At 57.7% G+C, this 53,031-nt stretch carries 71 protein-coding genes, 1 tRNA gene and 3 pseudogenes (1 of these 75 only partly in view); 25 read left to right on the forward strand and 50 right to left on the reverse strand.

The annotated features are described in order from the left end of the window. Positions 1–139: 139 nt before the first annotated feature. The 7 genes and pseudogenes from ACTG36_RS13600 to ACTG36_RS13630 all read right to left on the reverse strand — a co-directional run bounded on the left by ACTG36_RS13600 (position 140) and on the right by ACTG36_RS13630 (position 4,425). Positions 140–490: an MbcA/ParS/Xre antitoxin family protein gene (locus ACTG36_RS13600; protein ID WP_073037527.1), complete on the reverse strand. Its 351-nt coding sequence runs from the start codon at positions 488–490 to the stop codon at positions 140–142. A 148-nt stretch (positions 491–638) separates the two neighbouring features. Continuing rightward, positions 639–1,571, reverse strand: coding sequence for an IS5 family transposase (locus ACTG36_RS13605; protein ID WP_439142634.1), 933 nt, complete (start codon positions 1,569–1,571; stop codon positions 639–641). Between the two features lie 23 nt (positions 1,572–1,594). Next, the gene (locus ACTG36_RS13610) at positions 1,595–1,984 is read right to left on the reverse strand and encodes a carbohydrate ABC transporter permease (protein WP_439142636.1); all 390 of its coding nucleotides are present in this window, start codon (positions 1,982–1,984) and stop codon (positions 1,595–1,597) included. Between the two features lie 186 nt (positions 1,985–2,170). Then, positions 2,171–2,878 (reverse strand): extracellular solute-binding protein, encoded by a 708-nt coding sequence (locus ACTG36_RS13615; RefSeq protein WP_375280281.1) that lies wholly within the window; start codon positions 2,876–2,878, stop codon positions 2,171–2,173. A gap of 18 nt (positions 2,879–2,896) precedes the next feature. Then, complete coding sequence (locus tag ACTG36_RS13620) at positions 2,897–3,385, reverse strand: hypothetical protein (protein ID WP_375280231.1); 489 nt, start codon at positions 3,383–3,385, stop codon at positions 2,897–2,899. Positions 3,386–3,412: 27 nt separating this feature from the next. Continuing rightward, positions 3,413–3,889: a TOBE domain-containing protein gene (locus ACTG36_RS13625; RefSeq protein WP_375280230.1), complete on the reverse strand. Its 477-nt coding sequence runs from the start codon at positions 3,887–3,889 to the stop codon at positions 3,413–3,415. Positions 3,890–3,901: 12 nt separating this feature from the next. Next, positions 3,902–4,425, reverse strand: a pseudogene (locus ACTG36_RS13630) (ABC transporter ATP-binding protein). 204 nt (positions 4,426–4,629) lie between these two features. Between ACTG36_RS13630 and ACTG36_RS13635 the strand changes: the two are divergent. From ACTG36_RS13635 to ACTG36_RS13665, 7 genes are all read left to right on the forward strand, one after another. Next, positions 4,630–5,292, forward strand: coding sequence for a GntR family transcriptional regulator (locus ACTG36_RS13635; RefSeq protein ID WP_375280229.1), 663 nt, complete (start codon positions 4,630–4,632; stop codon positions 5,290–5,292). A gap of 342 nt (positions 5,293–5,634) precedes the next feature. Continuing rightward, positions 5,635–6,069 carry an MBL fold metallo-hydrolase gene (locus ACTG36_RS13640; RefSeq protein ID WP_375280228.1) on the forward strand — a complete coding sequence of 145 codons (435 nt, stop codon included), beginning with the start codon at positions 5,635–5,637 and terminating at the stop codon, positions 6,067–6,069. Then, positions 6,070–6,198 carry a hypothetical protein gene (locus ACTG36_RS13645; protein WP_375280227.1) on the forward strand — a complete coding sequence of 43 codons (129 nt, stop codon included), beginning with the start codon at positions 6,070–6,072 and terminating at the stop codon, positions 6,196–6,198. It abuts the gene before it with no gap. Positions 6,199–6,207: 9 nt separating this feature from the next. Then, on the forward strand, positions 6,208–6,861 hold the full coding sequence (locus tag ACTG36_RS13650) for a hypothetical protein (protein ID WP_439142639.1): 654 nt from the start codon (positions 6,208–6,210) through the stop codon (positions 6,859–6,861). Beyond that, positions 6,815–7,075, forward strand: a complete 261-nt coding sequence (locus ACTG36_RS13655) for an HAD hydrolase-like protein (protein WP_439142641.1) — start codon at positions 6,815–6,817, stop codon at positions 7,073–7,075. Before ACTG36_RS13650 ends, ACTG36_RS13655 begins: the two co-directional genes overlap by 47 nt. A gap of 225 nt (positions 7,076–7,300) precedes the next feature. Next, complete coding sequence (locus ACTG36_RS13660; protein WP_375280224.1) at positions 7,301–7,693, forward strand: hypothetical protein; 393 nt, start codon at positions 7,301–7,303, stop codon at positions 7,691–7,693. A gap of 234 nt (positions 7,694–7,927) precedes the next feature. Next, the gene (locus tag ACTG36_RS13665) at positions 7,928–8,950 is read left to right on the forward strand and encodes an FGGY-family carbohydrate kinase (RefSeq protein ID WP_439142643.1); all 1,023 of its coding nucleotides are present in this window, start codon (positions 7,928–7,930) and stop codon (positions 8,948–8,950) included. Positions 8,951–9,106: 156 nt separating this feature from the next. Here ACTG36_RS13665 and ACTG36_RS13670 read toward each other — a convergent pair. From ACTG36_RS13670 to ACTG36_RS13685, 4 genes are all read right to left on the reverse strand, one after another. Further along, a tRNA-Arg gene (locus ACTG36_RS13670) sits at positions 9,107–9,183 on the reverse strand. A gap of 58 nt (positions 9,184–9,241) precedes the next feature. Beyond that, positions 9,242–10,630 (reverse strand): ATP-binding protein, encoded by a 1,389-nt coding sequence (locus ACTG36_RS13675; RefSeq protein ID WP_375280222.1) that lies wholly within the window; start codon positions 10,628–10,630, stop codon positions 9,242–9,244. A 62-nt stretch (positions 10,631–10,692) separates the two neighbouring features. Further along, a complete protein-coding gene (locus ACTG36_RS13680) occupies positions 10,693–12,108 on the reverse strand; it encodes a dihydrolipoyl dehydrogenase family protein (RefSeq protein WP_439142646.1) in 1,416 nt (471 codons plus the stop codon). Positions 12,109–12,112: 4 nt separating this feature from the next. Continuing rightward, on the reverse strand, positions 12,113–12,838 hold the full coding sequence (locus tag ACTG36_RS13685; RefSeq protein ID WP_375280280.1) for a TVP38/TMEM64 family protein: 726 nt from the start codon (positions 12,836–12,838) through the stop codon (positions 12,113–12,115). Between the two features lie 316 nt (positions 12,839–13,154). Between ACTG36_RS13685 and rpmH the strand changes: the two genes are divergently transcribed. The 3 genes from rpmH (at position 13,155) to yidD (ending at position 13,934) form a co-directional block, all read left to right on the forward strand. After that, the gene (rpmH, locus tag ACTG36_RS13690) at positions 13,155–13,289 is read left to right on the forward strand and encodes a 50S ribosomal protein L34 (RefSeq protein WP_009831305.1); all 135 of its coding nucleotides are present in this window, start codon (positions 13,155–13,157) and stop codon (positions 13,287–13,289) included. Between the two features lie 103 nt (positions 13,290–13,392). Then, a complete protein-coding gene (gene rnpA / locus ACTG36_RS13695; protein ID WP_439142648.1) occupies positions 13,393–13,716 on the forward strand; it encodes a ribonuclease P protein component in 324 nt (107 codons plus the stop codon). Next, entirely contained in the window at positions 13,713–13,934 is a 222-nt protein-coding gene (yidD, locus tag ACTG36_RS13700; protein WP_375280219.1) for a membrane protein insertion efficiency factor YidD, read from the forward strand. Before rnpA ends, yidD begins: the two co-directional genes overlap by 4 nt. A 36-nt stretch (positions 13,935–13,970) precedes the next feature. Here yidD and ACTG36_RS13705 read toward each other — a convergent pair whose 3' ends face one another. The 4 genes and pseudogenes from ACTG36_RS13705 to ACTG36_RS13720 all read right to left on the reverse strand — a co-directional run bounded on the left by ACTG36_RS13705 (position 13,971) and on the right by ACTG36_RS13720 (position 15,642). Then, positions 13,971–14,216, reverse strand: coding sequence for a hypothetical protein (locus ACTG36_RS13705; protein ID WP_375280218.1), 246 nt, complete (start codon positions 14,214–14,216; stop codon positions 13,971–13,973). A 13-nt stretch (positions 14,217–14,229) separates the two neighbouring features. Then, positions 14,230–14,520, reverse strand: a complete 291-nt coding sequence (locus tag ACTG36_RS13710; RefSeq protein WP_375280217.1) for a hypothetical protein — start codon at positions 14,518–14,520, stop codon at positions 14,230–14,232. Positions 14,521–14,522: 2 nt separating this feature from the next. Then, a pseudogene (locus tag ACTG36_RS13715) lies at positions 14,523–15,002 on the reverse strand (twin-arginine translocation pathway signal). A 76-nt stretch (positions 15,003–15,078) separates the two neighbouring features. Continuing rightward, complete coding sequence (locus ACTG36_RS13720; RefSeq protein WP_375280279.1) at positions 15,079–15,642, reverse strand: DUF3833 family protein; 564 nt, start codon at positions 15,640–15,642, stop codon at positions 15,079–15,081. 105 nt (positions 15,643–15,747) lie between these two features. Here ACTG36_RS13720 and ttcA point away from each other — a divergent pair, with 105 nt between their 5' ends. The 8 genes from ttcA to ACTG36_RS13760 all read left to right on the forward strand — a co-directional run bounded on the left by ttcA (position 15,748) and on the right by ACTG36_RS13760 (position 23,477). Continuing rightward, positions 15,748–16,599 carry a tRNA 2-thiocytidine(32) synthetase TtcA gene (gene ttcA / locus ACTG36_RS13725; protein ID WP_375280216.1) on the forward strand — a complete coding sequence of 284 codons (852 nt, stop codon included), beginning with the start codon at positions 15,748–15,750 and terminating at the stop codon, positions 16,597–16,599. A gap of 87 nt (positions 16,600–16,686) precedes the next feature. Beyond that, complete coding sequence (locus ACTG36_RS13730) at positions 16,687–18,180, forward strand: bifunctional diguanylate cyclase/phosphodiesterase (protein WP_375280215.1); 1,494 nt, start codon at positions 16,687–16,689, stop codon at positions 18,178–18,180. A 116-nt stretch (positions 18,181–18,296) separates the two neighbouring features. Further along, positions 18,297–20,078: a membrane protein insertase YidC gene (yidC, locus tag ACTG36_RS13735; protein WP_375280214.1), complete on the forward strand. Its 1,782-nt coding sequence runs from the start codon at positions 18,297–18,299 to the stop codon at positions 20,076–20,078. Further along, on the forward strand, positions 20,078–20,833 hold the full coding sequence (locus tag ACTG36_RS13740) for an MOSC domain-containing protein (protein WP_375280213.1): 756 nt from the start codon (positions 20,078–20,080) through the stop codon (positions 20,831–20,833). The genes yidC and ACTG36_RS13740 overlap by 1 nt, the downstream gene beginning before the upstream one ends. Next, positions 20,834–21,484, forward strand: coding sequence for a ribosome biogenesis GTP-binding protein YihA/YsxC (gene yihA, locus ACTG36_RS13745; protein WP_375280212.1), 651 nt, complete (start codon positions 20,834–20,836; stop codon positions 21,482–21,484). A 15-nt stretch (positions 21,485–21,499) separates the two neighbouring features. After that, entirely contained in the window at positions 21,500–22,366 is an 867-nt protein-coding gene (argB, locus tag ACTG36_RS13750; protein WP_375280211.1) for an acetylglutamate kinase, read from the forward strand. Further along, entirely contained in the window at positions 22,363–22,983 is a 621-nt protein-coding gene (locus ACTG36_RS13755; RefSeq protein ID WP_375280210.1) for a ferredoxin, read from the forward strand. The genes argB and ACTG36_RS13755 overlap by 4 nt, the downstream gene beginning before the upstream one ends. Continuing rightward, positions 22,980–23,477: a SixA phosphatase family protein gene (locus ACTG36_RS13760; protein ID WP_375280209.1), complete on the forward strand. Its 498-nt coding sequence runs from the start codon at positions 22,980–22,982 to the stop codon at positions 23,475–23,477. The genes ACTG36_RS13755 and ACTG36_RS13760 overlap by 4 nt, the downstream gene beginning before the upstream one ends. Before the next feature lie 33 nt (positions 23,478–23,510). Here the strand turns inward: ACTG36_RS13760 and ACTG36_RS13765 are convergent, their stop codons facing one another. From ACTG36_RS13765 to rplO, 15 genes and pseudogenes are all read right to left on the reverse strand, one after another. After that, positions 23,511–24,302 (reverse strand): amino acid ABC transporter ATP-binding protein, encoded by a 792-nt coding sequence (locus tag ACTG36_RS13765; RefSeq protein WP_375280208.1) that lies wholly within the window; start codon positions 24,300–24,302, stop codon positions 23,511–23,513. 11 nt (positions 24,303–24,313) lie between these two features. After that, a pseudogene (locus tag ACTG36_RS13770) lies at positions 24,314–24,955 on the reverse strand (amino acid ABC transporter permease); the annotation flags it as partial. Positions 24,956–26,681: 1,726 nt separating this feature from the next. Then, entirely contained in the window at positions 26,682–27,914 is a 1,233-nt protein-coding gene (locus ACTG36_RS13775; RefSeq protein ID WP_375280207.1) for an amino acid ABC transporter permease, read from the reverse strand. A gap of 150 nt (positions 27,915–28,064) precedes the next feature. Beyond that, the gene (locus ACTG36_RS13780; protein WP_375280206.1) at positions 28,065–29,081 is read right to left on the reverse strand and encodes an amino acid ABC transporter substrate-binding protein; all 1,017 of its coding nucleotides are present in this window, start codon (positions 29,079–29,081) and stop codon (positions 28,065–28,067) included. 202 nt (positions 29,082–29,283) lie between these two features. Next, positions 29,284–30,006: an ATP12 family chaperone protein gene (locus ACTG36_RS13785; protein WP_375280205.1), complete on the reverse strand. Its 723-nt coding sequence runs from the start codon at positions 30,004–30,006 to the stop codon at positions 29,284–29,286. Then, positions 30,003–31,043 carry an RluA family pseudouridine synthase gene (locus tag ACTG36_RS13790; protein ID WP_375280204.1) on the reverse strand — a complete coding sequence of 347 codons (1,041 nt, stop codon included), beginning with the start codon at positions 31,041–31,043 and terminating at the stop codon, positions 30,003–30,005. Before ACTG36_RS13790 ends, ACTG36_RS13785 begins: the two co-directional genes overlap by 4 nt. Next, on the reverse strand, positions 31,040–31,411 hold the full coding sequence (gene crcB / locus ACTG36_RS13795; protein ID WP_375280203.1) for a fluoride efflux transporter CrcB: 372 nt from the start codon (positions 31,409–31,411) through the stop codon (positions 31,040–31,042). The genes ACTG36_RS13790 and crcB overlap by 4 nt, the downstream gene beginning before the upstream one ends. 31 nt (positions 31,412–31,442) lie before the next feature. After that, positions 31,443–32,750, reverse strand: coding sequence for a replication-associated recombination protein A (locus ACTG36_RS13800; RefSeq protein ID WP_375280202.1), 1,308 nt, complete (start codon positions 32,748–32,750; stop codon positions 31,443–31,445). Positions 32,751–32,838: 88 nt separating this feature from the next. After that, a complete protein-coding gene (gene rplQ, locus ACTG36_RS13805; RefSeq protein WP_375280201.1) occupies positions 32,839–33,255 on the reverse strand; it encodes a 50S ribosomal protein L17 in 417 nt (138 codons plus the stop codon). Between the two features lie 127 nt (positions 33,256–33,382). After that, positions 33,383–34,399 (reverse strand): DNA-directed RNA polymerase subunit alpha, encoded by a 1,017-nt coding sequence (locus ACTG36_RS13810; RefSeq protein WP_296420197.1) that lies wholly within the window; start codon positions 34,397–34,399, stop codon positions 33,383–33,385. 111 nt (positions 34,400–34,510) lie between these two features. Then, positions 34,511–34,903, reverse strand: a complete 393-nt coding sequence (rpsK, locus tag ACTG36_RS13815; protein WP_085863633.1) for a 30S ribosomal protein S11 — start codon at positions 34,901–34,903, stop codon at positions 34,511–34,513. A gap of 15 nt (positions 34,904–34,918) precedes the next feature. Further along, the gene (gene rpsM / locus ACTG36_RS13820) at positions 34,919–35,287 is read right to left on the reverse strand and encodes a 30S ribosomal protein S13 (RefSeq protein WP_375280200.1); all 369 of its coding nucleotides are present in this window, start codon (positions 35,285–35,287) and stop codon (positions 34,919–34,921) included. A gap of 199 nt (positions 35,288–35,486) precedes the next feature. Further along, a complete protein-coding gene (locus ACTG36_RS13825; RefSeq protein WP_375280278.1) occupies positions 35,487–36,065 on the reverse strand; it encodes an adenylate kinase in 579 nt (192 codons plus the stop codon). After that, a complete protein-coding gene (gene secY / locus ACTG36_RS13830) occupies positions 36,065–37,423 on the reverse strand; it encodes a preprotein translocase subunit SecY (RefSeq protein ID WP_375280199.1) in 1,359 nt (452 codons plus the stop codon). Before secY ends, ACTG36_RS13825 begins: the two co-directional genes overlap by 1 nt. Before the next feature lie 104 nt (positions 37,424–37,527). After that, positions 37,528–38,001 carry a 50S ribosomal protein L15 gene (rplO, locus tag ACTG36_RS13835; protein WP_375280198.1) on the reverse strand — a complete coding sequence of 158 codons (474 nt, stop codon included), beginning with the start codon at positions 37,999–38,001 and terminating at the stop codon, positions 37,528–37,530. Between the two features lie 206 nt (positions 38,002–38,207). Between rplO and ACTG36_RS13840 the strand changes: the two genes are divergently transcribed. Beyond that, positions 38,208–39,326: an acyltransferase family protein gene (locus ACTG36_RS13840; RefSeq protein WP_375280197.1), complete on the forward strand. Its 1,119-nt coding sequence runs from the start codon at positions 38,208–38,210 to the stop codon at positions 39,324–39,326. A gap of 95 nt (positions 39,327–39,421) precedes the next feature. Here ACTG36_RS13840 and ACTG36_RS13845 read toward each other — a convergent pair whose 3' ends face one another. The 15 genes from ACTG36_RS13845 to ACTG36_RS13915 form a co-directional block, all read right to left on the reverse strand. Beyond that, entirely contained in the window at positions 39,422–39,697 is a 276-nt protein-coding gene (locus ACTG36_RS13845; RefSeq protein ID WP_375280196.1) for a hypothetical protein, read from the reverse strand. A 101-nt stretch (positions 39,698–39,798) separates the two neighbouring features. After that, positions 39,799–41,010 (reverse strand): threonine ammonia-lyase, encoded by a 1,212-nt coding sequence (locus ACTG36_RS13850; protein WP_375280195.1) that lies wholly within the window; start codon positions 41,008–41,010, stop codon positions 39,799–39,801. Between the two features lie 74 nt (positions 41,011–41,084). Further along, positions 41,085–41,765, reverse strand: a complete 681-nt coding sequence (locus tag ACTG36_RS13855) for a hypothetical protein (protein ID WP_439142656.1) — start codon at positions 41,763–41,765, stop codon at positions 41,085–41,087. A gap of 189 nt (positions 41,766–41,954) precedes the next feature. Beyond that, the gene (rpmD, locus tag ACTG36_RS13860; RefSeq protein ID WP_085863641.1) at positions 41,955–42,143 is read right to left on the reverse strand and encodes a 50S ribosomal protein L30; all 189 of its coding nucleotides are present in this window, start codon (positions 42,141–42,143) and stop codon (positions 41,955–41,957) included. 3 nt (positions 42,144–42,146) lie between these two features. Then, positions 42,147–42,728 carry a 30S ribosomal protein S5 gene (rpsE, locus tag ACTG36_RS13865; RefSeq protein ID WP_375280193.1) on the reverse strand — a complete coding sequence of 194 codons (582 nt, stop codon included), beginning with the start codon at positions 42,726–42,728 and terminating at the stop codon, positions 42,147–42,149. Between the two features lie 108 nt (positions 42,729–42,836). Beyond that, entirely contained in the window at positions 42,837–43,196 is a 360-nt protein-coding gene (gene rplR / locus ACTG36_RS13870) for a 50S ribosomal protein L18 (RefSeq protein WP_296420187.1), read from the reverse strand. Positions 43,197–43,201: 5 nt separating this feature from the next. Further along, complete coding sequence (gene rplF / locus ACTG36_RS13875; protein WP_296420186.1) at positions 43,202–43,732, reverse strand: 50S ribosomal protein L6; 531 nt, start codon at positions 43,730–43,732, stop codon at positions 43,202–43,204. A gap of 10 nt (positions 43,733–43,742) precedes the next feature. Next, positions 43,743–44,135: a 30S ribosomal protein S8 gene (gene rpsH / locus ACTG36_RS13880; RefSeq protein ID WP_296420185.1), complete on the reverse strand. Its 393-nt coding sequence runs from the start codon at positions 44,133–44,135 to the stop codon at positions 43,743–43,745. Between the two features lie 12 nt (positions 44,136–44,147). Beyond that, a complete protein-coding gene (rpsN, locus tag ACTG36_RS13885; RefSeq protein WP_296420184.1) occupies positions 44,148–44,453 on the reverse strand; it encodes a 30S ribosomal protein S14 in 306 nt (101 codons plus the stop codon). 13 nt (positions 44,454–44,466) lie between these two features. Further along, entirely contained in the window at positions 44,467–45,030 is a 564-nt protein-coding gene (gene rplE / locus ACTG36_RS13890) for a 50S ribosomal protein L5 (protein ID WP_375280192.1), read from the reverse strand. After that, on the reverse strand, positions 45,030–45,335 hold the full coding sequence (gene rplX / locus ACTG36_RS13895) for a 50S ribosomal protein L24 (protein ID WP_375280191.1): 306 nt from the start codon (positions 45,333–45,335) through the stop codon (positions 45,030–45,032). Before rplX ends, rplE begins: the two co-directional genes overlap by 1 nt. Position 45,336: 1 nt before the next feature. Further along, positions 45,337–45,705, reverse strand: coding sequence for a 50S ribosomal protein L14 (gene rplN, locus ACTG36_RS13900; protein WP_009574016.1), 369 nt, complete (start codon positions 45,703–45,705; stop codon positions 45,337–45,339). Between the two features lie 74 nt (positions 45,706–45,779). Next, entirely contained in the window at positions 45,780–46,007 is a 228-nt protein-coding gene (gene rpsQ, locus ACTG36_RS13905; RefSeq protein ID WP_375280190.1) for a 30S ribosomal protein S17, read from the reverse strand. A 1-nt stretch (position 46,008) separates the two neighbouring features. Further along, on the reverse strand, positions 46,009–46,215 hold the full coding sequence (gene rpmC, locus ACTG36_RS13910) for a 50S ribosomal protein L29 (RefSeq protein WP_375280189.1): 207 nt from the start codon (positions 46,213–46,215) through the stop codon (positions 46,009–46,011). A gap of 165 nt (positions 46,216–46,380) precedes the next feature. Beyond that, positions 46,381–47,214: a hypothetical protein gene (locus ACTG36_RS13915; protein WP_375280188.1), complete on the reverse strand. Its 834-nt coding sequence runs from the start codon at positions 47,212–47,214 to the stop codon at positions 46,381–46,383. On the opposite strand from ACTG36_RS13915, the gene ACTG36_RS13920 reads away from it, so the two are divergent. The 3 genes from ACTG36_RS13920 to ACTG36_RS13930 all read left to right on the forward strand — a co-directional run bounded on the left by ACTG36_RS13920 (position 47,204) and on the right by ACTG36_RS13930 (position 49,018). Then, a complete protein-coding gene (locus tag ACTG36_RS13920) occupies positions 47,204–47,812 on the forward strand; it encodes a 2OG-Fe(II) oxygenase family protein (RefSeq protein ID WP_375280187.1) in 609 nt (202 codons plus the stop codon). The genes ACTG36_RS13915 and ACTG36_RS13920 overlap by 11 nt on opposite strands. Before the next feature lie 95 nt (positions 47,813–47,907). After that, positions 47,908–48,594, forward strand: coding sequence for a hypothetical protein (locus ACTG36_RS13925; RefSeq protein WP_439142662.1), 687 nt, complete (start codon positions 47,908–47,910; stop codon positions 48,592–48,594). 70 nt (positions 48,595–48,664) lie between these two features. Next, positions 48,665–49,018: a hypothetical protein gene (locus tag ACTG36_RS13930; protein WP_375280185.1), complete on the forward strand. Its 354-nt coding sequence runs from the start codon at positions 48,665–48,667 to the stop codon at positions 49,016–49,018. Between the two features lie 138 nt (positions 49,019–49,156). Here ACTG36_RS13930 and rplP read toward each other — a convergent pair whose 3' ends face one another. Genes rplP through rplB form a run of 5 tightly spaced genes read right to left on the reverse strand, consistent with a single transcriptional unit; the run spans position 49,157 to position 51,803 of the window. Further along, entirely contained in the window at positions 49,157–49,570 is a 414-nt protein-coding gene (rplP, locus tag ACTG36_RS13935) for a 50S ribosomal protein L16 (RefSeq protein ID WP_085863664.1), read from the reverse strand. Positions 49,571–49,582: 12 nt separating this feature from the next. After that, a complete protein-coding gene (gene rpsC, locus ACTG36_RS13940; RefSeq protein ID WP_375282228.1) occupies positions 49,583–50,296 on the reverse strand; it encodes a 30S ribosomal protein S3 in 714 nt (237 codons plus the stop codon). Continuing rightward, complete coding sequence (rplV, locus tag ACTG36_RS13945) at positions 50,296–50,676, reverse strand: 50S ribosomal protein L22 (RefSeq protein WP_375282229.1); 381 nt, start codon at positions 50,674–50,676, stop codon at positions 50,296–50,298. Before rplV ends, rpsC begins: the two co-directional genes overlap by 1 nt. A 3-nt stretch (positions 50,677–50,679) precedes the next feature. Further along, positions 50,680–50,958, reverse strand: coding sequence for a 30S ribosomal protein S19 (rpsS, locus tag ACTG36_RS13950; RefSeq protein ID WP_085863667.1), 279 nt, complete (start codon positions 50,956–50,958; stop codon positions 50,680–50,682). A 2-nt stretch (positions 50,959–50,960) separates the two neighbouring features. Next, entirely contained in the window at positions 50,961–51,803 is an 843-nt protein-coding gene (gene rplB, locus ACTG36_RS13955; protein WP_375282230.1) for a 50S ribosomal protein L2, read from the reverse strand. Positions 51,804–52,067: 264 nt separating this feature from the next. Between rplB and ACTG36_RS13960 the strand changes: the two genes are divergently transcribed. The 3 genes in view from ACTG36_RS13960 to ACTG36_RS13970 are tightly spaced (at most 1 nt apart) and all read left to right on the forward strand, a layout consistent with a single transcriptional unit that may run on beyond the window. Beyond that, positions 52,068–52,367, forward strand: coding sequence for a hypothetical protein (locus ACTG36_RS13960; protein WP_375282231.1), 300 nt, complete (start codon positions 52,068–52,070; stop codon positions 52,365–52,367). 1 nt (position 52,368) lies between these two features. Further along, a complete protein-coding gene (locus ACTG36_RS13965; protein ID WP_375282232.1) occupies positions 52,369–52,737 on the forward strand; it encodes a hypothetical protein in 369 nt (122 codons plus the stop codon). Further along, positions 52,738–53,031, forward strand: the 5' portion of a protein-coding gene (locus ACTG36_RS13970) for a hypothetical protein (protein WP_375282233.1). 81 nt of this gene lie beyond the right edge of the window; the window shows 294 of its 375 coding nt (coding positions 1–294); the start codon lies at positions 52,738–52,740; its stop codon lies off the right edge, out of view.

Below are 53,031 nucleotides of genomic sequence, written 5' to 3' on the forward strand. Positions count from 1 at the left end.
TAGAGTGGTCCGGTGTAGCGGCCATCTTTCAGCAGCATCTCGGCGTCCCGCTATTCAAAAATATCGTCTGGGACACCGATGTCCCGAGAACACGAAGTGTGACAGGATATCGGCGTCTCATGTCTTGGCGACGCGCGTTTTAGGCAAAAACGCCTGCATCGACCGCATCGATGTATTCCAGAACTTGCTGAGCTTTGCCTTCCTGCACCAGTTGCATGGCTGTCCGGCCATCAAAGCCGGGCAGGGGCTCTGACCGGTACCATGCATAAGCCATCAATTCAGAGCCGAAACGGGGCTCGACTTTGTTCAGCACCTCCACCAGTTCGCGCAGGCGGCGCTGCGTCTTGTCAGAACCGATGCGGGCGCGCCTTTGTAACGCGTCCTTGCCCAAACCGACTGTCAGTGCAATTTCCTCAGCCGAAGTGCGCAAGGCCGCCGCGATCTTGCGCGGTTCGAACTGACCAGCTTCAGCGAAGTTTGTAATATGCATATCATGCACTCCTACAGTGATACTGGCAGTATATAGCGTCTATATCACTGTATTTCAAGCGTCAGGGTGCAGTGCTTTCGTTTGCCAAGCTATTGGCTTTGTTGCACAAATCGGTTTGTGACCGCACTTCCCCTTTCCCCAGACGGACTTATCCTACAGGTTCTGTGACGGGGATACCAAGAGCGGTGTAGCGATTGAGCACGGCGACACGGATTTGGATTTCCGCGACCTGCCGGTCGAAGTCCCTCGCCATTAGGCTCTGCCCCAACAGCTTCACACAATGCATCTTCGTTTCGACGCGGCTTCGGCGGTGGTATCCGCTCCATCTTCGCCATAGGGCGCGGCCCAAGTATCTTGATGCGTTCACGGCTTCGTTTCTGGCGATAGCCCCGGGGCTTGTCGGTTTCCACGGCTTGGCATTCTTGCGCGGCGGTATGACGGCGTGGGCATCACGAGCGGCAATCGCGTCATGACATTTGCGCGTGTCATAGGCCCCGTCGCCTGTCACCGATCCAATCTCCTGATCGGATGGGATTTGGCTCAGCAGTTCCGGCAGCATGGGCGCGTCGCCGACATTGCTGGTCGTGACCTCGACAGCCCGAACCTCCAGGGTTTCCTCGTCGATCCCGATATGTATTTTGCGCCAAATCCGGCGTTTGGGACCGCCGTGCTTGCGGGCGTTCCACTCGCCTTCGCCTTCGGCTTTGATGCCGGTGCTGTCGATCAGAAGGTTTAGCGGGCCAGCTCCGCCACGATATGGCAAACTCACGTTCAACACCTTTTGGCGACGGCAAAGGGTGCTGAAATCGGGCACCGCCCAGTCCAATCCGACCATCCGCAGCAGGCTCTCGACGAAACCCGTGGTTTGCCGCAGCGGTAGGCCAAACAGCACCTTCAGCGTCAGGCAGGTCTGGATCGCGGCGTCACTGAAATGATGCTGCCGACCACGCTTACCGTTCGGAGGCGGCACCCAAACCATTTCAGGATCAAACCAGATCGACAGTGATCCACGTCGCTTCAGACTGTCATTGTAAGTCGACCAGTTCGTGGTCTTGTACTTCGTAGGGGCCCAACTGCTCATGGCCTCCAGCTATCATCCTGGATTCACGAGATGAATCCCTTCAGGCCATTTATGCAACAAAGCCGTTTGATGTAGATGATCTGCTGCCAGCCCGAGGCCCCATCAATGCGTGCGGCTTCAAGGGCGGATTGTGGCAAAGACTGTAGCGCGGCCAGAGACAGAATGAATATGAACGGTGTCCACTGCCTGATGTCGGCGATGATCACCGACATCAGGGCGTTCTGGCCAAGCCAGTCGACCTTTTCGAGGCCCACAGTTTCAAGCGCGCGGTTAAAGACGCCGATGGTCGGGTGATACATATACCGCCACATCAGGTCCACCACCACGGGTGCGATCATCATGGGCAGGATAAACAGGGTCCGCAAAACCGACATGCCCCGAATGTTGCGATCCGACAGCAGCGCGAGGCCCACTCCAATGATTATTTCCAACACAACGACACAGAAGGCGAATGTCAGTGTCAGAGAAACTTTTGCGAAAGAACGGATCGAAAAACAGATCAACGTAATTTTTGAAGCCGACGAATTCGGCCTCGCCGATGCTCTGGGCCGGGTTCCAGTCCAGCAAGGACCCGTACATCATGTACCCAAGCGGATAAATCAGCGCGATCGCCATGATAAGCGCCGCAGGCGCCAGTCTGGATCAGCGTACTGGAGGGCCTCGCCAAAGGTTGCCATATGTGGGAACGCGGCGTTCACTTCGGCATCTTGGTGGGTGGAGAAACGGGACGGATTACCGCCAGCAAGGGCAACCAGCTTGTCCCCTTCACGGGAGATCAGCCACTGCATCAACAAGAACGCAGCTTCCTTGTTTTCCGCGTTGGCCGGATTGCCGATCCCGAAACCACCCGTCTGGGACGCACGTTCTGTGCCCATCGGGTGCATGGCCCAATCAACCAGACCAACCACCTGCGATTTGTCGGGATCGTTGATCTGACCCGCCACGACAGTTGTATCGAGATACATGGCTGTGTCGCCTGCCAGGAATGATCCAAGCGCTTCACCAAAGCCGAATGTTGTTGCACCTTCGGGTCCGCAATCGACGATGGATTTCAGGGCTTCGGCTGCGGCAACACCTTCGGCGGAGTTCATCACAGGTTCCCAATTGTCATCAAAGATCGCGCCGCCCAGTGGGTTAAGGTGCAGCAGGAACGCATGTGCCGCATGGTGGCCAGAGGCCGCACGCGACGCCAATCCGCCCATACCCGGTTCGGGTGTCGGAATCAGGCAGGCCAGTTCCAACATCTCTTCGTATGTCTCGGGCGCTTCAAGGTTGTGCTTTTCGAAGATGTCGGTGCGGTAGCCCAGAACGGACGTTTCGAACCCTTATGGAAGGCCGAACAAGGATCCTGTCGCGCCAGATAGATAGCCGCGATCACCACCGGCAAAGCCGATGCTGTAAACATAACCGTCAATCAGATCCGCTGAATCGTAGCCTGGATCTGCCAGAGCAGGGTTCATAAAATACTTGGCAAGGTTTTCCAATTGGTCGGCGTAGACGTAATCCGCCTTGGAAAACACAACGTAGGTGATCAGGTCGTAATCGCCTTCTTCCTGCGCCAGCTCAAGCGTTTGACGTTCGCGCATCGCAAGATATGGCAGCTGGTCGACCTCCACTTCGATACCAGTCTGCGCTGTGAATTCCGGCAAAATCTCCATCACCGCGTCATAGTGCGGGTGCGCTGGAAAGTTCACGATCAGCGTCGTGCCTTCGTATGCTGTGTATGGATTGCTGTGACCATCCGCATGTGCCGTGCTTACGGACATCGCAGGCAGGCTTGTCGCTGCCAACGTGGCTTTTGTAAAATAGTTCATAGTACCTTCCCAAGGCTCTTGTGACGCTTACAGCGCCTTCTCCGTCGTCTTGTCGAACAAATGAATATTTTCGGGCTGGAACGCGAAACGAAGCACCGCGCCCAAAGCGATCGGCGTTTCCGACTTCAATTCCACCGTGATTTTCCCATCACCACAGTTACAAATCAGAACCGATTGTGCGCCGATATATTCAGAGACGATCACGTTCAGATCGAGGCTGTGGTCATCGGGCGCGTCCGGCGCGCACTCCAGATCGGACGGGCGAACGCCCAACGTCACACAGGAGTGTCCCGTGGTCTTGAGGGTCGCTGCACGCTCGACTGGCAGGGCAATCGAAAACCCCTTCCCTTCCACATAAAGTGTGCCGCCTTTGTCGTTCAGCTCCGCATTCAAGACGTTCATCGGCGGCATTCCAAGAAAGCCCGCAACAAATTTGTTCGCCGGCTTTTTGAAAAGTTCAGCGGGCGTGCCGTGCTGCTGAATGTAACCGCCATGCGTCACCACGATCTTGTCGGCCTATGTCATGGCTTCGATCTGGTCGTGGGTGACGTAGATCATGTTCTTTTGAACCGACTGCCGCATCAGTGCCAGTTCAGCACGCATTTGACCGTGCAGTTTGGTGTCTAGGTTCGACAAGGGTTCGTCAAACAAGAACGTGCTTGAATCGCGGGTCAGCCCGCGGCCCATGGCCACGCGTTGACGCCGCCCGCCCGACAATTCACCGAACTTGCGCGCCAGAAAATCGGTCAGCCCCAGCGTGTCCGCCACTTTGCGAACCTTTTGGTCAATCTCCGCCTTGGGACGTTTTTCAAACGGAGCGCAAAAGACAGGTTCGCGGCGACATTCATGTGCGGGTAAAGGGCATAGTCCTGAAACACCATCGCGATGTCGCGATCTTTTGGTTCAAGCGCGCTGATCGGCCTGTCGTCGAAATAAATCTCACCCTCGCTGACGCTTTCCAGACCCGCAATCATACGCAAGGTCGTCGACTTTCCGCAGCCGGACGGGCCGACAAGGACGGTCAATTCATTCAAGTCCATCTCAAGGCTGATGCCATGAAGAACCTGAACGGCCCCGTATCACTTCACCAAATTCTCAAGCCTGATTGTTGGCATGAGTCCCCTCACTCCGTTGAAGTAGGGAATTTTGTATACAAACTCTATTGTAAATATCCAAATGTGCTTTGTGGACGATTTTTTTGTTATGCATGATACAAACGGATCAGTGAACAAAGGGGTGCCGCTATGAAAGAGGACCAAGCCACATCGCAAAATGTGCGTGGTTCGACCGTTGGGCGCATCGAAGCAGAACTGCTTGAGGATATTTCCGCAGGCATCATCGCGCCGGGCACCCGTTTGGATGAGGTCAAACTGACAGAGAGATTCGGCGTATCCCGCACCCCCGTGCGTGAGGCGCTGACCAGATTAACCGCCCAAGGTATTCTTGTACCGAGGGAAAAACGCGGTGTCCGCGTGGCTGAATATACGCGCGAAGAATTGGCGCAAATGTTTGAATACATGCATGAAATTGAGGCCGCCTGCGCACGGATCGCATCCCAGCGCTTGACGTTGTTGTCACGTGCAGAAATCGAAGCCGCACAGGCGGCTTGCGTCGCAACCGCTGAGACCGGTGTGCTTTTGGACTACATGCGCGCCAATGAGGCCTTTCACCTGACGATCTATCGCGCCACCGGTAATCCCTACATGGCCGAGATCGCCACGGAATTCCGCCGACGCACAGGCCCCTTCCGCGCCAAGAAGTTCGCAACCAAGGAAGATATGATCGCGTCTGCCCGCAGCCACGAAAACCTCATCCGCCACATCTTCTCTGAAGACTCCCGTGCTGCATCCGAAGGCATGCGTGCACATATGACGGCCAGTTTTATGCAGACTTTGGCGGCGAACTGACTTTTCTTATCAGTTTAGGGGCTGCGATTGGACGCAAATTTATATTTTTGTATGCAAAGTGGGCCTATCGCATACAGAGACTCCCATAGGCGTTCACGAAACCAAGATTTACCCGAGCAATACAGGATGGCTTGAAGCCGATCTTGGCACATACATCTTCTGGAAGGGTCCGGCCGGTGAAAAAATCTAGAATCCTGTATACTGCCCTTATGTCGATACCGGCACTCATAAAATCCTGATCGACACGGGCCTGTGCGACGAAGAACGCGCCACAAAGTACCACCACAAATGCGACAAACGCGGCTGTCTACAGGTTCACGAACACCTTGAAAAAAGCTGGGCGTGCACCCCGACGAAATCGACATCATCATCTTCACCCATTTGCACTGGGATCATGTGCAGAACATGAAGGAATTTAAAAGCGCCCGCTACATCGCGCCAAAGGGCGAGATCGAAATGGCCTACAATCCTTTGCCTTTGTACTATCGCACCTATGAATGCGGGATCCTTGATATCGAACCGGCCTACGCGGGCTGCGTGTTCGAAGTGATCGAAGATGAAACCGAAATCGTGCCGGGGATCACCATGTTCCACACCCCCGGTCACTCCGTCGGACATATGGCGGTCACCGTTGAAACCAGCATGGGCGATATCGTCATTGCGGGCGACGCAATCTTTCAAGAACGCAACATGGAACCGAACCCGGCCGAGATGTGGCGCTATTGGGTGCCTGCCCGGTTCGTGAATTCCTACGAGGGATGGAAATCAGTTGATTAGATGGACAAGCGGGCTGACTACAGTCTGGCGTGCCATGACAAGGTCGCCAATGCCCGTTCCGATGTGTTCCCCTACGACGGCATGCCCCTGCGCAAACGCCGCCAAACGATCCCGGGGTTCCAGTTCTAGTTTGGCGATATGCCTGCAGGGACAGCCGACAAAGTCGCCCCGGCCCTGAAGCCCGATGAGGTTGAGGATCAGTTTGATGCAATCATCTTGGATCAATGGGGCGTCTTGCATGTGGGCACGGCGCCCTATCCCGGCGCGGTTGACGCGCTGACGTCGCTTGCCCGAAACGGGGTGAGGTTCGGCGTGCTGTCCAATTCCGGCAAACGCGCGGACCTGAACCGCGATCGGATTGCACGCATAGGATTTGGCCCCGATCTGTTTGACTGCGTGATGACCTTAGGTGAAGCATTGTGGCAGGACGCCATTGGCCTTTTGTGCGGAAAGCGCGCCTATGCGGTGGCGGCCAAACCGGATGATGCGGACAATTGGGCCCAACGGCCCAACATGACATTCGTTGAGGATTTGGCGGAGGCTGAGATCGTCTTGATCATGGGTTTGCCCGAGGGGGACCTTGCGCCAAGCCAAGCGGACCTTGATCGCTTGCGTGACGCCATCACCGCCCAAGCGCTGCCGGTCTTTTGTTCCAACCCAGATCGCAAATCACCCCCGCGCAAACGGGGCATTGGCGGTCTCACCAGGCGCATTGGCCCGTGCCATTCAGGAGGCGGGCGGCGATGTGACGTTTTACGGCAAGCCACATACCCCCGTCTTTCGCGCGGTTGAACGGTCGATGAATGTTGTGCCGGACCGGCTTTTGATGGTGGGTGACAGCCTCGAACATGACATCTCGGGTGCGGCCAAAGCAGGCTGGGCCACCCTGTTTGGCGCGGCGGTATTGATGCTGCAACGTTTCAGGCAGGGGACGTTTAAACGGCTTTGGCCGACCTCGTGGTGCGGAAATCTGCGCCCGCTCCTGATTTCTCCATTCAGACTTTAAGGTAGGCCATGCAAGACCTGTTAACAGACGACTTTCGCGCCCTTTCCGCGGCTTTGGGTCACAACCCGCTGCGCGTCCAAGGTCAGGGCGGCAACACGTCGATCAAATCCGGCAACGTTATGTAGATCAAAGCGTCAGGGACCGAACTGGCCGATGCGCAGCACGCTAACATCTTCGTCGCGGTCGACCGCGAGGGGGCCGTGGCGCAGGCAAAGGGTGCCGGCGATGCCCGCTGGTGACTTCGCGTTCACCGCGCCCGCGCAAGACCCGCCCGAGGGGTTCACATGGGCCACCGAAAACTGGATCGCGCAAGACCAACGCTGCGCCGACCTTGCGCTTGGCGGGACTTATTACCCCGACCACGTGGTTTTTCTTGGCCCCGCATTGCCGACAAAGGACCATCAGGGAAACCCACCCGCGATCCTAGTGCGGGGTGAAGGTATTCTGATCCGTACCACAGCAACCCCGTCCCAAAAGGCGATGCTGCACTGCCTGTCCGACCTGTTGTCGCGCCTGCCACAAGGCTGGTCGGCCCAAGCCATTGGCCCCGAAGCGGAGGCCGAACTGCTCAATTGGGATGCCGAGAAATACCGCCAAGCCACGGCAGCCCGCATATGACGCTGTCACTGGGCATTGATCTAGGCACCTCAGGCATCCGCACAGCCGTTGTGGATGACAACGGCGCCATGGTGAGCATGGCCATACGCCGCACAAGACCCTGATAACAGTGATGCAAACATCTGGTGGGAAGGGGCCGCTGGTTGCATCACCAATCAGGTCAAGGCCCTGTATGACCTCGGTATCAGCCCTCTCGACATCTCGCGGATTGCAGTGGATGGGACGTCTGGCAGCATGGTTTTGACGGACGCCGCCCTGAGGCCTGTCACCCGTGGTTTGATGTACAATTCTTCGGGCTTTGACGATGAAGCCACACGGATCGCCGCATATGCCCCTGATCCGCACATCACGCGCAGCAGCGGCTCGGACCTTGGGCGCATGATGCGTCTGCAATCCGAGGATCCTGAGAACCGCGCGGTACATATGCTGCATCAGGGCGATTTCATCACTGCTAAATTGATTGCGCGTGGCGGACTGTCCGACCACAATAACGCCCTCAAAAGTGGCTTTGACCCCGTGACCGGCCAATGGCCCAGCTGGGCTGCAGATGCTGGCGTGCGCATTGATCTGTTGCCCGACGTCAAACCGACAGGCGCGGCATTATCGCGGATTTCGCCACAAAGGGCTGCGCATTTTGGTCTATCCCCTGATGCCATTGTCCACGCGGGCACAACCGATAGCATCGCTGCATTCCTTGCCTGTGCGCCCCTGTCGTCTGGCGCGGCGGTCACATCTCTCGGTACGACCTTGGCTGTCAAATTGCTGAGCCCCGATCGAACCGATGCCCCTGACCTAGGCCTGTATTCGCATCGGCTTGGCGATCAATGGCTGGTTGGCAGAGCGTCCAATACGGGGGGTGGTGTTTTGTTGCACTTCTTTTCCTTGGACCAAATCGAACGGCTGTCTCGTCAGATTGATCCCGACGTGCCCAGCACCTTGGACGACTACCCTCTGATCAAGCCGGGTGAACAGTTTCCGATCAACGGTCCATCATTTGCGCCCCGCTTGACCCCCAGACCCAAAAGTGATGCAGCCTTTCTGCACGGCCTTATGGAAAGCATCGCGCGGATCGAAGCAGAGTGTTATCAAACGATCGAACGCTTGGAGGCGGAACGGCCAAACATCATCTATACGGCGGGCGGTGGCGGGTCGAACGCGGTATGGACCGCCATTCGCAACTGTGGGCTGAGCGTCGATATTCAAACGCCAAAAACGACCGAGGCCGCTGTCGGGGCGGCCAGACTAACACATATCTAGGCGCCTATGCAGTTCCCTATCCTTTGCCGAATGGCATTTGCCCAACGGCCCTTAAACACCGTGTTCTCAACACGCACAGCAGTTCAAAACCTGATCGTCCGTGACGGGACGAGTTTGAATGCCAGTCTTCAGATTATCGTTTTTCAAGAGGGAAAGTGGCGGACCGAGGAGGATTCGAACCCCCGACCCCTTGATTCGTAGTCAAGTACTCTATCCAGCTGAGCTATCGGTCCACTGCGGGCGGATGTAGCCGCCCCGCCTGACCTTTGCAAGGGCCAAATCCGCACAAATTCAGGAAAGTGTCAGGTTCGATTTCGGCAAGGTAATGCAGAAACGCGTGCCCTCTTCATCGGTCTTTTCAAGTTCCAGCCGGCCACCATGTCCGCGCACCAATTCGGCGGCAATGGCTAGGCCCAAACCGGACCCACCACGGGTGGTGCCACCTTGAAAGGCCTCAAACAGATGTTCCTGCGCCTTTTTCGGCAGGCCAGGGCCCGTGTCGGCGACGGTGATCATCCAAGCGCTGTCTGTCTCTGTGCCGTAAACGCAAATGTCGCCCGCAGCCCCGCTGGCGACAATTGCCTGTCGCGCGTTGCGCACAAGGTTACCGATGACACGGTAAAGCTGTTCGCCATCAGCGCGCACGCTTAACCCCGGTGTGATGTCTTCGCGGAAGGTCAGGTCGTGGTCACCTACGGCCAGACGTTCCCCTGCGATCACGTCATCGACGATTTCGGACAGGTTTACGCGGGTCAAACGCGGGGCCGGTTCATCAACGCGCCCGAAGGCCAGCGTGCTTTCGCACAGGTTCACGGCCCGCGCGATGGAGTTCACAAGCTTAGGCGCAAGGCGGCGCACAGTCGGGTCTTCGGAGCTTTCGATGCGGTCGGTAAATAGTTGGGCCGAGGTCAGGATGTTGCGTAAATCGTGGCTGATCTTGCTGACGGCACCACCCAATTGCGCGAGCCGTTCTTTCTGGCGCAAAGCACCGGTCAGCTGCGTCTGCATGGAGGCCAGCGCCTCTTGTGCTTCGCGCAGTTCGACCACGCCCGCATCGGGCATGATGATCCGTCGGGCGTCCTCAGGCGCCAAGGCATAGGCCTGCATGTGTTCAACGACGCCTTTGATGGGCTTAACAAGGAACCGTCGCACGGCAAGAAACAGCAGGATCGCGGTGATGATCGAAATGACGGCGGACAGGATCAGGATGCGGATACCGTAGTCGATCAACGCCGCCTGCAAGGGGGCGGACGGCAGGGTGATTTCGATCAACAGGCCACCGTCCTGCACCGGATTACCGATCACACGGATCACCCGTTCTTCGCCATCCACAAGCTGCATCATGGCATCGCGGATCAGGACCCATGCGGACGGATCGCGCATGTCGAAGGTCTTGTGAATGGGGGACGGAATGGGGGAGGACAGGATCAATTGACGGACTTCGTCACGGCGCAGCACGACGTTGTAGACCCCTGCGTTTTCCAGCAGCTCCGCCTCCAGTGCGGGGTCGATCATGTCTTCGGCCAACAGCGCCAGTGACGCAAGTTGGGCGCGTTCCAACCGGTCAAGGAAATAATCTTCACGGTAGCGGGCCACGGACGGCACAAAGATCAACAATTCCGCAATCAACACGAAAATCGTCGTGAGGATCAGGAAACGCCCTGAGAGGGTATTGAGCATCTTATGCGCCGTCCGTTCTGTTAAGGCCTAAGGCGCCCCGTTCTGGGACGCCATGCATCGCTTTATGGCAGCCAGCGTTGGACGAAGCCAACGACCCGCTTGACCGTAGCACTTTCAAACAACCGAGGGCTAAAATAAGCGCCCGCCGCACGTTTGTTAATCTCAGATACGGTGGGATAGGGCAGAACAGTTGCAGCAATGGCCGACATTTTCATTTTATTTGCAATCGCCATGGCCCACATCCCGATCAATTCCCCTGCCAGCGCGCCTACAATCGACGCCCCCACGGGTTTGCCTTTGACGACCATGACCTTGATCAGACCGGTGGTTTTGCCTTCGGCGATGGCGCGGTCGTTTTCGTGGTAGGGGAAACGGACGACTTCGACGTTTGCGCCGAATTTCTTTTTCGCTTGCGCTTCAGTCAGGCCGACCTGCGCCAATTCGGGGTCCGTGTAGGTGACCCAAGGGATATGATCCGTCTTTTGCTTTCTGGGCAGCCCGAACAGCATGGACCGGATCACAACACCTGCGTGATAGCCCGCCACATGGGTGAACTGCAGACCACCGGCGGCATCCCCCACGGCGTAGACCTTTTTGTTGGTGGTGGACCGCAGATCAGCCCCCACTTTGACGGCCCGATCATGGGTCACACCCGCCTTGTCCAGATCAAGCTTGTCGATGTTGACCTTGCGGCCAACGGCCATCAACAGATGAGAGCCCGAGAAATCGCCTTTGGAGGTATGGACGGTGATGCCCTCACCCGATTTACTTACCCTTTCGGCCTGAGCCTCTTCGATGATTTCAACGCCTTCGGTACGCAGTTTGTCGAGAACAATGGCCGCCATCTCAGGGTCGTCCTTGCCCATGGCTTTGGCGCCTTCGATGACGGTGACTTTGCTGCCTAGACGGCAGTGCGCCTGCGCCATTTCCATGCCGATGGGGCCACCGCCCACGACAATCAGGTGATCAGGCCGGGTGCGCAGATCGAAGATGTTTTCGTTTGTGTAGACATCAACCTCATCCAGGCCGGGAATGGGCGGCACAAACGGGCCGGAACCTGTGGCAATGACGAAACGGCGCGCTTCGATGATGGTGTCGCCGGCCTGCACTTCGGTCTTGGAGATAAAGCGCCCAAATTCGCGGATGACGTTCACGCCGAAGCCTTCGAACCGTTCTTGGCTGTCGACGGGGGCGATGGTTTCGATCACGTTGTGCACGTGATCCTTGGCGGCGGCGTAGTCCACATCGGGATCGACGGCTTTGACGCCCAGATCGCCGGTGTGGCCCATGGCATAGGCCTGTTTGGCCGATGCGATCAGCGCCTTGGAGGGAACGCAGCCGTAGTTCAGGCAATCGCCGCCCATCTTGTGGCCCTCAAGCAGGACAACGGATGCCCCCATCTGGGACGCGCCTGCGGCGATGGACAGCCCGCCGGACCCGGCACCAATGATACAAATGTCAGTTTTAATGCGGTCCATAGTCTTACAGGCCTTTCTTGCCGCGCACGGCTTTCAACAGGATGGGAAGGGCGGCCAGCAAACACAGGCCGAGGATCGGGAACAGGATGTGGGGTTCAAAGATGATGCCAAGGTTGGGCGTTGCACCGGCGGCGAACACTTCGCCCAGTCCCGCACCAACGGAAGTATAGACGACCGAACCGGGGATGATCCCAAAGAAGGTAGAGATCACGAAGCGGCGCAGCGGCACCTCAAGGAAGCTGGGGATCAGGTTGGCCAGAAAGAACGGCACCGCAGGGACCAGACGGATCAGAAACAGCATGGACCATTGATTTTCGTCGATGCCGTCCTTGATCTTTTTGACCATCCCTTCGGAGCCTTCGAGCTTGGCCCCCAGTTGTTTGCCAAAGCCCCAGCGCGCCGCCAGAAAGATCGCCGTGGCGCCCATCGTGGCGCCGATCACGTTGAAGACGAAACCGGGGAAGGTCATGAACAGGAAACCACCTGTCAGCGTCAGGATGGCCGCACCGGGCAAGGAAAACGCCACCACCACAGTGTAGATGGCGATAAACACCAGCACGGTCAGCAGATAGTTCGCGTCGCGGAATTCAATCAGCGCCTCGCGGTTTTCGGCCAAGGCGTCGAATGTCAGGTAATCGCGCAAAAAGAACGCCCCCAGAACGGCCACCAGACCGATGATAATAATGGGGAGCCTTTTCAGGATTGGGTTTTGTTTGGTCTCTTCGGTCATATCACTCAAGGGTCAGGTCCTTTGCGGGTGGCCACGGCGTGGGCCTTGCGTTTCAAGTTGCACCCTAAATGCTTTGAAACCCCGCATCCCGATACCCCTATCACGCTGCGTTGATGTCGGGTGATCGGGTCAAAGGCTTTTGTTGCACATCGCGTGAAGTCTGTAACAATTCACGAATGGATAAATGGTGAATGTTGCAGAAATTCGCCCCCAGTCGCGTTGACAGGCCACGCGATGACCCCTATTGGACGGGCTTCGAGATATGAGACAGGCTCGAATCTGCTAACAGGTTCGCCACAACAACCGGAGAGACGCAATGAAGCGTACATTTCAGCCTTCCAACCGCGTTCGCAAGAACCGTCACGGCTTCCGCGCACGTATGGCCACCAAAGCTGGCCGTAAAATCCTGAACGCACGTCGTGCGAAGGGCCGCAAGGAGCTGTCCGCGTAAGCGGAACGCCTTTGGTCGCATGACCACCTTGAGGAATAAAGATCAAACCGCCGCGGCCCAGCCCGAGGCGGTTTTTCTTGGTTTTGGCGACAGGCTGCCCGTTTTGAAAACGCGCAAGGACTTTGTCGCCGCGTCCAAAGCCAAATATCAGACCGCCGCCGGTTTGACCGTGCAGATGCGCGACAGGCGCGACGATGATCCGACCGTGCGCGTGGGCTTCACCTGTTCCAAGAAGGTCGGCAACGCCGTAGCGCGCAACCGCGCCAAACGCCGTTTGCGTGAAATCGCGCGGCTGGATTTGCTGACCCACGCGAAACCGGGCCATGATTATGTTCTGATCGGCAAACGCGAAGTGACCGCCCAGCGCCCGTTCGATGATTTGCGCCGCGATCTGGAACAGGCCCTTACCAAGCTGGGGCGCAAATGACGCCGCTTGCGTTTGTCTTGTCGCTGCCTGTGCGATTCTACCGGCTGACGTTTTCTCCGTGGGTCGGCCATGGCTGCCGGTTTCACCCGACCTGCTCCGCCTACGCGATGGAGGCTTTGCGCAAACACGGTGGCATCAAAGGCGGCTACCTGACCGCGCGTCGCATCGCGCGGTGCCATCCATGGGGCGGGTCCGGCGTGGATAATGTGCCGGACTAGGCCGCAGGGCTAGCCGATCCGGCGGGCGCCCCAAATCTACGCAACCGCCGGTGCGACGCAGATCGCGTATTTGGTCACAGGCTCCATCGTGCCGTCGATCAGGATCACATGCATTAGTGTGCCGCCCACAATCACAGCCACGCAAGCCAGATGAAGCAGGCGGAACATGCGCCATCTGATCCGGCCACGTAGCCGCAGCAGACCCAAGACAGCCGAACCGAAAACGGCCCACATGGCCAACACGCCCCAGACAGAAAACGGCGTCGGTGACGCAAAGGTCAAGGCATCCACCACGTCAGGGGGGGGTGGTGATCCACAAGCCCACCACATGGGCCACGACCAAGGTCACCACGCCCGCGCCGACAATCCGGTGCAGCAGGCGACCGCTGCGGAGGGGTATGCCCAAACGTTTGTGGTCAATGGCAAAAGGCTGGATCAACAGCGCCGACATCGCAAGGATGCCTGCAAACCCTGCGCCGATGTAGATCGGTGATCTGTACTGCAACAGCGGACTGAAAGCCGCAGCAACAACCGGTACAATAAGGGCGAGGCCGAGGCCCGCGATGAGCAAACCCCGCCGCGACATCGTTAGGCAGGCCGCAACACGAAATGAGCCTCAAGCGTGTTGGCCGAAGGGTCCGGCATCACAGGGCGCAAAAAAACCGTTTCAAAATCATCGCTGTCATAGGCCAAATGACCGTGTGCCTGCCCGAAGGCCGGCACGACCTGGGGCATTTCCAGGCGGAAGACGCCGTCAGCGTCCGTCAAAACAGCGCCGTGGCTGCGTTCATCGCGCTCATGCCCTTCGGTTGTGTGTGCCCAGACCTGAATGCGCTGGCCTGCCAAAGGCTGGCCGTCCCCCGCGCGGCGCACGGTGCCTGTCATTCAGAACCCACCGCCGCCAATCCGCTCCACGATGGGCGCGCCGGGACGATAGTTGTCCGACCCGCCGCGCATGGATATCGTAGGGGCCAGCGTCTGGCCGGATGCGGCCCCCGCCAAGCCAAATGTTGCCAAGGCCGCGCCCTGGGCAATGAAGTTGCGGCGTGGTGTGATCAGTTTGGTCATCTTATGCTACTGTCTGCATTCGCCCTATATAGGAACTGCCATAGGCCACGCCTGCGGGTCGGCAAACCTTTGCCGATCACTGTTTTTCAAACGAAATCACGACCTCGCCAATATCGAATCCAAACCGTTTGACATAAGCGATGTTGAGCAGCCGGTCGTTGGTTTGCTGCCACATCCAGTCGTCGAAGGTGACGCGCAGGGTTTCGGTTTCTCCGTCGGCCGAGGGCACTGGCAGATCAATCTCATATTGCCAATTGAACCGGTCGCCCTGTTCGCGCCCTGTGGCAACACCGATCACGCCGGGGGCTGTGCCTTCCCATGTTTGGTCGGCCACGATGGCGCCGGTTTTGCGCAGGGTCCAGATACGCTGTTCGGTTGATCCATCCTCGTAAACGAAATCTTCGGTCAAGCGCAGGGTTTCCCCGTCCCAATCCCCATCGATGGTCACGACGAACTGCCGCCGCACTGTGCCAAGGATGTCCTGAAATTGCCCATAGGCGACGAAGTCGCCGTCGAAGAAGTCCTCAAGGTTCAGCTGCCGGTCGGATAGGGAGGCGTCGTTGAACGACGGTTTACCAGTACACGCGGCAAGCACGGTCAGGGACAACAGGGATGCGCGAATGGCGTTGGGTCGGGTCATGGTCTGGGCTCCGGTGATCGTGGTGGCACCTTTAGGCGCATCAAGGTTGATATGGGGCAGCGGGCCGATCTTGCCAGTGTCAGCCGCCAAAGGTATCCCCGTGCCATGTTAGATGACGCAGATGATATCCACCCGCTGTTTTACGGCGCACCCAAAACGACGGAGTTCAAGAAACTCCGTAAACGAATCGTGCAAAACACCCGTGAGGCCATCGACCAATACGGGATGATCGAAGAGGGTGCGAAGTGGTTGGTGTGTCTTTCTGGCGGCAAAGACAGCTATACGTTGCTGGCGGTTTTGCATGAATTGCAATGGCGCGGGTTGCTGCCGGTTGAGATTCTGGCCTGCAACCTGGATCAGGGACAGCCCGGATTTCCGGCGACGGTTCTGCCTAAATTTCTTGAAGACATGGGTGTGCCACACCGAATCGAATATCAAGACACCTATTCGATCGTGATGGATAAGGTGCCCGAGGGCCGGACTTTTTGCGCGCTATGTTCACGACTGCGGCGCGGAAATCTTTACCGTATTGCCCGCGAAGAGGGTTGTTCGGCGGTCGTTTTGGGCCACCACCGTGACGACATTCTTGAGACGTTTTTGATGAACATGTTTCATGGGTCCCGCCTTGCGACGATGCCGCCGAAACTGGTCAACGAAGAGGGCGATTTGTTCGTCTATCGTCCGTTGGCCCATGTGGCAGAGGTGGACTGCGAAAAATTTGCCTCATCAATGGGTTATCCCATTATTCCGTGCGATTTGTGCGGGTCGCAAGACGGGTTGCAACGCCAGCAGGTCAAGGCCATGCTTGATCAATGGGAAACCAACGCGCCGGGTCGGCGGCAAAAGATGTTTCGGGCGCTGATGAACACGCGACCATCGCATCTTTTGGACCCATCTATCTTCGATTTCAAAGGGTTAACGCGAACGACGTCTGCGGACGAAAACGACGATACCTAGCGTCCGTTGCATTAACCTGACCGTAACAACACAGTCGTAATCACGCCCCAACGTGGTCCCATTCGGGCCCGGATCAGAGAGGCTGCTATGACCAAAACTGCTGAGTCAAAATCAAGCGCACGACAGAAGCTGTTCGTGGGATCGACGTTTACCGTCAGCGCGCTTACGACGCTTGTCTTGCTTGGTCCGGCAGGTGTCTTCGCGACGCTCTTGTTCGCACCTGTCATTGCAGCTGCGGTCACCAAATCTCGGGCCGAATCTCAGACGGACCATGTCGAAGGGCCGCGCGGGCTTATTTCCGGTCATTTGTCGAGGTTTCTGGGCCAAATCGGCAATCCGACCACGACGCTTGTGGTGGAGATTGACGACTATCAACGTCTTGAAGAGGTCTACGGGACGGATGTGATTGAGACGGCTTTGACATTTACGCAATCCGTTATCGAAGAGAACCTGACCGATCAGGATGTGACGCTGCACCTGGACGGTGCGCGGTTCATGTCTGCTCTGGCCCCACAAGCACCGATTAACACCGAAACGATGCTCAACACCTGCACGCGGATTCAACATGCCTTGGGTCAGGTTTCTCAGGCGACTGACGTGCCTGTCCAGCTGACGGCTTCGATCGGGTTCGTCACGTCTAACAAACTGGTCCGCCCGACGGCGGAGACGATGATGCAAGCCGCGTTCTCTGCCCTGTCGGAAGCCAAGCGGCGCGCGCCGGGTGCTGTTCGCGCCTATTCTGAAGCGATTTCTGCAAAACGCGCATCCCAACAAAGGATTGCGAAAGACGCAAAGCACGCCTTCGAAAAGGGCGAAATCTTTGCCTACTTCCAGCCGCAGTTGAACCTTGAATCGGGAACCTTGTCGGGGTTTGAGGCGCTGACCCGCTGGCATCATCCCGAAAAGGGCATCCTTGCACCTGCCGATTTTCTGCCAGCCTTCGAACAGGCGGGTTTGATGCCTAAACTGGGTGAAACGATGATAAAACAGGCCCTTCAAGCACTGACATTCTGGGATAAATCAGGGCTCGACGTGCCGCGGATTGGCGTCAATTTCTCCACAAGTGAGCTGTGTAATCCACGTCTGGTTGATCAGATTGCAATGCACCTTGATGTCAGCAATATCGCCCCTGACCGACTGAATATCGAAGTTCTGGAGACGGTCATCGCGCAAGAAACCGACGACGATATAACCGGCAATCTTGCGGCATTGGCCGACCTCGGCTGCGGCATTGACCTGGATGATTTTGGAACCGGCTACGCCTCCATCACGAACATCCGACGGTTTAGCGTCGGACGCATTAAGATCGACCGATCTTTCGTGACCGGTATCGATACGGACGATGAACAGCGTAAAATGGTCGAAGCCATTCTGACCATGGCGGATCGGCTTGGCGTTCATGCTTTGGCCGAAGGGGTCGAAACACGGGCGGAACGGGACACATTGCAAACCATCGGATGCCATGATGTTCAAGGCTTTCAGATTGCCCGTCCCATGCCGATCCAAGAAACCGTGGAATGGGCTAATGCGTATTTCGCGCGCGTGTCTGAACCGGTTATGTTGTCGCGGCGCGCCAGCTGACGCTATTTGGATGAACAAAGCGGGTCGAGCGTTCTGAAATAAGGCAAAAAGCCTTGACCTTTGGCCCCTCGCCCTGTTGAACCAGCCTCATATTTTTCAGGATTCAGGCGGCTCACATGGACGACCAGAACAAGAACCTCATTCTTGCGACTGCACTCAGCTTTTTGGTGATTTTGGTGTGGTTTGTGTTGTTCCCCCCACCGCCCGTCGAAGAAGCGACTGTACGTGATGAAATCGTGGCCGCAGACGGTACAACCCTCCAGGTTGAAGGCGATGTGCCGACTGACGTGCCGACGGCGTCCTTACTTGCTCCGCAATCGGTAGAAGATGCCGTTGGCGAGAGCGCCCGCGTCGACATCGACAGCCCTAGCCTGATAGGGTCGCTGTCTTTGACCGGCGGACGGATCGACGATTTGCGCCTGAAGGACTATCGCGAAACACTCGATGCCGACGCAGATCTTGTTCGCCTGCTTGCACCGATCGGAACCGCAGCCCCCTATTACGCCCTGCATGGTTGGGTCGCATCGGTCGGAGCCTCTGCCGACCAGGTCCCCGGCCCGTCCACGGAATGGAACGTTGAAACCGGCGAAACACTGTCGCCTGGCAACGATGTTGTTTTGCGTTGGGACAACGGCGCTGGCTTGATTTTCCGCAAAACCTTCGCGCTTGACGATGATTTTCTGTTCACCGTGACCCAAAGTGTTGAAAACACCACCGGGGCAGACATCGCGCTGCGGCCATACGGATTGGTGGCGCGCCACGGTGAACCTTATCAGATCGGGTTCTTCATTCAGCATGAAGGCGTCGTTCGGATGTCCGATGGCTCCATGGAGGAGATCAACTACGACGACATGCCCGATCTTTCGACGGAAGAGGGCCGCATCGAGGTTGAGGAAAACGGCTGGATTGGCTTTTCCGATCAATACTGGATGACCGCATTGATCCCGACTCCTGGGCGTGAGTTCCGGTCAACCGCCCGATTTGCCAATGATATCTACCAAATTGAAACAGTCTATCCGATGGTCACAGTGCCCGCAGGCGCCACGGCCGACGCAGATTCCCAGTTCTTTGCCGGTGCGCAAGAGTGGGAGGTGATCAGAAGCTATCAGAACGACCTTGGCATCGAACGGTTCCTCGACAGTATCGACTGGGGCTGGTTCTTTTTCCTGACCAAGCCGATTTTTGCTGTGCTGCACTGGCTGAATGGCCTGATCGGCAACATGGGCTGGGCGATCATCGGACTGACCTTGATCATCAAAGCTCTGCTGCTGCCGCTGGCGTACAAGTCCTTCGTATCCATGGCCAAAATGCGCGAACTTCAGCCACAGATGGAAAAGCTGAAAGAGTCTGCGGGCGATGACCGTGAAAAGCTCCAAAAAGGAATGATGGAGCTTTATCGGACAAACAAGGTAAACCCCGCAGCGGGCTGCCTGCCGATCCTCATGCAAATTCCGATCTTCTTTTCGCTCTATAAGGTGATCTTCGTCACCATCGAATTGCGCCACGCGCCGTGGGTCGGCTGGATTGATGACCTTAGCGCACCTGATCCCTCTTCGATCTTTAACCTGTTCGGCCTGCTGCCTTGGGATGCCCCTGCGCCAGAAAGCTTCTTGTCGCTGATCTTCATAGGTATCATGCCCATCGCATTGGGGATTTCGATGTGGCTGCAGCAAAAGCTGAACCCGCCGGTCACGGACCCGACGCAACGGATGATCTTTGCGTGGATGCCATGGGTTTTCATGTTCATGCTCGGCGGTTTTGCCAGCGGATTGGTCCTGTACTGGATCGCGAACAACACGATTACTTTCATCCAGCAATACACCATTATGCGCAGCCAAGGAGTCAAACCGGACGTCTTCGGCAACATTCTGGGCCGCACGAAATCGGACAATAAGTGATGGGGGGTGTCGCTGAAATCTGGCGGCACCCCATCAAAAGTCATGGTCGTGAACCGCTGGAGCAGGTGACATTGACTGCTGGGCAAACCTTGCCATGGGACAGGCATTGGGCTGTCGCCCATGAGGCTTGCAAGTTCAAAACAGAAGACCCCAAATGGGTCATGTGCCGCAACTTCATGATCGGGGTGGCGACCCCTGCCCTCGCAGCAATCTGGGCCTCGTTTGATGAGGTCACGGGCCGGATCACCCTGACCCACACGGACCTGCCCCCCATAACCTTTGCCCCCGATGTGCCCGAAGACGTGGCGCGCTTTATTGCTTGGGTGCAGCCCCTATGCCCGCCCGATAAACGCCAACCCATGGGCATTGTCACAGCAGGCAGACGTGGCATGACGGACACGCCATACCCGACAGTGTCGATCATGACGCGCGCCACCCACCGCGCGGTCGAAGCCCAGCTTGGCACGCCTATCGCGCACCATCGCTGGCGCGGGAATATCTGGCTTGATGGGCCCGAACCATGGGAAGAATTCGATTGGACAGGGGGCGACATCCGCATCGGCGACGCTGTGTTGTCAGTTCAAGAACCAATCCGCCGCTGTATGGCGACCGCCGCGAACCCGCAGACCGGCAAACGTGACGTTGATACCTTGGCAGCCCTACGTGACGGGTGGGATCATCAGCATTTCGGTGTATATGCCACGGTCAAGACCAGCGGCACCCTACGTGTCGGCGACACCTATGAGGTTCTTTAGATGCAACTGCCCTTCCCCGCCGCCGAGGCGCCCGATGACCTGACCCGTGAGGCTGGCCGCAAAATGTTTGCCGGTGAAACGGAGTTCCTGAAAGGCGTCGTCGCGATGAATGGTCTGCCAGATGCGGACCGCCCTGAGGTCTGCTTCGCAGGCCGGTCCAATGTGGGCAAGTCATCGTTGATCAACGCGTTGACCGGACGCAAGGGATTGGCGCGGGCGTCGAACACGCCCGGTCGCACACAGGAGATCAATTATTTCACCGTCGGTGAAAGCCACTACCTTGTCGACCTGCCCGGCTATGGCTTTGCCAATGCGCCGGTCGCGGTCGTGGAAAAGTGGCAGCGGTTGCTCAAATCCTATTTGCGCGGTCGCGTGACCCTGCGCCGCGCATTTGTGCTGGTCGATGCACGCCACGGAATCAAAGCGGTGGATGAGGAAATCATGACCCTGCTCAGTTCGTCCGCCGTGGCCTTTCAGTGCGTATTGACCAAGACAGACAAGCTGAAAAAAGGTGATTTGGACCGTGTCTTGGTTCAGGTTCGGGACAGGTTGAACAAGCATCCCTCTGCCTATCCCGAACTGGTCATCACCTCGTCCGAAAAAGGCGACGGGATTGAAACGTTGCGCGCAATTATCGCAGGGATAGACTGACCCCAAAGGCCTGACATGAGAAAGCAAGACATGAACCGCGATTGGATCGCCACCGCCGCCACGCTCAGCGCGGCCCTGCCCTATCTGCAACGCTACAACGACGCGATTGTGGTCATCAAACTGGGTGGCCACGCCATGTCATCGGACCAAGCGATGGAGGATTTCGCCCGCGACGTGGTCCTGATGCAGCAGGTCGGTGTGAACCCCGTGATCGTCCATGGCGGTGGGCCCATGATCAATGAAATGCTGGACAAACTGGCCATCAAGTCCGAATTCGTAAACGGCAAACGGGTGACAGATGAAGCCACTGTCGAGGTGGTTGAAATGGTCTTGTCCGGCCGCGTGAACAAGTGGATCGTCAATGCGATCAACCGTCAGGGGGGCCGTGCCGCGGGTCTGTCTGGCAAGGACGCGAACCTGATGATCTGCGATCAAGACGCGCCGGAGCTGGGCCTTGTCGGCACCCCAGCGGAGATCGACACACGGCTGCTGACGACGCTGTTCAGCGCCAACACCATCCCCGTCATCGCCCCCTTGGGCGCGGGCCGGAATGGGGAGACGTTGAACGTGAACGGCGACACCGCCGCCGGTGCCGTGGCTGCCGCGCTCAAGGCCGACCGGCTGTTGTTGTTGACGGACGTTCCGGGCGTCATGGACGCGGACAGGACGGTCCTGACGGACCTGACGACAGACCAAGTCCACCAACTGACCCGCGACGGCGTGATTGCGGGCGGGATGATCCCCAAAACCCAAACCTGCCTTGATGCGCTTGAGGGCGGTGTGCGCGCCGCCGTCATTCTGGACGGTCGTGCACCTAATGCCTGCCTGCTGGAACTGTTCACCGACCATGGCGCCGGGTCGATCATCCGGACGGCAAGGTGACGCTGGACGACATCGCCACCGCCGCTGCGGCTGTGCATCTGATGCCCTTGGGCGGGTTTCATGAAGACGGCCAGACGACGGTCCTTTTGGGTCCGCTGGAACCCGGTTTCTGGGCCTACGTCAGCAAACGACCGGAGTTTCTGATGGGCGCCGAGGACCCGCTGGATGCGTGGTCACATTGGGCGATCACGGCACTGGGATGTGTGACCGGTGCGCGGCCTGTGTTTCCTTTTGGCGGGCCTCCGTTTCATCCCTTCATTTCATGGTCGCTAAAAAGCGGGGAGGCGTGGCAAAGCCCCGTGGGCCTTCTTGTCCACAAAGATGCAGGGCTGTTGGTGTCCTATCGTGGTGCGCTGATCTTTGATGAAGAGATTGACCTTCCGAGCCCTGCGGCAAAGCCCTGTGACAGCTGCACAGACCAGCCCTGCCTGTCGGCCTGCCCTGTCGGGGCACTTTCTACGGATGGCTATGACGTGCCGCGCTGCAAGGCGCATATCGACGTCGATCCTGGGTGCCGCGCAGGCTGCCGCGTGCGAACATCCTGCCCCGTCAGCCAGACCTACGGGCGCGATCCGGCACAAACGGCCTTTCATATGGAGGCATTTCACCCGTCATGACCAAACGTCTGATCCTTATGCGACATGCCAAAAGCGGGTGGGACGACCCGACCCTGAGCGACATCGACCGACCGCTGAACGCTCGTGGTCGTGCGGATGCCACGGCGTTGGGCGGTTGGCTGAAAGACAGCGCATATCTGCCCGACGCAGTGCTCTGCTCTGCTGCGACCCGCACAAGGGAGACGCTGGCGCTGTTGAACATCCAAGCAACAGTGACATTCATGGAAGGGCTTTATCTGGCGCCACCGGCGCACATGATGGAGGCGTTGAAAGACTGCTCAGCGGACACGATCCTGTTGATTGGTCACAATCCAGGCATCGGTGATCTGGCACAGGACATCGTGACCAATGCGCCCGATCACAAACAGTTCTATGACTACCCCACCGGGGCCACGTTGGTGTGTGACCTGCCCATAACGAATTGGGCCAACGCGGTGTCCCGGTCGGCCCAGATGGTGGATTTTATCGTTCCGCGTGATCTGGAGGCAGGCTAAAATTCCGGAATTTTAGCGGCCCGCCCCGCAGGGTCAGTGACCGAGGATCTGGCTCAGGAACAGCTGTGTGCGTTCAGATTGCGGGTTGTTGAAGAACTCTTCCGGTTCGTTCTGTTCCACGATCTGGCCCGCGTCCATAAAGATCACGCGGTTGGCGACCTGACGGGCAAAGCCCATCTCGTGGGTCACACAAAGCATCGTCATGCCTTCTTCGGCAAGCTCGATCATGGTGTCGAGGACTTCCTTGATCATCTCGGGGTCCAGCGCGGACGTTGGTTCATCGAACAACATGATGCGCGGCTTCATACACAGCGACCGTGCAATGGCCACACGTTGCTGCTGACCACCAGACAACTGACCAGGGTATTTATCGGCCTGCTCTGGGATCTTGACCTTTTCCAGATAGTGCATCGCGATTTCTTCGGCTTCTTTCTTGGGCGTTTTACGGACCCAGATCGGCGCCAGCGTGCAGTTTTCAAGGATCGTCAGATGCGGGAAGAGGTTGAAGTGCTGAAAGCACATGCCGACCTCGGACCGGATTTTGTCGATGTTCTTGAGGTCAGAGGACAGTTCCGTCCCATCGACCATGATCGTGCCAGCCTGGTGTTCTTCCAGACGGTTGATGCACCGGATCAGGGTGGATTTGCCGGATCCGGAAGGCCCACAAATCACGATCCGTTCGCCACGGTTTACGGTCAGGTTGATATCGCGCAGCACGTGGAACGTGCCGTACCATTTGTTCATATCCTGGATCGAGATGGCGACCTCATCGGACACCTGCATTTGGCTGCGATCAATCGCGCGGTCGGTTGCTAGATCAGACATTTCAGGTCTCCTTAACGGTGCTCTCGCTGGAGCTTTTTCTCAAGGTGGAGGGAATAGCGGCCCATGCTGAAGCAGAAGATAAAGAACAGCAGGCCGATAAAGACGAAGAGCTCCCAGTAGACGCCATTCCAATCCGTGTCGGCACGGATGGCGTTGGAAAGCCCGATGGGGTCAAGCAGGCCGATAAAGACCACCAGCGTGGTGTCTTTGAATAGACCGATGAAGGTGTTCACGATCCCAGGGATGGAGATTTTCATCGCTTGCGGCAGGATGATCAACTGCATGGACTGCCAATAGGACAGCCCCAGCGAATCCGCGCCTTCGTACTGCCCGGTGGGAAGTGCGGCGAGGCCACCACGGATCACTTCCGCGATATAGGCCGCCGAGAAGAGCGTCACCATGATGATCACGCGCAGCATCAAGTCAAAGTTCGTGCCCGGAGGCAGGAAGTAGTTGAGAAGGAGCGACGCGGTAAACAGCCAGACGATCAACGGCACGCCGCGGATCACCTCAATGAAGGCCACACAGATTTTGTTCACGAAGAACAGGTGTGACTGACGGCCCAGCGCCAGCAAGATGCCCAGCGGCAGCGACAGGACGATGCCTGCGATACCGATGATCAGCGCCAGCATGAAGCCACCGATCTGACGGCTGTCGATAGGTGTCAGACCCACACGGCCCAGTTCGGCGTAGGTTTCGTTGACTGACGCCTGCACGCTCAGCGCTTCATTGCGGGCATTCAGGTAGGCTGAAAGCGCCGCCGCGTCTTCGCTGCTGGCATCTTCAGGCAACTGGTTGGGGTTGATCATGTTGCGGTATTCGCTGGGCAGAGTGTCACGCAATTCAGCCGCCTGTGCCTGCAGTTCAGGCACCGATGCTTCGCGGTCCTCCAAGGAGTTCAGCGAGGCCAGGAAGCCGCGATTGTTTGTCTGCAACGTCGACAGACGGAAATCGGCCTGTGCGATGGTCGTCGCCTCATCGCGGAGCGCGGTAAGGTCTTCCATCTTTGCGCTGAAGGCCGCTTGCGGGGCTTCCAGTTCGGCCACGTTTGTTGCGACGATTTTGTCGTGGATCGTCTCAAGCGTGTCGATGTCCGATTGCAACGCAGCGGTCACTGTTTCGATGTCCGCACGCAACGCCGGAATGTCGGTGCTTTCGTCCAGACCTTCGGCGCGCGTGATCAGATCAGCCAACGGATCGGTCAACGTGGCTTTACTGACCAATGCATCGGTGTCCTCAAGGATTGAGGGATCTTGCGCTGCGGCCCCTGCTGTCAGAAGGCTGGCCACATCGGCAGGTTCTGCGGTGTCATCGGCGATGTCGGACAAGCCGTCAGACAAGAAAGATACCACATTGCCGCGCAGGTTTTCGATTTGGGCTGCGGCAGCGCCGGCTTCGGCCAATTCGCTTTCCGATGCGGTCGCCATGTTGAAATCGCTGTCGGCGCCCCAAGTGGTTTGCAGACCGGCCAGTTCATCAAGGCTTTCTTCGGCGGCGATCAACCGCTGCAGGGCAGTTTCCTTGGGTTCGATCTGCTGCTCGATCGCGAATTCCTCAATGCGGATTTCGGTCATCTGCACAAGCAGAGCGTTCTTTTCTTCAACCGCAGCCGCGATCTCGGCGGATTTGGCTTCGGCGTCCTGTTCAAGGGCGGCCAGCTGTACGGGCAGGTCTTCTGCCTGCTGTGTCAGGTCAGCCGTCGTAGCAGCAAAACGGCCTCCGCCGACCATCTTGTTCAGGCCATCATCGATAGGCCCCATCAAAGCGCCCCACCAGACCAAAGCCGCGACCAGCGCACCAAGGTTGGCCACAATCGGGCCTGCGATCTTGCTCAGCACCTTGTAGGCCACAAAGGCGACCACGAAACCGAGCATCGCCAGAATAGGTGTCCAGAACGCGCCGCCCCAGATCAGCCATGTGGCCAGGAACGGGTAGATCACAGTGAACCAGATCATCTGACCCGGCACTTTGTCAGAGAACAACACAGGTGCCAGCGCCACAAACAGCAGCACGAAAGCAAGAATCGGACGCCAGTACAGTTCAGGCGGGTAGAAGCCGAACATCAACTGCAACCAGCGGTCTTCGATCACGGCCCAACAGGCGCCGTCATGGCTGCCCTTATAGACGCTGAACAAAACCTCACGGCATTCGGTCAGCGATCCGGCATTCCAGACGCCACCAAAGGCCCAAGGCAGGACCAACGACAGGGCCCAATAGATAACGATCAGCGACAGGACCGTCAGGATGATATTGGCGAAGCTGGAGAACAGGTTCTCACGGACCCATTTGACGGCACCGCGTTCTGTCACGGGGGGCTCGGCCTCGGGCAGCATGGTCTCACGGACGTAGGAGACGGTTTGTGCGTGCGTATCGCTCATCTTAGCGCTCCTTCAGCTGCGTGCGGTTGTTGTAGACGTTCATCACACTTGAGATCAGCAAGCTAAGCACGAGGTAGAAAGCGCCCAGAAGCAACATCCCCTCCAACTCTCGACCGGTCTGGTTGATGGTGATGCCCCCAAGGGTGGAGCGCACGTCCATATACCCCACCGCAATCGCCAGTGATGAGTTCTTGGTCAGGTTCAGATACTGCGAAATCAGCGGTGGGATGATAACCCGCATCGCCTGCGGCAGGATCACGAGGTTCATGGTGCGGCTGGGGCGCAGGCCCAATGCGGCGGCGGCCTCAGACTGACCTTTGGAAATGGCAAGGATACCAGCGCGGACGATTTCAGCGATGAAGGCACCCGTATAGAGAGACAGGGCCAGCCACAGCGCGATCAAAGAGTTGCGCAGGTGGATGCCGTCGGTGAAGTTGAAACCGCGAATATAGGGGTACTGCATGGCCGAGCCCATCAAGAACAGCACGATCCCCACAGGCACAACCAGCAGCGCCAGTTGCTGCCACCACGTAGTGGGGCGGTCGCCGGTGGCTTCCTGAATACGGTCAGCGCGGCGACGGACGGCGCGGATGACGAACAAGGACACGATGAGCGTGCCGATAATGACAAGCCAGTTGACCGCAGGATTTGCAAACCAGCCGTTTTCAAGCACGACACCGGGGACGTAAACGCCACGGTTTGTGACCGCGATGCTTTCATTCAGGATCATGGAGGCGTCGCCGCCCACCTTGAAATCCCGCGGTTGCGGCATGCCTTCGGTCATCAACGCAAAAATCGCGATGATCCACAGCAGCAGTGGCACGTTGCGGAACCCTTCGACGTAGACCGCCATCAGCTTGTTGACGATCCAGTTCTTGGACAGACGCAGGACACCGGCAATCACGCCGAGGATCGTGGCCAGTACACAGCCCAAGAAGGCGACCAACAGAGTATTGAGGATGCCCACAAAGGCGGCACTACCGTGGGTAGACTGGGAGGTATACTCGACCAGTCGTTGGTTGATGTCATAGCCCGCAGGCTGCGACAGGAACCCGAAATCAAAGTCTTTGCCCAAAGCGGCAAGGTTCTGGATGGTGTTGTTCACCAACCAGTACAGACCCAGCACCACAAGGATCATGGCAATCACTTGGATTGTGATCGACCTGTAGCGGGTGTCATAAATAAGTTGACTAAGCCGAAAGCCTGCTTTCGGTGGATCGGTGAGCGTTGTCATCCGCAAACTCCCTGTCCCATCGGGATCTTCGAAAATCATTCCCAGGCCGGTCGTCCGACCCTTCGCGTCTTCGATACTTTTCTTGGTGGTGTGGTGTTGATTTGCGAAAGGGCGCGGTCCGAAAACCGCGCCCTTTGCATCAGCTAAAACTTAGCGGAAAGGTGGGGAGTAGATCAGGCCACCGTCTGTCCACTGGGCGTTCAGACCCCGTGCCAGACCGATTGGCGTGTTCTCACCGATGTTCTTTTCGAACAGCTCACCGTAGTTGCCGCCTGCCATGATGGCAGCTTTGGCCCAGTCAGCTTCGAGGCCGAGCATCGCGCCCAGTTCACCTTCGGTACCCAGCAGACGGTTGATCTCTGGGTTGTTGGTGCCTGCGGACAGCTCTTCGATGTTTGCAGAAGACACGTTCAGCTCTTCAGCTGTGATCAGTGCGTTCAGAGTCCAGCGCACAACGTCGCCCCACTCGTCGTCACCGTGACGTACCAGCGGGCCGAGTGGCTCTTTGGATACGATTTCTGGCAGCAGAACGTGATCGCCTGGGTTCTCGAAGGTTGCACGTGTCGCAGCCAGACCGGATGCGTCAGTCGTGTAAACGTCGCATGCGCCAGCAAGGTACTGCTGCTGTGCTTCGGCGTTTGTTTCGATTGGCACGGGCTCATAAGAGATGTTGTTGGTCCGGAAGTAGTCGGCCAAGTTCAGCTCTGTTGTGGTGCCTGTCTGGATGCAGACAGTCGCGCCGTCGAGGTCTTTGGCGGAGGACACGCCCAGATCACGTGGGACCATGAAGCCCTGACCGTCATAGTAGTTCACGCCAACGAAGGTGAACTTGAGGTCGACATCGCGGGAGAATGTCCATGTGGTGTTACGGGCCAGCATGTCGATTTCACCGGATGCGAGGGCCGTGAAACGTGTCTGACCTGTTGTTGGAACGAATTCCACAGCCATTGGATCGCCGAGAACGGCAGCAGCAACAGCGCGGCAGACGCCAACGTCGAAGCCTTCCCAAACGCCGTTAGCGTCGGGGGCTGCGAAACCGGTCAAGCCAGTTGTCACACCGCAGTTCAGAGTGCCGCGTGCTTTGACATCGTCAAGCGTCGCTGCGCCGGCTGCACCGGCGGCCAGACCTGCGACAGTCATTGCACCGAGGAGTACAGAATTTTTCATGAGATACCTCTTCCTGAGTTTCCCTGCGTGAGCCACAGGGTTTTCTTATCTGCCTTAGTGGCAGGAGTGATACGTCGCAGGCGAACCTGCGCGACGTTGTTAGAGTGAGGGGATTCATCAGGAGAGGTCAAGGGCTTCGTCAGTAAAAACCGGTGATTTCATGGGCGTCTGACGGAAAGTTAGACCCGTATGAGCCACAAATTTAGACCAATGCCCCGTCTTTGGACAATTTGTAGAACAGATGGGCATGTTGAAAGGCATCTTTTTTGACCGATGCGGCCTGCATCGCGTCTTCGTCCTCGCCCCATTGTTCGGCCTGCCAGACCTCATCGATGCGCGAAAGCGCCCAACCGTCTTCGGCCGACAGCCGCCCCGCAGCCACGGCAAGGCCCAGAACCAGCGATCCGGACAGCGCAATAAGATCATGAAGGGCCGTCAGTTCAAATGGCGTCGCGTCATGCAAAGGCGCCGCTAAAGCGCGCAGCGCCGCCGCGTCCTGTTCCACCGGCATAATGCCCGCCGTCGGGCGCAGACGCGCGCCGAAGGTATCATCGGCCCAATCCAGCAGCGGATCCCAACCTTGGGCCTGACGGTCAATCAACGGGTCGGGATGGGTCGCACGGTAACACAGTAAATCGCTGCCGCCGTAGGCCGCCAACATCTCGGCCACGTCATCAAACTGGACGCGCACCTTGTCGATCGCCGCATTGGCAGATCGGGTGAAGGGCATGACGTTGGGATCGATCTTTTCGTCGATGGCACGCCATTCCTCGGCCACCGCCTGCCCCATGGCCTGCGTCGGCACGACCAAAGCGGCCTTGGCCGGTGTCTTTACGGGGCGGCCGTCCAGTTTCACGGCAAAACCACCCTTGTCGGGGACGACGTTGACGTCAGTCCAGAACCGTTTTACGGCCCAATCGCTCATATCATGCCCTCGAATGGATCATCTGGCGCGTGGTGTTCCTCCCATCCGAACAGCTGCCATGAATGGGTCATATGCGGAGGCAGGCTGGCCTTGAGGTATAGCTCTTTACCCGTCGCGGGGTGTTCGATCCGCAAGGACCGTGCGTGCAAATGCAGCTTGCGCCCGATTTCTTCGCCCATGCCTGCGCCCCAACCGTCGCCTAGGTTTTCCTGCGCGGCCCCGCCGTATTTGCCATCACCAATGATCGGATGCCCGATCTCAGCCATATGGGCGCGCAGCTGATGGGTGCGGCCAGTCACCGGTGTCAGCGCCAGCCACGCAGTGCGGTCGGCCAATGACGTCAACACGGTGTAATCGGTATGGGCACGCTTGGCGCCTTCGGTTTTGTCCACGTCACGCGGATGCACGCAGCGCATCTTTTCGTTCTCACCCTTGGACCCGTGGCCGGGCAGTTTGACCAGCCCGTATTTCACCGACCCCAGTTTCGGGATCGGCACACCGGCCACCAATGCCCAGTAGATTTTTTCGGTATTCCGATGGCGGAACGCCTCGGTCAGGGCCTTCGCAGCAAGACGGGTGCGGGCAAGGATCAACACACCTGAGGTGTCTTTATCCAACCGGTGCACCAGACGGGGCTTTTCATCGAAGCCAAATTTAAGCGCCTCCGCCAGACCATCCACGTGACGGGTCTGTTTGCTGCCGCCTTGGGTGGGCAGGCCCGACGGCTTGTTCAGCGCGATGACGTGATCGTCTTTGTAGATCACACAGCTTTGGATCAACTTGATGTCCGCATGCGAAAGATCACGGGGCCGGTCATCAACCGCATTGGGATCAGGCAGCGGCGGAATGCGCACTTGCTGGCCCTCTTCCACACGGGTCGAGGATTTCACCCGTCCCCCATCGACACGGATTTCGCCTTTGCGGCACATCTTTTCGATCCGCCCTTGCTGCAAATGTGGAAAGCGCCGTTTGAGCCAGCGATCAAGGCGCTGATCGCCCTCGCCTGCTGCGACATAGGTATTTTGAACGCGGCTCACGCGAGCACACCTCTCATGATAAACACGCCCGCGACCAAAGCGGCGAGCGATAGGATGACAGACAGCGCGACGTAAAGGGCGGCCTGCCCGATCTCCCCGCGCTCAAATAATGTGTAGGCCTCAAGCGAGAAGGCGGAAAAGGTGGTGAAGCCGCCCAGCACGCCGGTCATCAAAAACGGGTTCAGGTGCCCCAGCGCCTTTTGCCCCAGATAGACCACGGCAAGGCCCATCACGAAGCTGCCGATCACGTTGACCGACAGCACGGCCACCGGAAACGCACCGGGGCGGAACAGGGCCACGCCCACGCCAAAGCGCGCCGCTGCACCAATCGCGCCACCCAAGGCGACCTGAAGAGCCGTTGTAAACATGGGCCTGCCTTAAGCGATCCGCGCGGGGCCTTCAACCGTTCCGCTTGGCGCGCAGCTTGGCAAAAAAGTCGAGGCGCTTTTTGAGGTCGCGTTCAAACCCGCGATCCACGGGGTTGTAGTACACCCCGCGTTTCATGGTGTCTGGGAAATAGTTCTGCCCGCTAAAGCCGTCTTCGGCGTCGTGGTCATAGGCGTAGCCATCGCCGTATCCTTGATCCTTCATCAACGACGTTGGCGCGTTGAGGATGTGTTTGGGGGGCGGTTCTGACCCAGTTTTTTCCGCCGCCCGCATGGCGTTTTTATAGGCCGCATAGCCCGCGTTGGATTTAGGCGCGAGGGCGAGGAACGTGACCGCCTGTGCCAGCGCCAGTTCTCCTTCAGGTGAGCCGAGACGTTCGTAGGTTTCCCACGCGTGCAGGCAGATGGTTTGCGCCTGTGGATCGGCCAGACCGATGTCTTCGACAGCCATGCGGGTGATCCGGCGGGCCAGAAACCGCGGGTCTTCGCCGCCTTTGAGCATCCGCGCGAACCAATAGAGCGCCGCGTCAGGGTCTGACCCGCGCACCGATTTGTGCAGCGCACTGATCAGATTGTAATGTTCATCGCCGGATTTGTCGTATTTCGTGGCCCGCCGCATCAACCGTGTGGTCAGCGCATCGGTGTCAAGCTTTCCATCCACTTTCCATGCCGCGACCTGCTCAATCAGATTGAGCAACCCGCGCCCATCGCCGTCGGCCATCTCCAACAGCGCTTCACGGGCGGAACCGTCGAGGGGGAGTTTGCGGTCAAGCTCCCGTTCCGCCCGCTGCGCAAGGCGTTCAAGATCGGCCAAGGACAGACGTGTCAGGACAAGAACCTGCGACCGCGACAGCACAGCAGCGTTCAATTCAAACGACGGGTTTTCAGTGGTGGCGCCCACCAAGAGGATCGTGCCGTCCTCCATATAGGGCAAAAACCCATCTTGCTGGGCTTTGTTGAAGCGGTGGATTTCGTCCACAAACAGCAAGGTCCCCTTGCCGTTCTGGCGGCGCATTTTGGCAGCCTCAAACACTTTGCGCAGTTCCGGAACGCCGGTGAAAATCGCACTGATCTGGGTGAAATGCAGGTCAGTTTCGTCGGCCAGAAGCCGTGCGATTGTGGTCTTGCCCACACCGGGCGGCCCCCAAAAGATCAATGATGACAGGGAATTCGACGCCAGCATCACACCCAACGGTGCATCGGGGCCAAGGACCTGTTCCTGACCGATCACATCGCCCAGCGACTTGGGCCGCAGTCGGTCCGCCAAGGGGCGCGGGGCGGTGTCGGGGACCGCAGCACCGGTGTCAAAAAGGTCAGCCATGAGGAAGGATACGTCCCGCTCCGAAGGGGTTCAACGCAAAAGGCCCGCCATCACTGGCGGGCCCTTGTCAGATCGGTTGATCTGGAAATTATTCGGCAGCTTCTTCGGCTGCGACGCGGGCTTTGTCAGCCGCACCTTTGGCATCGACGTCGCGGTCGACGAATTCGATGATCGCCATGGGTGCCATGTCGCCGTAACGGAAGCCAGCCTTCAGGACGCGCACGTAGCCACCCTGACGGTCTTTGTAGCGTGGGCCAAGGATGTCGAACAGTTTCGCGACATACTGGTCTTGCTTCAACTGGGCTGCGGCCTGACGACGGGCGTGCAGATCGCCGCGCTTGGCGAGGGTGATCATCTTTTCGATGATCGGGCGCAGTTCTTTCGCCTTGGGTAGAGTTGTTTTGATTTGCTCATGTTCGATGAGCGAGCCGGCCATGTTGGCCCACAAAGCCTTGCGGTGTTCGTGGGTGCGGTTCAGGCGGCGGTAACCTCGTGCGTGACGCATTTTGTAGTCTCCATTTTGTTTTAGGGTGGGCCTTTGCGATGCGTGTCGCGGGCTCCGTTATTGGGGCGGGATTGCCCAGGGGGGTGGGGAGGCCAAAAATACCGAAATTTTGCCCCCCCCCAAAGGTTTAGAAGCTGTCTTCGAACTTCTTGGCCAGATCTTCGATGTTGTCTGGTGGCCAGTCTTCGACATCCATGCCGAGGTGCAGGCCCATGCCGGACAGCACTTCTTTGATCTCGTTCAGGGACTTGCGGCCGAAGTTCGGCGTGCGCAGCATTTCTGCTTCGGTCTTCTGGATGAGATCGCCGATGTAGACGATGTTGTCGTTCTTCAGGCAGTTTGCAGACCGCACGGACAGTTCCAACTCGTCCACCTTCTTGAGCAGCAGCGGATTGAATTCCAGACCGTCGTCGTCAGACGCCGCCTGAGCGGATTCAGGTTCGTCGAAGTTCACGAAGATAGACAGCTGGTCCTGCAGGATGCGTGCAGCGAAAGCCACGGCGTCGTCCGGCGTGATGGACCCGTCTGTTTCGACCTTCATGGTCAGTTTGTCATAGTCCAGAACCTGACCTTCGCGGGTCGGCTGCACGTCGTAGCTGACTTTTTTGACGGGCGAGTAGATGGCGTCGATCGACATCATGCCGATGGGCGCATCTTCAGGCTTGTTCTTGTCGGCAGAGACATAGCCTTTGCCGGTGTTGACCGTCAGTTCCATGTAAAGGTCGGCGCCTTCGTCGAGGTGGCACAGCACGTGGTCTTTGTTCAGAACTTCGATGCCAGCGGATTCAGAGATGTCACCAGCCGTGACAACGCCCGGGCCTTTGGCCTGGACCTGAAGACGCTTTGGGCCTTCGACTTCCATACGGATGGCGACGCCTTTGAGGTTCAGAACCACGTCGGTCACGTCTTCACGCACGCCAGAGATGCTGGAGAATTCGTGCAGAACGTTGTCGATCTGAACGGCAGTGATGGCCGCACCTTGCAGCGAAGACATCAGGATGCGGCGCAGGGCGTTGCCCAGCGTCAAGCCGAAGCCACGCTCAAGCGGTTCGGCGATGACAGTGGCCTGACGGGCCGGGTCATTGCCGGGTTTGACGTCCAGTTGTGTTGGCTTGATCAGTTCAGCCCAGTTCTTGTGGATCATGTGTCCCTCCATTCCTGTTTGCCCTTCATGTCCAATAAGGCAAACGCCCGAGGTTAAAATGACGGAATGGGGCCACGGAAAATCCGGGGCCCCAATACGTTTGGGTTGTTCTTAGACGCGGCGGCGCTTTGGGGGGCGGCAGCCGTTGTGGGCCATTGGCGTCACGTCGCGGATGGACGTGATGTTGAAGCCAACAGCAGCCAAAGCGCGCAGTGCGGATTCACGGCCGGAACCAGGACCCTGCACTTCGACTTCCAAAGTCTTGACACCGTGTTCCTGAGCTTTCTTGCCCGCATCCTCAGCCGCCATCTGGGCCGCATAGGGTGTGGATTTCCGAGAGCCTTTGAAGCCCATGGTGCCAGCAGACGACCAAGAGATCGCATTGCCCTGCACGTCAGAGATCAGGATTTTGGTGTTGTTGAAGCTGGAGTTTACGTGTGCAACGCCAGCTGCGATGTTCTTGGAGACCTTCTTCTTGCCTCCGCGACGGGGATCACGTGCCATTGGTACTGCCCTCCCTTATTTCTTCTTACCGGCAATGGCCTTAGCGGGGCCTTTGCGGGTACGTGCGTTGGTGGAAGTACGCTGACCGCGAACGGGCAGGTTACGGCGGTGACGCAGGCCACGGTAAGAACCGAGGTCCATCATGCGCTTGATGTTCATCTGAACTTCGCGGCGCAAGTCGCCTTCGACGGTATAGTTTTCGTCGATGTGTTCACGAATTTTCAGAACTTCGGCGTCGGAGAGTTCGTTCACACGACGTGTGAGGTCGATACCAACAGCTTCGCAGATGGCGACAGCGGAGGTGTTTCCGATTCCGGTGATGTAGGTGAGGGCGATTGGAACCCGCTTTGCAGTCGGGATGTTTACGCCGGCAATACGTGCCACGGTAGCATTTCCTTTTCGTTGCGGGTCCGTAATGCCGGACCCTTTTTTCACAACGTAAGGCCGGAGCATTTTGCTGCCGACCTTAAGTCATATCGAGGTGGTCTAGACGGGGCGCGACCCCGTGCGATTCCTGTTAAGGATGGGCGCTTTTAGGAGGGTTGCGAGAGGGCGTCAAGCCCCGAGGAATCCATCCTTGGATTTAGCCCAGAACGCCCGCAATCGACGCCTCAACCTCTTCCATGGTGCCAAGCCCGTCCACAGAGATCAGGTCGCCCTTGGCGTAGTAGTAGCCGATCAGCGGGGAGGTCTGTTTGTAGTAGGCCATCAAGCGGACCTTGAGGCTTTCGGCGTTGTCGTCCGCGCGGGCCGTGCCGCCTGCGGCAACAGCCTCAGCCGCGCGGCCAAGAATACGGTCGACGAGGATTTCGTCGTTCACTTCCAGTTCAATAACGTGGTCCAGCGTCTGCCCCATTTCATCGAGCAGCGCACCCAATGCGTCCGCCTGTGGCAGCGTGCGTGGGAAGCCATCAAAGATGAACCCGCCATGATCGCCGCCTGCTTCAAGCTGCTCGCGGATGAGGCCGATCACGATCTCATCTGTCACCAGATCACCACGGTCCATGACAGCCGCAACCATCTTGCCCATCTCAGTGCCGGAGGTTTTCGCCGCACGCAGCATGTCGCCCGTGGACAGTTGCACCATGTTGCGGCTTTCGACCAGCTTGGCAGCTTGAGTCCCTTTACCGGCTCCGGGTGGTCCGAGAAGGATAATATTGATCATCGACGAGACGGGCTCCGTTTCTTGCCGCCGCGCTTACCGCGCAGCTGGGATTTCTCGATCAGCCCTTCGTATTGATGAGCCAGCAGATGGGATTGGATTTGCTGAATGGTGTCCATCCCGACGCTGACGATAATCAAAACCGACGTGCCGCCAAAGTAAAAAGGAATGCTGAGGTTGGCACGGAGGATTTCCGGCAACAGACTGACCAGCGCCAGATAGGCAGAGCCGAGGACCAAGATGCGGATGACCACGTAATCAAGGTATTCCTTGGTGCGCTGACCGGGGCGGATGCCGGGGACAAACCCGTTCTGGTTTTTCAGGTTGTCGGCCACTTCATCCGTCTTGAACGCCACTTCGCGGGTGTAGAAGAAGGTGAAGAAGACGATCATCGCGGTGAAGAAGATCAGATAAAGCGGCTGACCAGGGCCGAAGTACGCAAGCAGCGTAGACATGATCGGGCCAGCCGTATCGCCACCAGAGAACGTGCTGAGAGTAGTTGGCAGCAGCAACAGGGCCGACGCAAAGATCGCAGGGATCACACCGGCGGGGTTCACTTTGATCGGCAGGTGGGAAGACCCACCGTCGTAGACCTTCATGCCGACCTGGCGGCGTGGATACTGAATGTGGATTTTGCGCAAAGAGCGTTCCATAAAGACCACAAAGGCAAAGACCGCGATGACCATGGCAAAGACGCCCAGCACCAGACCCCAGTTGTTGGTTTCCTGACCTTGGGCCAAGAAGCCAGCAAGGGCTGCGGGGACTTCGGCGATGATGCCCACGAAGATGATCAGCGAGATACCGTTACCGATGCCGCGTGCGGTGATCTGTTCACCCAGCCACATCAGGAACATGGTGCCGCCCACAAGGGTAATCACACAGGCCACGCGGAAATAGAGGCCCGGATCGGTCACAAGTTCACCCGCCTCAAGCGATGCGGCCATGCCGTAGGCCTGGAATGTGGCCAGCACCACGGTGCCGTAACGGGTATATTGGTTGAGCTTTTTGCGCCCCTGTTCGCCCTCTTTCTTCAGCTGCTTGAGCGGTTCCCACATGGCCCCCAGAAGCTGAACGATGATCGAGGCAGAGATATAAGGCATGATCCCAAGGGCAAAAATGCCCATACGGCTGAGCGCGCCGCCGGTGAACATCGACAAGATACCACCAATGCCAGTGGCAGCTTCGTCCATGAACGCACGCAGGGCGTCGGTGTCGATGCCAGGCACAGGAATATATGTGCCAAGGCGGTACACGATCAGAAGACCAAGCGTAAAGAAGATGCGCTGGCGAAGCTCTTTGGCCTGGCCAAAGGCGCTCCAACTTGTGTTCGCGGCCATTTGCTCTGCTGCTGATGCCATTTTGGGTGCCTATATCTGTTATGCAAACGCCGCTGACCGGATCCCCAGCAGCGGCGCTTTATCCATAGAACGATGTAAGGGGCGAACCCGCCCCCCACAAGTCGTTATTCAGCGGCTGCCGCAGCTGTGACTGTCAGTTTACCGCCAGCTTTTTCGACAGCTTCAATCGCACCCTTGGAGGCGCCAGTGACTTCGATGCTGACTTTGCCGGTGATTTCGCCCTTGGCGAGAACGCGGATGCCGTCCAGTTTGCGACGGATCAGGCCAGATGCCACAAGGCTGTCTTCGGTGATGGAAGACCCGTCCAGCTTTTTCTCGTCGATGAACTTCTGGATCAGACCAAGGTTCACAACAGCAAATTTCTTGCGGTTCGGCTTGTTGAAGCCGCGCTTTGGCAGACGTTGGTACAAAGGCATTTGGCCGCCTTCGTAGCCACCAATCGCCACACCGGAGCGGGATTTTTGACCCTTGATACCACGGCCACCCATTTTACCGGTACCGGAACCGGGACCACGGCCCACGCGCTTGCGGGGTTTCGTTGCACCGGGATTGTCGTGAAGTTCGTTCAGTTTAACCATGTCGCTGTCTCCTTGCCGGAAGACCTGACCCAGCGAAGATCAGGCACGCGGCGTTGATGTTGATTCTTGCGGCCAACCTGTGGCCACTGGCGGCGTATAGGAGATTGACGCAGATGGGGCAAGGGCAACCTCGGCCTCGTTCAATTTTCACGTCTTAACCACCACTCTGCCGCCATTTGGCCCGATTGCACGGGTATCCCGACGGGATGAAACATGATCCCGCCCTGCCCAAACATTTCTCCTGCATCGATGCGATGCGCGGAATTGCAGCGTTGTTTGTGACAATTTACCACGCGACACGCTTCTTTGTTGAGGACGCGGCGAACTTTGTGATCCCCGTCACGGTCTATGAAATGCCCTACGGGTCGTGGTTGTGGCCTGCGTATCTTTATGGGGAAGACGCAGTGCGGCTGTTCTGGGTCATATCGGGGTTTGTCTTTGCCCATGTCTATTGGACCCGCCCGACCAACGCACGTGAATTTGCCGTTGCGCGGTTCGCGCGGCTGTACCCGCTGCATTTCGTGACCCTGATCTTGGTGGCGGGCATGCAGATGATCAGCATGAACACCCAAGGCTACTGGCAAATCACCGATAACAACGACCTTAAACACTTTGTCCTGCAACTGTTCTTGCTGGACACCGTCCTGAACCTGTCCGACGGCGTAAGTTTCAACGCGCCGATCTGGTCCGTCTCGGCTGAGATTTTCATCTATGTGGTTTTCTTCTTTACCCTGCCGCTGACCCGTCGCAATCCGCTGGGGGGCAGCATCCTTTTGGCAGCACTCAGCTATGTGCTGCTGGTGCAGACGCCTGCAAGCTTCATAATTGGCAGTACCGTCTTTGCCTGTGGGGTGTTCTTTTTTGCCGGGGGCGCGTGCTACGCGACGTTCCGCGCGCTGGGTGGGGATGCGCGGCTGTGGGGGGTAAGCTTTGCCCTCGCCGTTTGTGCGGCCTTGGCGGCGCAGTATGGCTACGCCGACGTGATGCTGCTGAGCTTATGTTGTGCCATTGTGGTGGCGCTGGCCGCTGCCGAACGGTACATGCGTCGCCGCAGCCAGACCCTGCAGTTCTTGGGGGACATCAGCTATAGCGTCTATCTGGTGCATATGCCGATCCAGATCGGTGCACTCTTGGTCATTGACTTGTGGCTGGGGGGAGGCCGTGATTTCGCGCAATCCTACCTGACGCTGCCGCTGTTCTTGGCCGTCAGCATTTGGGTCGCGCATCTGACGCACAAGCATTTTGAACGTCCCGTGGGGGCATGGCTTCGGACCCGCATGATGAAGTCACCTGACGATCTGCCCGTGCAATCCGCGCCTACCTAAGGGCCACACGCCCCCCCCCACACGCAGCCCGTGCCTAACGCAAAAGCGCGCCTTGTTGTCCAAGGCGCGCTTTTGGTTTTGAAATTGGGGGCTACTTAGCGGCTGGAACACGCCTCAGCGGCGGTCTGCAGGTTGGCCAAATACGTTTCAGGATCCCCGCCGACCAGCAAGTCTGCGATGTCTTCGGTCAGGCAGTCTTCAACCCGGTCCGCGATAACGACCGATTGGGTCGCAATATCATGTACGTGGGCTGCACCCATCATCATCACGGACGCTGTCAAAACAACGAAATCCGTTGTCACCGCGCCGTCTTCGTCAGCGCGAAAGTCCTTGAACCATCGGACCGAGCGGGAGATGGATTCCTCAAACATAAGGGTGCCTTTCAACTGCAACTGTCAGTTGATTAATGATGAATTTGGGCACAATTATGAAAACCCGTCAGATGCCGGTGTGTTTTTGTGACCAATCCCGATCAAAGGCCGCTGTCTGTGCGCAGCCGGAAACCCTGATCGCGCAGGGTGGTGACGATGTCTTCCACGTGACCAATATCACGGGCTTCGATCACGACCTCAAGTTCGGCCTGCTTTAGGCTCACGGACTGCATCATACGTTGGTGGATCACCTCAACGACATTGGCCCCCGCTTCGCCGATGATGCGCGAAATCGTGGCGAGCTGCCCCGGCGTGTCGTCAATTTCAAACGTCAGCCGTGTGATGCGGCCGTCGCGCACAAGGCCCCGCAGGATCAGGGTCGACAATAGGCGGCTGTCAATATTGCCGCCGCACACCACAAGGCCGACCTTCTTACCTTGATAGTGGGCAAGGTTGTTTTTAATGACCGCCAGCCCCGCGCCGGGCGCGCCTTCGGCCACCAGTTTTTCCGCTGACAAAAGATCAAACACCGCGTCTTCAATCTGCGCCTCGGTCGCGGTGTCCACACGGGCCACATGGGAGGCGATGATATCCACGTTGGCCGGCGCAGGCGCTTTGACGGCAATGCCTTCGGCCAGTGAAGCGCCGTTGAAATGGGTCGGGTGGTTGTTGAACTGGGCCGAGACCGCGTCAAAAAGTTCGGCTTGTGCGCCGATGATTTCGACCGCAGGCTTGGTATCTTTCGCCGCCACGGCCATGCCCGCGATCAACCCCCCACCGCCGATGGGCACCACGATGCTATCCAGATCCGGCGCTTGCGCGAGCATTTCAAGCGCGACGGTCCCCTGCCCCGCTGCAACCACCGGATCGTCGAAGGGATGAATGAACGTCAGCCCATCGCGCGCCGCCCGGTCGAGGGTGAATTGAACGCTGTCATCAAACCCCACACCGTGGGTGATGACCGTCGCACCAAAGGTCTGGGTCGCTTTGATTTTGTTGAACGGCGTGCCTTCGGGCATGACGATGGTGGACGCAATGCCAAGACGGGTGGCGTGATACGCCACCCCTTGGGCGTGGTTGCCTGCGCTGCAGGCGATCACGCCCGCCTTTTTCTGCGCGTCCGTCAGGGTCAGCAATTTGGCCAGCGCACCACGGGATTTGAAGGCGTTTGTGTGCTGGCGGTTTTCAAGTTTAAGGTGCAGGTCGATGCCAAGCTGAAGCGACAACCGCGTGGCGGGCACCATGGGCGTCAGGATCGTGGCATCGCGGATGGCGTCATGGGTCTGGCGGATGAGGTCTGGGGTCAGGGTCATGGGGCTGTCCTTTTGAGGCCACAGATAGAGTGATCGACAATGTCCAAGACCGCAACGCCGACCGTGGCGCGCGTTTAGTTACTGTCCGCAGCGCGCGCTGCGATTTCAGTCCTGGAAAAATCGTTGGGGCCGCAGCTGACCCGATCTGCCGTGTCTTCCTCGGTCAATTCGTAGTCGAGGTGGTTGAAGATGTAGGTCGCAGCATTGCCCATGTCGTCACGGAATGGCCCGTCGGACATCCGCAGTGACCGGTATTCGCTGACGTATCCCCCGCCCGACGTATATCCGTAGCACACCGATATCACTGTGCCTGCCGCAATTTCGCGGTGTGTCTCAAACGGGGGAATGGTGTGGGTGCGGAAGGTGCTGACCAGACCCTCTTCTTGGGTTTCGATGATGATCACGAGGTCCTCAACCGGCTGACTGGTCAGGTTTTCAAGGCTCATCTGGAATTCGTGACGCTTGTCGCTGGCATCCAGAACGCCGCCCAGTTCCACAAGTCGGCTGTGCGCATCGAACCGAGGACGCTCGGCCAGCGCATCGGCCAATGCGCCCGTCGCCTCCGCCGTCTGGCCTGCACTTTGATCGATGCTCTCCAAGCTGCCGCGCGCGGCTGAGACTTCGGAGAGAAAGTCTGCGACATAGTCCGCCGCTTTGGCCGGAAAAAGAAGGCCAAGAATGGCCGACCCAAAGGCGATGATGGTCGTGATGTGGGCCATGCCGCTGAGAAGTTTCGGGAGGGAGAGAGACTTCATTTTGGCCCTTTCGGCAGTGTGTATCGACGCCATGATTTAGGCGCGCATTCAAAGAGGTATCGCGTTTTTTGGCGACGGCAAACCACCCGTCAAGTGGCCCCCCCCCGCCGTCTTGGGCGGGTCCCCCAAAAGGAAAACGCCCCACCGTTTCCGGCGGGGCGTTCTATTTCGAAATCGAAGTTAAAGGCGTTAGCCCTTCTCTTCGATGATCTCGACCATGTGGGGGATGCTTTCGACCATGCCGCGCACGGAAGGTGTGTCTTCCAACTCACGGGTTTTGTGCATCTTGTTCAGGCCCAGACCGATCAGCGTTGCACGCTGTTTTGCGGGGCGGCGGATCGGGGAACCGATCTGTTTAACAACAATCGTTTTTGCCATGATTTAGGCCTCCTCAGCGACTTGAGCGGATGCGTCAGGCGCATCGTCACGCTTGGGCAGGATGTCTGCCACTTTCTTACCGCGACGCTGGGCAACGGAGCGAGGCGATGCCTCTTTGCGCAGACCGTCGAGCGTGGCGCGGATCATGTTATAGGGGTTCTGGGACCCGATGGATTTCGCCACCACGTCCTGAATGCCCAGCATTTCGAACACGGCACGCATTGGACCACCGGCGATGATACCAGTACCCTGCGGTGCGGTGCGCATCACAACGCGGCCAGCGCCGTGGCGGCCTTCCATGTCGTGGTGCAATGTACGGCCTTCGCGCAGTTGCACGCGGATCATCTGACGCTTGGCTTGTTCGGTCGCCTTGCGGATGGCCTCTGGGACCTCCTTGGCTTTACCTTTGCCAAAGCCGACGCGGCCTTTTTGGTCGCCGACAACCACGAGGGCTGCGAAGCCGAAGCGCTTACCACCCTTAACGGTTTTGGAGACGCGGTTGATCGCAACCAAGCGATCGGCGAATTCTGGTGTTTCGTCCCGGTCACGGCCTTTGCCGCGGCGGTTGTTGTCACGTTCTGCCATTGGAGAACATCCTTTGTATCAGGTGGGGCATGCCCCGGTTTTACGTCAATCCTGGTGGCTATTGCCCCGGATCATCGGAAGGGCCCCTGACGGAGCCCTTCACAAGTCTTAGATTTTCAAGCCACCTTCGCGGGCGGCTTCAGCCAAGGCTTTGATCTTGCCATGGAAGAGGAACCCACCACGGTCGAACTGAGCCTCGGTCACACCGGCCTTTTTCGCGCGCTCTGCGATTGCAGTGCCCACTTTGGCGGCGGCTTCGACGTTGTTCTTGCCAACGACGCCCAGATCCTTCTCCAGCGAGGAGGCGGATGCCAGTGTCACACCGTTCACGTCGTCGATCAGCTGTGCGCTGATGTTCTTGGACGAACGGTGCACGGACAGACGAGGCTGACCGTTGTTGACCTTGCGCAGCTTGTTGCGAACACGCAGGCGGCGCTTGATGAAGAGTTGACGCTTGGAGTTTGCCATCGGTCTTACCTCTTACCTTCTTTGCGGAAGATATACTCATCCACATATTTGATGCCCTTGCCTTTGTAAGGCTCCGGCTTGCGCCATTCACGGATGTTGGCTGCGACCTGACCGACCTGTTGCTGGTCGTTGCCCTCGACGATGATGATCGTGGGCTTAGGGGCCGTAACGGTTACACCTTCTGGCACGTCAAAGTTGACGTCGTGGGAATAGCCGAGGTTCAGTTTCAGGACGTTGCCCTGCATCTGTGCGCGGTAACCCACACCGTTGATCTCAAGCTCTTTCTTGAAACCGTCGGTGACGCCGGTGACGAGGTTTTGCACCTGCGTGCGGGACATGCCCCACTGCTGGCGGGCGCGCTTGGACTTGCCGCGCGGCGTGACCGTCACAGCGTTGTCTTCGACGGCCAGTGTCACATCGTCGGTTGCGGTGAAGCTGCGGGTGCCTTTCGGCCCCTTCACTTCGACGGTCTGACCGGACACTGAGGCTGTTACGCCGCTGGGCAGGTCGACTGGTTTTTTACCAATACGAGACATCAGTTTCTCCTTAGAATACGGTGCAAAGCACTTCGCCGCCAACATTGTGGCTGCGTGCGTTTGCGTCCGACATCACACCCTTGGGGGTGGAGACAATCGACACACCGAGGCCCTGACGGACAACAGGAATGTCATTGACGCCCATGTAGACGCGACGCCCGGGTTTGGAGACCCGCTTCACTTCGCGAATAACAGGAGTGCCTTCGTAATACTTGAGGCTGATTTCGAATGCGGGGTGGCCGCGTTCGTCCTTCGTGGCTTCGTAGCCGCGAATGTAGCCTTCGTCTGCCAGCACATCGAGTACCCAGCCGCGCAGCTTGGACGCCGGTGTTGCCACCGTCGACTTGCCACGCATTTGGCCGTTGCGGATGCGCGTCAGCATATCTGCGATAGGATCGTTCATATCATATGCTCCTTACCAGCTGGACTTGACCATGCCGGGGATTTCGCCATTGGAACCGAGGTCCCGCAGCGCGATCCGGCTGATCTTGAGTTTGCGGTAATATGCGTGAGGACGGCCGGTGAGCTGGCACCGGTTGTGCAGGCGCGTGGGCGAGGAGTTGCGGGGCAGTTTGGCGAGTGCCAAACGGGCCTTGAACCGCTCTTCCATGGGCTTGCTGTCATCATTTGCGATTGCTTTCAGCTCTGCACGCTTTGCGGCGTACTTTTTCACGAGCTTCTCGCGCTTCACTTCGCGGGCGATCATGGATTTTTTAGCCATATCTCTCTTCCCCTTAGCTGTTGAACGGCATGTTGAAATGCTTCAACAGCGCTTTTGCTTCTGCATCGTTGCCTGCGGTGGTGCAGATCACGATATCCAGGCCCCAAACTTCGTCGACTTTGTCGAAGTTGATTTCGGGGAAGACGATGTGTTCCTTCATGCCCATGGCGTAGTTGCCACGGCCATCGAACGACTTGCCGGACACGCCGCGGAAGTCACGGATGCGGGGCATGGCGATCGTGATCAGACGATCCAGGAATTCAAACATGCGGTCGCCACGAAGGGTCACTTTGGCACCCAGCGGCATATCTTCACGAACGCGGAAGCCAGCGATGGACTTCTTGGCTTTGGTGATGACGGCCTGCTGACCGGCGATGGCTGTCAGATCTTCCTGAGCCGATTTGGCTTTCTTGGAGTCTTTGACGGCTTCTGCGCCTGCACCGATGTTCAGGACGATTTTGTCCAGACCGGGGATTTGCATGTCGTTCTTGTAGCCGAATTCTTCCTTCATCTTTGCTTGGATTTCGGAAGCATACAGGGCCTTAAGACGAGGTGTGTAGTTTGCAGTATCAAGCATTAGATCACATCCCCTGTTGTCTTGGCGAAGCGGACTTTCTTGTCACCGTCCATCTTGAAACCGACGCGCGTGGCTTTGCCGTTTGCATCGACGATGGCCAGGTTGGACAGCTCGATCGGCATCGCCTTGGGTGTGCGACCACCCTGCGTTGTCTGGGATTGCTTTACGTGGCGGATGGCGATGTTGATGCCATCTACGACGGCCTTGCCGGATTTCGGGTCGACGGAGGTGATTTCACCTGTCTTGCCCTTGTCCTTGCCGGCCAGCACGATGACCTTGTCACCTTTGCGGAGTTTAGCAGCCATTTTACAGCACCTCCGGAGCGAGCGAGATGATCTTCATGAAGTTCTTCGCGCGCAGTTCGCGAACCACTGGCCCGAAGATACGGGTGCCAACAGGTTCGTTGTTGTTGTTGAGGATGACGGCTGCGTTGCGATCAAAGCGGATCGCGGTGCCGTCTTCGCGGCGGACTTCCTTGGCGGTGCGTACGACGACGGCCTTACGGACGTCACCTTTCTTTACGCGACCACGTGGGATGGCCTCTTTCACCGATACGACGATAATATCGCCGACCGATGCGTAACGACGGTGGGAACCGCCGAGCACCTTGATGCACTGAACACGGCGGGCGCCGCTGTTGTCAGCCACATCAAGATTGGTCTGCATCTGGATCATGGGTTTCTCCTGACCTTTGGGAACAGCGTAATCCGTCGCTGTCCCAGGGTTTCACGAAACGGGGGTTGGATCGCTTACGCAATCACCTCCCAGCGTTTGGTTTTCGACTTGGGGGCACATTCCTGAATGCGGACTTTGTCCCCGACGTTGAACTGGTTGGTTTCGTCGTGCGCCCGGTACTTTTTGGACTTACGAACGGTTTTCTGAAGCAGCGGGTGCTTAAAGCGGCGTTCAACAGACACGGTCACGGTCTGTGCGTTCTGGTTGGATGTCACGACGCCGGACAGGATACGCTTGGGCATATTAGGCCTCCGCAGCAGCGGCTGCTGCTTTTTCGTTCAGAATGGTTTTCACACGGGCTGCATCACGCTTGACGGCGCGCATACGGGCTGTGTTCTCAAGTTGGCCGGTGGCCTGCTGAAAACGCAGGTTGAAGGCTTCTTTTTTCAGGTTGGCGAGGTCATCGCGCAACTGGTCGGGTGTTTTTTCCCGAAGTTCATTGGCGTCCATCGGACGGCTCCTTTGTCAACATCACCGGCGAGCCTTTGCATGCGTTGCGCAATACGAAAGTGACCCGATTCTCCGGTGGAGTGGGTTAGATTGGGCGCGTATAGGGGGTTGGGAAGGGTGTGGCAAGGGCGTGATGCATCGGAACAGTACAGAAAGCCGCGAAACTTAGCCACCGATCATCAATGTTGAACTTTTATAGGTCAAATAGTCCGCGATCCTCTCAGCCTCTGTCCGTGTGCCGGAGACGTGGTAGCTTACAGGAACAAGTGCCGACGCCGTGCCAAGTTCATTTACTTTTACTGGGAATTCGAACTGTTTCTCATCTTGCATGAATAACGAAACTGATGCGTGAACAGGGATCGCGAAAAATCCTCTAGGTCTTAGAGTCTGAGTTGGCTCATACGACAAATCGCCCAACTTAGTCGCCAAACATTCATCGGCCCCACCCCATGCATCGAATATGCAAGTTAACCGGTCTTCCGTTTCGCCAATATACCATTCACCGGTTTCCAAGTAGTCTGCTGAAATTTCCAAGCTCGCGTACTCAAATTCCTCCAAGCTTAGCAAAACCCCACTCAAAGAATTTGGGGAGGTATTTGCCACGCTATAGAATGTAATAGTGAGTTCATCGAAAAAACAGTATTGCTCAGCGGAGCATCCATGTTCGCGAGGATCGAGACCGTTCAGCTGCTCCAACATGCTGTGTAGCCGGTCGATATCAATAATGCTTGGATCACCTAGCTTTCGCAGAATTTCGGTGATTTGGTCCGATTGCTCCAAAACCGACGCAATTTCCACCTCAACAACGGGATACTCCGCAAAATGCGCAATAGGCTTGGGAGCGAAAAATGTGGCTATTCGATCAACAATTTCGAGCGATCCGGCTCCTACGCCAACGATCCCGGCGACTAGCGCCACCCACGCTGGTACTTTCGTATCAATCATGTGATTAACTGCTCCAAACAGTGAAGGACTTACCTGAGCTTCAATGTCACACATCCGCTCCCTCTTCGCCACCCGCCTTTATCAAGCTAAGCTCGGCCTTATTGACGCTGATGAGCTTGAGAACTCCTGCTATTCCATCGCCGAGGATGACGAGGCTGGACAGGCGTGGTGTGAGGAGAACGAGTTTCCGGGCTATACGTCCTATGCGTCCCTCACCGATCTGCCGTGGCGGTTTCCGGTCTTTGCGGAGGTGAAAGAGGCGCTGGACAATCACGTGGCAGCCTTTGCGGAGGATTTGGCGTTTGATCTGGACGGGCGGGACCTGGTCCTCGAAGACATCTGGATCAACATCCTGCCGGAGGGCGGAATTCATACCAGCCACATCCATCCGCATTCCGTGATCTCTGGCACCACCTACGTGAAGATGCCCGAAGGCGCATCGGCGTTGAAACTCGAAGACCCGCGCGCGCAGATGATGATGGCCGCCCCGCCCCGCCGCAAGGACGCAGCCGAAGAGTTGCAGCAGTTCGTCTACGTCAAACCCGCCGTGGGCGATGTGCTGCTGTGGGAAAGCTGGCTGCGCCACGAAGTGCCGATGAACATGGCCGAGGATGAGCGGATTTCGGTGAGTTTCAATTACAAGTGGGCCTAAGGTCACTAAACTTTTCCCTAAATTCTGAACCGCCGGAAAGACAGTGGTAAGATGTCTGGCCGTAGACAGCCCCCATTCCAGAACGGGATGGGGCGATGCGGTATTTTCTTTGTTTGATATGTTGGGTCTGGGCCGTCGAGGCGCGGGCGGAATTGCAATCCTTGTTCCCCCGCAGCGACACGACGCAGGCATCGGTCATGCCCGGCAGCCTGTTTGCAGGCGGGCGGACGGGGCTGTTTGCCCCGGTGCCGGACCGGGCGCAGGTCGTGCAGGCGGTCTATGTGCCCCCCCTTGGGACGGGCAATGCGCCTGTGGATCAGCTGCTGACGCTGATTGCGCGGGCGGAGGCCGGTTCTGCCGGCTACAATGCCGTCCAGCACGGTGCGCGGGTGAGGCCCCCCGCCCTGCCCACGCAAATGACATTGGGTGAGATTTATCGCTGGATCGAAGACACCCCCGGCCAGCCCCATGCCATCGGACGATATCAGTTCATCCCTGATACCTTGCGGCGCGTCGCGCGGATACACGGTTTCGGCCCGGAAACGCCGTTTTCACCGGGCGTGCAGGACGCACTGGCACTGGTTCTGCTGGAAGACGCGGGCCTGACAGCGTTCAAGGCGGGGCAGATGGACCGGCTGGTGTTCATGCACAATCTGGCGAGAATCTGGGCCGGTCTGCCGCTGCCCAACGGGCGGTCCTATTATCAGGGCTATGCGGGGAATTCGGCCACGATGACCTGGGCCGCATTTGATGGTGGGATGCGGGGGATTTGGGGTGGGTGAGGTCGGGATTTCCGGACTGTCAATATATTGAACGTTGTTCAAATATGATGATCTTAATCAGGAGATCATCATGTTCAAACCATTCTTCGTAGCTGCAGCAGCAGCCTTCGCTCTATCTGCCTGTGACGTCAGCTACCCGGTCGCGGTCGTCGGTCCGTCAAACACGATCTATCGTGGCCATGCGACAGCCGCCTTTTTGCAGGGCGGCTTCTTTCAGGCCTCAAACGGAAACAACTTTTGCCAAGGCCGCTACTCCCCACAATCCACCGGCGAAACGTCGACCTTTCCGGTGACCTGCTCAAACGGGCTAAGCGGAATTGGCACGGCGACATTCGAAGACGGCACGTCTGGCGGCGGGATCATCACGATGGAGGATGGAAGCCGCTGGCAGTTCATTTTCGGGCGCGGCGCATTGCGGCTTTAACATTTTGGCCACGGGCACGAAAAACCCCCACCGATTTCTCGGCGGGGGTTCTTTTTCTTGACCGGGCGCGTTCTCATCGTTTCTGCAAAACGTTAGCCCCGCGCGCGGCGGCTTTTCCCGCGGCAAAGATCGCCGGGGTTACCAGTCTTCGCGGACCACGGTGCGGGTCTTGAGAGGAAGCTTCATCGCAGCAAGGCGCAGGGCCTCACGGGCGATGTCTTCGTTCACGCCGTCGATCTCAAACATGATACGGCCAGGTTTGACCTTACATGCCCAACGATCAACGGAACCCTTACCTTTACCCATACGAACTTCGATGGGCTTGGCAGTGATCGGGGTGTCCGGGAAGATGCGGATCCAGACCCGACCTTGACGTTTCATATGACGCGTCATGGCACGACGGGCAGCTTCGATCTGGCGTGCTGTCACACGCTCAGGCTGGGTCGCCTTGAGGCCGTAAGTGCCGAAGTTCAGATCGGAGCCACCTTTGGCTTCGCCCTTGATCCGGCCTTTGTGCATCTTGCGGAATTTAGTGCGCTTTGGCTGAAGCATTGTTCAAACCTCCTAGCGGTCACGGCCCGGACGAGCGCCGCGCGGTGCGGGGCCATCCTGAAGCTCTTGTTGACGGCGGTCACGTGCAGCTGGATCGTGTTCCATGATCTCACCTTTGAAGATCCATGTCTTGATCCCGATGATGCCATAAGGCGTCATCGCTTCCACGTGGGCGTAGTCGATGTCGGCACGCAGGGTGTGCAAAGGCACGCGGCCTTCACGGTACCATTCGGTCCGCGCAATCTCGGCGCCGCCAAGACGACCGGCGAGGTTCACACGAATGCCCAAGGCACCCATACGCATGGCGTTCTGAACCGCACGCTTCATGGCGCGACGGAAAGACACACGACGTTCCAACTGCTGCGCGATGGATTCACCAACCAATGCGGCGTCCAGCTCTGGCTTGCGGACTTCAACGATGTTGAGGTGCAGTTCAGAGTCTGTCATCGCGGCCAGTTTTTTGCGGAGCGTTTCGATGTCCGCGCCTTTCTTGCCGATGATGACGCCCGGACGGGCGGTGTGGATCGTCACGCGGCACTTTTTGTGCGGACGTTCGATGATGACACGGCTGACGCCGGCTTGCTTACACTCTTTCTTGATGAAGTCCTTGATCTTGAGGTCTTCGAGAAGGAGATCACCGTAGTCTTTGGTGTCGGCGTACCAACGGCTGTCCCAGGTGCGGTTCACCTGAAGACGCATGCCGATCGGGTTTACTTTGTTACCCATTATGCTTGCTCCTCAACTTGGCGCACTTTGATGGTCAGCTCTGCGAACGGCTTGATGATTTTGCCGAAACGGCCACGGGCGCGAGGGCGACCGCGTTTCATCGTCAAGTTTTTGCCCACATAGGCCTCAGCGACGACGAGTTCGTCAACGTCGAGGTTGTGGTTGTTCTCAGCGTTCGCGATGGCGGACTGAAGGCATTTCTTCACGTCCTGCGCGATCCGCTTTTTGGAGAACGTCAGGTCCGTCAGGGCCTTGTCCACGGATTTGCCGCGGATCATCTGGGCGACGAGGTTCAGTTTCTGCGGGGACGTACGCAACATGCGGGTTTTCGCCATTGCTTCATTGTCAGCCACGCGGCGGGGATTTTTATCCTTGCTCATGACTTATTTCCGCTTCGCTTTTTTATCAGCCGCGTGACCGTAATAGGTACGAGTTGGCGAATATTCGCCAAACTTCTGACCGATCATGTCTTCGGTGATAGAGACTGGGATGTGCTTCCGGCCGTTGTAGACGCCAAACGTCAGACCAACGAACTGGGGCAGGATTGTAGAACGGCGGGACCAGATTTTGATCACGTCGTTGCGGCCTGACTCCTTGGCAGCTTCGGCTTTCTTGAGCACGTAGCTGTCCACGAAGGGACCTTTCCATACGGAACGAGCCATGCTTAACGACCCTTCTTCTTGGCGTGCCGGGACCGGACGATAAGCCGGCTGGACGCTTTGTTCTTGTTACGTGTCTTGGCGCCCTTCGTGGGCTTACCCCAAGGTGTCACTGGGTGACGACCACCAGATGTCCGGCCTTCACCACCACCGTGCGGGTGGTCGATCGGGTTCATGACGACACCACGGACCGACGGGCGGATGCCCTTGTGGCGCATGCGGCCGGCTTTACCGTAGTTCTGGTTGGAGTTGTCTGGGTTGGACACGGCACCGACGGTGGCCATGCATTCCTGACGCACAAGACGCAGTTCGCCAGAGCTGAGGCGGATCTGGGCGTAGCCCCCGTCCCGGCCCACGAACTGGGCATATGTGCCAGCCGCACGGGCGATTTGGCCGCCTTTGCCTGGCTTCATCTCGATGTTGTGGATGATGGTACCGATGGGCATGCCCTGGAACGGCATTGCGTTGCCCGGCTTGATGTCTGCTTTCTCGGACGCGATCACCTTGTCACCGACGCCAAGGCGCTGGGGGGCAAGGATATAGGCCTGTTCGCCATCCGTGTATTGAACGAGCGCGATGAACGCGGTGCGGTTCGGGTCATATTCAATCCGCACGACGGTCGCTTCGACGTCCATCTTGTTGCGTTTGAAATCTACGATCCGGTAGAGACGCTTTGCGCCCCCGCCACGACGACGTGATGTGATACGTCCGGTGTTGTTCCGTCCGCCCGATTTGGTCAGACCCTCTGTGAGGGCCTTGACGGGGCGTCCTTTCCAAAGCTCCGAACGGTCGATCAGCACCAGCCCACGCTGGCCCGGCGTCGTCGGTTTATACGACTTGAGTGCCATGTTAGCTTCTTCCGTTTGCTTGGCGGGCCGTTTGCCGAGGCGCAGGCCCTATATGGTTGAGGCCCCCGTAGGTGCCCGGTTTAGCAAGTGGGTTGCCCCACAAACGCACAGCCCCGGACGAATCCGAGGCTGGTCGATGGACGGTGTTTAAGGGGATGGGGGGCGGGGGTCAATCGCGATTTAAATTTTTCTATCCATTTAAAATTTTCTATATGTTTAGCACGCACTAATATAACACTGAGCCAATAGAAGGGAATTGTTAACATGAAGCTCGAAAAAGGTTACGCCAACCAACTCGATCAGTACGTCGACCAGATCTTCAATACCGGAATGACAACCATACCAATTTGGTGGCTGTACGCTGCTTTTGATGCAGAGCGGCTCTCAAAATCTGTCTGGAAGGCGATAGCGGAACACTGTGCGGATCGCTTCGACGAGTCAGAAGAGAATATCCTAAAGCACTTGAAGGTCATTCGCCCCCGCATGTCCGACTCGGCGCTCTTCATCTACGCAGATGATCACTGCCCCATTGAACCAATTGGTTCCTTGAGTGGAAAGGCATGAGATGGATCAGACAGGACGACTTAAATTTCAATGCATGATGAGCCAATCAAGCTCAGACTGGCCGTATCTGAAGTTAGAGTTCGACGCACTTGGAACGCACGGGCTGACATACTTCCTACCGACCTCAACGGGCTACTTTTTCCACCGCCGCACAAAGGCGGAGAGCGCAGAAGTCTTTCCGTTCCTGCTTGAGGCAAAGGATCTAAAGAGCGCGGAGATCCGCTTCGGCAAACCTCTGGCTGATGACACAAAGCTTCCAAAAGCGATCTCATTCGACGGAGTTCCAGAACTTGGATCATATGTATTCATCGACTTCGCAGGTTTTGGCTCGGAATTGTACATCATCCACAAAATTGAACGGTTGAACTAAATGCTCACACTGATACGCGCCAAACTCGAAGACACCGCAAAAAATGAGCACGATATTTATCTCGACATATGGGTTAACGAGAACCAGATTGCCGTCGCCAGAATGCCCACATATGGATTTCGTGGCGATGGCTACGATGATGAAGGTGTACCCCGCCCCACAGTATCGCCATTCATTCTTCAGAGAGATGGCACGATGGACTTCGGTGATTTAGAGGACGACCCTTACGAACACGAAGATGATCGAGTCTCTTGGTGTAATGTCTTTGACGGGCAGCACAAGATCGCTCGCGGA

The organism is Pseudooctadecabacter sp., from assembly GCF_965657175.1.
In the GTDB taxonomy this organism is placed as follows: Bacteria; Pseudomonadota; Alphaproteobacteria; order Rhodobacterales; family Rhodobacteraceae; genus Octadecabacter.

Coding starts and splice junctions, on each gene's coding strand:
- ACTG36_RS13845 (WP_375280196.1), bottom strand. CDS start 39,697: ATGTTTGAGGAATCCATCTCCCGCTCGGTCCGATGGTTCAAGGACTTT.
- yihA (WP_375280212.1), top strand. CDS start 20,834: ATGCAACTGCCCTTCCCCGCCGCCGAGGCGCCCGATGACCTGACCCGT.
- ACTG36_RS13685 (WP_375280280.1), bottom strand. CDS start 12,838: ATGACCGAAGAGACCAAACAAAACCCAATCCTGAAAAGGCTCCCCATT.
- ACTG36_RS13620 (WP_375280231.1), bottom strand. CDS start 3,385: ATGAACTATTTTACAAAAGCCACGTTGGCAGCGACAAGCCTGCCTGCG.
- rplF (WP_296420186.1), bottom strand. CDS start 43,732: ATGTCTCGTATTGGTAAAAAACCAGTCGACCTGCCCAGCGGCGTAACA.
- rplX (WP_375280191.1), bottom strand. CDS start 45,335: ATGGCTGCTAAACTCCGCAAAGGTGACAAGGTCATCGTGCTGGCCGGC.
- yidD (WP_375280219.1), top strand. CDS start 13,713: ATGACGCCGCTTGCGTTTGTCTTGTCGCTGCCTGTGCGATTCTACCGG.
- ACTG36_RS13920 (WP_375280187.1), top strand. CDS start 47,204: ATGTCACACATCCGCTCCCTCTTCGCCACCCGCCTTTATCAAGCTAAG.
- ACTG36_RS13765 (WP_375280208.1), bottom strand. CDS start 24,302: ATGTCTGATCTAGCAACCGACCGCGCGATTGATCGCAGCCAAATGCAG.
- ACTG36_RS13645 (WP_375280227.1), top strand. CDS start 6,070: ATGGACAAGCGGGCTGACTACAGTCTGGCGTGCCATGACAAGGTCGCC.
- ACTG36_RS13740 (WP_375280213.1), top strand. CDS start 20,078: ATGGGGGGTGTCGCTGAAATCTGGCGGCACCCCATCAAAAGTCATGGT.
- rpmH (WP_009831305.1), top strand. CDS start 13,155: ATGAAGCGTACATTTCAGCCTTCCAACCGCGTTCGCAAGAACCGTCAC.
- ACTG36_RS13960 (WP_375282231.1), top strand. CDS start 52,068: ATGAAGCTCGAAAAAGGTTACGCCAACCAACTCGATCAGTACGTCGAC.
- ACTG36_RS13930 (WP_375280185.1), top strand. CDS start 48,665: ATGTTCAAACCATTCTTCGTAGCTGCAGCAGCAGCCTTCGCTCTATCT.
- ACTG36_RS13635 (WP_375280229.1), top strand. CDS start 4,630: ATGAAAGAGGACCAAGCCACATCGCAAAATGTGCGTGGTTCGACCGTT.
- ACTG36_RS13775 (WP_375280207.1), bottom strand. CDS start 27,914: ATGACAACGCTCACCGATCCACCGAAAGCAGGCTTTCGGCTTAGTCAA.
- rpsQ (WP_375280190.1), bottom strand. CDS start 46,007: ATGCCCAAGCGTATCCTGTCCGGCGTCGTGACATCCAACCAGAACGCA.
- rpsC (WP_375282228.1), bottom strand. CDS start 50,296: ATGGGTAACAAAGTAAACCCGATCGGCATGCGTCTTCAGGTGAACCGC.
- ACTG36_RS13720 (WP_375280279.1), bottom strand. CDS start 15,642: ATGACCCGACCCAACGCCATTCGCGCATCCCTGTTGTCCCTGACCGTG.
- rplP (WP_085863664.1), bottom strand. CDS start 49,570: ATGCTTCAGCCAAAGCGCACTAAATTCCGCAAGATGCACAAAGGCCGG.
- ACTG36_RS13840 (WP_375280197.1), top strand. CDS start 38,208: ATGAAACATGATCCCGCCCTGCCCAAACATTTCTCCTGCATCGATGCG.
- ACTG36_RS13605 (WP_439142634.1), bottom strand. CDS start 1,571: ATGAGCAGTTGGGCCCCTACGAAGTACAAGACCACGAACTGGTCGACT.
- ACTG36_RS13780 (WP_375280206.1), bottom strand. CDS start 29,081: ATGAAAAATTCTGTACTCCTCGGTGCAATGACTGTCGCAGGTCTGGCC.
- ACTG36_RS13675 (WP_375280222.1), bottom strand. CDS start 10,630: ATGCTCAATACCCTCTCAGGGCGTTTCCTGATCCTCACGACGATTTTC.
- rpsN (WP_296420184.1), bottom strand. CDS start 44,453: ATGGCTAAAAAATCCATGATCGCCCGCGAAGTGAAGCGCGAGAAGCTC.
- rpmD (WP_085863641.1), bottom strand. CDS start 42,143: ATGGCAAAAACGATTGTTGTTAAACAGATCGGTTCCCCGATCCGCCGC.
- rplQ (WP_375280201.1), bottom strand. CDS start 33,255: ATGCGTCACGCACGAGGTTACCGCCGCCTGAACCGCACCCACGAACAC.
- argB (WP_375280211.1), top strand. CDS start 21,500: ATGAGAAAGCAAGACATGAACCGCGATTGGATCGCCACCGCCGCCACG.
- ACTG36_RS13650 (WP_439142639.1), top strand. CDS start 6,208: ATGCCTGCAGGGACAGCCGACAAAGTCGCCCCGGCCCTGAAGCCCGAT.
- ttcA (WP_375280216.1), top strand. CDS start 15,748: ATGTTAGATGACGCAGATGATATCCACCCGCTGTTTTACGGCGCACCC.
- rpsK (WP_085863633.1), bottom strand. CDS start 34,903: ATGGCACGTGATCCCCGTCGCGGAGGCAAGAAGAAGGTCTCCAAGAAC.
- rplR (WP_296420187.1), bottom strand. CDS start 43,196: ATGGCAAACTCCAAGCGTCAACTCTTCATCAAGCGCCGCCTGCGTGTT.
- rplE (WP_375280192.1), bottom strand. CDS start 45,030: ATGCTTGATACTGCAAACTACACACCTCGTCTTAAGGCCCTGTATGCT.
- secY (WP_375280199.1), bottom strand. CDS start 37,423: ATGGCATCAGCAGCAGAGCAAATGGCCGCGAACACAAGTTGGAGCGCC.
- ACTG36_RS13760 (WP_375280209.1), top strand. CDS start 22,980: ATGACCAAACGTCTGATCCTTATGCGACATGCCAAAAGCGGGTGGGAC.
- rplO (WP_375280198.1), bottom strand. CDS start 38,001: ATGGTTAAACTGAACGAACTTCACGACAATCCCGGTGCAACGAAACCC.
- rplB (WP_375282230.1), bottom strand. CDS start 51,803: ATGGCACTCAAGTCGTATAAACCGACGACGCCGGGCCAGCGTGGGCTG.
- ACTG36_RS13915 (WP_375280188.1), bottom strand. CDS start 47,214: ATGTGTGACATTGAAGCTCAGGTAAGTCCTTCACTGTTTGGAGCAGTT.
- crcB (WP_375280203.1), bottom strand. CDS start 31,411: ATGTTTACAACGGCTCTTCAGGTCGCCTTGGGTGGCGCGATTGGTGCA.
- ACTG36_RS13730 (WP_375280215.1), top strand. CDS start 16,687: ATGACCAAAACTGCTGAGTCAAAATCAAGCGCACGACAGAAGCTGTTC.
- ACTG36_RS13965 (WP_375282232.1), top strand. CDS start 52,369: ATGGATCAGACAGGACGACTTAAATTTCAATGCATGATGAGCCAATCA.
- rplV (WP_375282229.1), bottom strand. CDS start 50,676: ATGAGCAAGGATAAAAATCCCCGCCGCGTGGCTGACAATGAAGCAATG.
- ACTG36_RS13600 (WP_073037527.1), bottom strand. CDS start 490: ATGCATATTACAAACTTCGCTGAAGCTGGTCAGTTCGAACCGCGCAAG.
- rplN (WP_009574016.1), bottom strand. CDS start 45,705: ATGATCCAGATGCAGACCAATCTTGATGTGGCTGACAACAGCGGCGCC.
- ACTG36_RS13665 (WP_439142643.1), top strand. CDS start 7,928: ATGGTTTTGACGGACGCCGCCCTGAGGCCTGTCACCCGTGGTTTGATG.
- ACTG36_RS13680 (WP_439142646.1), bottom strand. CDS start 12,108: ATGGACCGCATTAAAACTGACATTTGTATCATTGGTGCCGGGTCCGGC.
- ACTG36_RS13785 (WP_375280205.1), bottom strand. CDS start 30,006: ATGAGCGATTGGGCCGTAAAACGGTTCTGGACTGACGTCAACGTCGTC.
- ACTG36_RS13855 (WP_439142656.1), bottom strand. CDS start 41,765: ATGAAGTCTCTCTCCCTCCCGAAACTTCTCAGCGGCATGGCCCACATC.
- rpsH (WP_296420185.1), bottom strand. CDS start 44,135: ATGAACGATCCTATCGCAGATATGCTGACGCGCATCCGCAACGGCCAA.
- ACTG36_RS13710 (WP_375280217.1), bottom strand. CDS start 14,520: ATGTCGCGGCGGGGTTTGCTCATCGCGGGCCTCGGCCTCGCCCTTATT.
- ACTG36_RS13660 (WP_375280224.1), top strand. CDS start 7,301: ATGCCCGCTGGTGACTTCGCGTTCACCGCGCCCGCGCAAGACCCGCCC.
- rpmC (WP_375280189.1), bottom strand. CDS start 46,215: ATGGACGCCAATGAACTTCGGGAAAAAACACCCGACCAGTTGCGCGAT.
- rpsS (WP_085863667.1), bottom strand. CDS start 50,958: ATGGCTCGTTCCGTATGGAAAGGTCCCTTCGTGGACAGCTACGTGCTC.
- ACTG36_RS13925 (WP_439142662.1), top strand. CDS start 47,908: ATGCGGTATTTTCTTTGTTTGATATGTTGGGTCTGGGCCGTCGAGGCG.
- rpsE (WP_375280193.1), bottom strand. CDS start 42,728: ATGGCAGAACGTGACAACAACCGCCGCGGCAAAGGCCGTGACCGGGAC.
- ACTG36_RS13800 (WP_375280202.1), bottom strand. CDS start 32,750: ATGGCTGACCTTTTTGACACCGGTGCTGCGGTCCCCGACACCGCCCCG.
- ACTG36_RS13850 (WP_375280195.1), bottom strand. CDS start 41,010: ATGACCCTGACCCCAGACCTCATCCGCCAGACCCATGACGCCATCCGC.
- ACTG36_RS13810 (WP_296420197.1), bottom strand. CDS start 34,399: ATGATCCACAAGAACTGGGCTGAACTGATCAAGCCAACACAACTGGAC.
- yidC (WP_375280214.1), top strand. CDS start 18,297: ATGGACGACCAGAACAAGAACCTCATTCTTGCGACTGCACTCAGCTTT.